This window comes from Streptomyces sp. NPDC050703 (assembly GCF_040654435.1).
Classification (GTDB): domain Bacteria; phylum Actinomycetota; class Actinomycetes; order Streptomycetales; family Streptomycetaceae; genus Streptomyces.
On record NZ_JBFAHX010000037.1, the window covers coordinates 1 to 57,671 of the forward strand.

The following is a 57,671-nucleotide window of genomic DNA, read 5'->3' on the forward strand; positions in this document are numbered from 1 at the left end:
CAATGGCAGCTTCGCGGTGGAGCCCCGCCAGTCAAGGGTGGAGCGAAAGCGGAATCGGCGCAGCCGACGCGACCGACAGGGAGCGCCCTTTACTGACGGGGCGGAACCGCCACACTTCCGGAGAACCGGGCGGCCCCGGCAACCAGGCAACGCCCCCGGCCCACCGAAGCCGGCGGCCCCCACCCGGGGGAGCCCACACTGCCGGAGAACCGGGCGGCCCCGGCAACCAGACAACACCCCCGGCCACCGAAGCCGCCCGCAGACATGAGAGCGCCCCCAGCCGAATGGAATCGGCCGGGGGCGCCCTGGGTCACGTACGGCCGAAGGACCGTGGCAAGCGGATCACGCCGCCGTCACCACGTTCTTCTCCTCCGCGAAGTGGCACGCCGACTCGTGCGCCGCAGGCGTGTCCTGGCCCTTGAAGCGCTCGGGGATCGCGAGGAGCGGGACCTCCTTGGCGCACTTGTCCTCCGCCTTCCAGCAGCGGGTGCGGAAGCGGCAGCCCGACGGCGGGTTGGCCGGGGACGGGACGTCGCCGGTGAGGATGATCCGCTCGCGGCCCTCGCGGGCCTCCGGGTCCGGGACGGGGACCGCGGAGAGCAGCGCCTGCGTGTACGGGTGCGTCGGGTGGTCGTAGATCTGCTCGTCCGAGCCGATCTCCGCCATCTTGCCGAGGTACATCACGCCCACGCGGTCCGAGATGTGCCGGACGATCGACAGGTCGTGCGCGATGAAGAGGTAGGACAGGTTGAACTCGTCCTGGAGCTTCTCCATCAGGTTGATGACCTGGGCCTGGACGGAGACGTCCAGGGCCGAGACCGGCTCGTCGCAGATGATGATCTCGGGGTTGAGGGCCAGACCGCGCGCGATGCCGATGCGCTGGCGCTGACCGCCCGAGAACTGGTGCGGGTAGCGGTTGATGTACTCCGGGTTCAGGCCGACGACGTCCAGGAGCTCCTGGACCTTCTGCCGGCGCGAACCCTTCGGGGCCACCTCGGGGTGGATCTCGAAGGGCTCCCCGATGATGTCGCCCACCGTCATACGGGGGTTGAGCGACGTGTACGGGTCCTGGAACACCATCTGGATGTTGCGGCGGACCGCCTTCAGGGCACGGCCCGTCAGCTTGGTGATGTCCTGGCCCTTGTAGAAGACCTCGCCGGCCGTGGCCCGCTCCAGGGTCATCAGGAGCTTGGCGACCGTGGACTTGCCACAGCCGGACTCGCCCACGATGCCCAGCGTCTCGCCCTGGTAGAGGTCGAAGGAGATGCCGTCGACCGCCTTGACCGCGCCGATCTGCTTCTTGATCAGGATTCCCTGGGTGAGAGGGAAGTGCTTGACCAGGTTGCGGACCTGGAGGATCGGCTCGCCGCGCTCCACCGGGGCCTCGATGGCCGCGACGGCCTCGGTCTCGGTGGCGGCGTCGACCGTTTCCACCTCGGAGACGTTCGGCGTCGCGTCCTGCGGCTCGTCGGACTTCGAGAGCTTCTTCGGCTCAGCCATGGATCGTCTCCTTCCAGAAGTGGCACGCGCTGCCGCGGCCCGGCAGCTCCGTGCCGTCCCGCTCGGTGACCGGCACCAGGGCCGGGATCTCCGTGCGGCAGACGTCCTGCGCCTTGGGGCAGCGCGGGTTGAACGCACAACCGCTGGGGATCTTGAGCAGGTTGGGCGGCAGGCCCTTGATCGCGTAGAGCTCCTGGCCCTTCTGGTCCAGGCGCGGGATCGAGTCGAGGAGGCCACGGGTGTACGGGTGCGCGGGGCGCTTGTACAGCTCGTGGACCGGTGCCGTCTCGACGATGCGGCCCGCGTACATGACCGCGATCTTGTCCGCGACGTCGGCGACGACGCCGAGGTCGTGGGTGATGAGGATCAGACCCATGTTGTACTCGCGCTGCAGCTCCGCGAGCAGATCCATGACCTGGGCCTGGACCGTCACGTCGAGCGCCGTGGTGGGCTCGTCCGCGATGATCAGGTCGGGCTCCAGGGCGAGCGCCATCGCGATCATGATGCGCTGGCGCATACCGCCGGAGAACTGGTGCGGGTAGTCGTTCACCCGCTCCTTGGCGGCCGGGATCTTGACCTTGTCCATCAGCTCGACGGCCTTGGCCTTGGCTTCCTTGCGGCTCAGGCCCTCGTGCACCCGGAACATCTCGCCGAGCTGGTAGCCCACCGAGAGGACGGGGTTCAGCGAGGAGAGCGCGTCCTGGAAGATCATGGCGATCTTGCGGCCGCGGATCTTCCTGCGCTCCTCGCCGGACATCTTCAGCATGTCCTGGCCGCGGAAGACGATCTCGCCCTGCGGGATCTTGCCGGGGGGCATGTCGAGGATGCCCATGATGGCCTGGGCGGTCACGGACTTGCCGGAACCCGACTCGCCGAGGACGGCGAGCGTCTCGCCCGCGTCCACGCTGTAGTTGACGCCGTTGACCGCCTTGACCACACCGTCGCGGGTGTGGAATTCGACGTGCAGGTCCTTCACGTCCAGGAGGCGGCCGCTCTTCTCCTCGCCCGAGCGGGGGGCGGGGATCGAGTCTTCCTTGATGTCGATGCTGGTCACGTTTACGCCTCCCTCAGCGCAGCTTCGGGTCGAGGGCTTCGCGTACGGCGTCACCCATCATGATGAACGCCAACACCGTGATGCTCAGCATTCCTGCCGGGAAGAACAGCGTGTGCGGGTTGTTGCGGATGTCGGCCAGGGCGTCGGAGATGTCCCCGCCCCACGAGAGCGCGTCGCCGCCGAAGCCGAGGCCCAGGAAGGACAGCGTCGACTCCGCGACGATGTACGTGCCCAGGGCGATGGTGGCGATGACGATGACCGGAGCGATCGCGTTCGGCAGGATGTGCCGGAACAGGATGCGCTTGGTGCCCGCGCCGAGTGCCTTGGCCGCCATGACGTAGTCCGCGTGCCGGGTGGTGATCACCGCGCCGCGCATCACGCGGGCGATCTGCGTCCAGCCCAGGAAGGCGAGGGCGCCGGTGATGACCCAGACGTTCCGCTCGGTGAAGGCGTTCAGGACGACCATCGCGCCGAGCAGGAACGGGATGCCGAAGAAGACGTCCGTGAGGCGCGAGAGCAGGCTGTCGATGAAGCCGCCGAAGTATCCGGCCAGCATGCCGACCAGGCCGCCGAAGACGGTGACCAGGATGGTCACGCCGAAGCCGACCACGATCGAGTTGCGGGCGCCGTAGACCACGCGGGCGTAGATGCTGCGGCCCTGGCGGTCGTAGCCGAACCAGTCCGGCTGGAAGAAGTGGCCGAAGTTCGGCTTCTCCAGGAAGTGGTTCGTCAGGTCGCCGCTCCGCGGGTCGGCACTGGTGAACATGCCGGGGAAGGCGGCGACCAGCAGGACCACGAAGATCAGCAGCGCGGAGACGATGAAGAGCGGCCGGCGGCGCAGGTCGCGCCAGGCGTCGCCCCACAGGCTGCGCGGCTTGCCCGCCTCCACGGCGTCCACGGCCTTGGCGTCGGCGTCGGCGATCGCCACGGCGTGGGCCTCGTCCGTGGCCGGGGTCTTGGTGAGGTCAGGCATAACGGATCCTCGGGTCAAGAACGGCGTAGAGCAGGTCGACGACGAGGCTCGCGAGGAGGTACACGAGCACCAGGACCGTCACGATGCCGACGATGACGGCGCCCTCACGGTTGCCCAGCGCGTCGAACAGCAGGTTGCCGACACCGGTCACGTTGAAGATGCCCTCGGTGATCACCGCGCCGCCCATCAGGGTGCCGATGTCGGTGCCCAGATACGTGACCACGGGGATCAGGGAGTTGCGCAGCAGGTGCCGGGTGATGATCCGGTGCCGCGGCAGCCCCTTGGCGACGGCGGTGCGCATGTAGTCGGCCTGCCGGTTCTCCGCGATGGAGGTCCGGCTCAGGCGCGCCACGTACGCGAGGCCGACGAGGCCGAGGACGAGCGCCGGCAGCAGGAGCTGCTGGAAGTTCTCCGAGTCCTGCACCGTCGGTGTCACCCAGCCGAGTTCGTTGCCGAAGATCAGCTGGAGGAACAGGCCGAACACGAAGATCGGGACGGAGATCACGAGGAGCGTGAAGAGCGTCACGGTGTTGTCGACGAGACGGCTGCGCTTCACGCCGGCGAGGACGCCGAGCGCGATGCCGATCACGAGCTCGAACGTCCACGCCATGACGGCGAGGCGCATCGAGACCGGGAAGGCCTGCTTGATCTCGTCGAGAATGGGCCTGTTGCCCGCGATGGTCTTGCCGAAGTCACCCTGCAGCAGCCCGCCCATGTAGTGCAGATACTGCTGCCAGAGCGGCAGGTCGAGACCTCGGTCGTGCCTGATCTGCGCGACCTGCGCCGGGTCCGGCGGCTTGTCGCCCCACAGCGCCCTTACGGGGTCGCCGGGGAGCACGTTGACCATCAAGAAGATCAACAGGGTGGTCCCGATGAACACCGGGATCATCTGGAGCAGTCGCCTCGCGACGTAGCGCCCCATGTGGTGCCTCCGTCCATTGCGGAGCCGTCCGTGAAGCGACGCCCGGGGTCGCCGGGCGTCGCTTCACGTCGGACGGAACTCCGACGACTACTACTTCTCGAAGACCTGGACCTCGGAGAGGATCGGGTCACCGGCCTGGTCGAACTCGACGTTCTTGACGTTGTTCGAGTGCGCGGAGAGCGTCTTGTTGTACCAGAGCGGGATGCCGGGGAAGCTGTTCTGCAGCTCCTTCTCGGCCTCCTGGTACAGCTTCGCGGACTCGTCGATCGTCTTCGCCTTGTCGGCCTTTGCGGTCAGATCGTCGAACTTCTTGTCCGAGAATCCGCCCTTGTTGCCGTCGACGCCCGTGCCGTAGAGGTCGGCCAGGAAGTTGCCGTTGAACGGGTAGTCGAGCACCCAGCCGGAGCGGTAGATCGACTTGACCTTCTTCTGGTCACGGATCTCCGTGTCGGCCGCGAAGTCGGTCACCGGGTCGCCGACGCACTGGACGCCGGTCGACTTGGTGATGCTGTTGCAGACCGCGACGACCCAGTCCTTGTGCGGCTGGTCGGCGTTGTACTGGATGGAGATCTTGTTGCCGGGAACGCCGCCGCCGGCCTTGATGGAGGCCTTGGCCTTCTTCGGGTCGAACTTGCAGTACTCGCCGCAGGCGTCCTTCGTCCAGCCCTTGACGCCCTTGGCGACCCAGCCGGTGGCGGACTCACGCGTGCCGTGGAACACGGTCTTGGCGATGGTGTCACGGTCGATCGCCATCGACAGGCCCTGGAGGACCTTGACGTCGATGTCCTTCCACTGCTTGGTGTAGAAGGCGGGGTTGATCGTGTTGATCGCCGAGAAGTCCTGCTCGATGGCGCGGTCGCCGAAGTCCTGCTTGAAGTTGGCGATCTCGCTGTTCGGCACCAGCGGCATGGTGTCGACGTTGTCCGACTTCAGGTCGGCGTAGGCGGCCGTGTCCTTGGAGTAGGCCTTGAAGTTGATGCCGCCGTTCTTGGGCTTGTCCTCGCCCTTGTAGCCGGACCAGGCGGTGACCTGGATCGACTTCTTGTGGTCCCAGCTCTTGAACTTGTAGGGACCGTTGCCGACCGGCGCCTCGCCGTACTTCTTCGGGTCCTTCAGCGCGGCCGAGGGCAGCGGGAAGAAGGGCTTGTAGACCAGCTTGTACGCGTAGTACGGGATGCCGTTCTTCAGCGTGATGGTGAAGGTGTTCTCGTCGACGACCTTCAGGCCCGACATGGCCTTCTTCTTGGCCTTGCCCTTGGCCGGGTGCACGTCGTCGTAGCCGACGATGTCGCGGTACCAGGAGCTGTTCTGCTGGCCGTTGGCCGGGTCGGCCGCCCAGTTCCAGGCGTCGACGTACGACTTGGCGGTGACGGCCTCGCCGTTGTGGAACTTCCAGCCCTGCTTCAGCTTGACGGTCCACACCTTCGAGTCCTTGTCGGGAGTGACCGACTCGGCGTTCTCGTAGGTGATGTTGCCCTGCTTGTCGTAGTGGACAAGCCCGGTGAAGAGAGCGTCGATGACGACGCTGCCGTACGCCTCCATGGTGTTGGACGGCTGCAGGGCGTTCTGCGGCTCACCGTTGGCGTAGCTGACGATCCCCTTGGGGTCGACCTTCCCGCTGTTGCCGTTGTCGCTGCCGCCGCCACCACAGGCGGTGGCACCCAGGGCCACAACACCGGCTATCGCGACCCACTTGGCGCTCTTGGCACCACGCATGGGGTTCCTCCTCATGAGTCCACTTGTTCACTACGAGAGGGGGTACGAGTGATCGCGCCGACACCCCTGACGGCGAAGATCGAGTACCCCAGTGTGCTCGTGAGTCGGCGCTCCCCACAGCGCGTGACCCATTGACCCGAGCTATACGCGGTCAACTATTAGCCATGAGGTACCGGTCGACCACACCCTTTTGGTCTCGGTTCAATCACACCTGGCACGTACAACTTCCAAAATCCGGACAAACCGATCCGATATAGATGGTTGCGAAACGGACGTGTTACACATCTAACGGTCAGTGACGTCCGGATACCGGACGTTTCCGTCCCGAAAAGGAGTTGCCGCGGGCGACTTCACGCGGCAGTGGCCACACCGTACCGCCAGGGGAAACGCGAGAGGCCGGCTTCCGCCGAGCTCCTTCGGGGAGCGGCGGAAACCGGCCTCATGCGCCTCACAGGCGCCCCGGGAGGTTTACCGGGGCCCTGGGGAGCGCCCCGCAGAGGGGGCGCGGACGTCAGTTGTGCTTGGCGCGCGAGGCGGTGCGGCCGCGCTCCTTCTGGTCCAGGACGACCTTGCGGATGCGCACGGTCTCCGGGGTCACCTCGATGCACTCGTCGTCGCGGCAGAACTCCAGGGACTGCTCCAGGGAGAGCTTGCGCGGCGGCACGACGTTCTCCGTGGAGTCCGCGGAGGCGGCGCGCATGTTGGTGAGCTTCTTCTCCTTGGTGATGTTCACGTCCATGTCGTCGGCGCGCGAGTTCTCACCGATGATCATGCCCTCGTACACCTCGGTGCCGGGCTCGGTGAAGATGACGCCGCGCTCCTGGAGGTTGATCATCGCGAACGGCGTGACCTTGCCCGCGCGGTCGGCGACCAGGGAGCCGTTGTTGCGCGTCTTCAGCTCGCCGAACCACGGCTCGTGGCCCTCGAAGATGGAGTGCGCGATGCCGGTGCCGCGGGTCTGGGTCAGGAACTCCGTACGGAACCCGATGAGGCCGCGGGACGGAACGATCCACTCCATGCGGATCCAGCCCGAACCGTGGTTCGTCATGGTCTCCATACGGCCCTTGCGGGCCGCCATGAGCTGCGTGATGGCGCCGAGGTGCTCCTCGGGCGAGTCGATCGTCATGCGCTCGATCGGCTCGTGGACCTTGCCGTCGACCTCCTTGGTGACCACCTCGGGCTTGCCGACGGTCAGCTCGAAGCCTTCCCGGCGCATGGTCTCGACGAGGATGGCGAGCGCCAGCTCACCGCGGCCCTGGACCTCCCAGGCGTCGGGGCGCTCGGTGTCCAGGACGCGGAGCGAGACGTTGCCGATGAGCTCCTTGTCCAGGCGGTCCTTCACCTGGCGGGCGGTGACCTTGTGGCCCTTGCCGCCCTTGCCGACCAGCGGCGAGGTGTTCGTGCCGATGGTCATGGAGATCGCCGGCTCGTCGACCGTGATCAGCGGCAGCGCGATCGGGTTCTCGGGGTCGGCCAGGGTCTCGCCGATCATGATGTCCGCGATACCGGCGATGGCGCAGATGTCACCGGGGCCCGCCTTCTCGGCCGGCTTGCGGGTGAGCGCCTCTGTCATCATCAGCTCGGTGATGCGGACGTTCTGCTGGGTGCCGTCACGCTTGATCCACGTGACCGTCTGGCCCTTGCGCAGCTCGCCCTGCTCGACGCGGCAGAGCGCGATACGGCCGAGGAAGTTGTCGGCGTCCAGGTTGGTGACGTGGGCCTGGAGGGGGGCCTCCTCGTCGTACTCCGGAGCGGGGACGTGCTCCAGGATCGCGGTGAAGAACGGCTCCAGGCTGTCGCTGTCGGCCGGGACGGTGCCGTCCTCCGGCTTGGTCAGCGAGGCGATGCCGTCACGGCCGCAGGCGTAGACGATCGGGAACTCGATCTGGTCCTCGTCGGCGTCCAGGTCGAGGAAGAGGTCGTACGTCTCGTTGACGACCTCGTCGATCCGGGAGTCCGGGCGGTCGGTCTTGTTGATGCACAGGATGACCGGCATCCGGGCCTGGAGGGCCTTGCGGAGCACGAAGCGGGTCTGCGGAAGCGGACCCTCGGAGGCGTCGACGAGGAGGACGACCGCGTCCACCATCGACAGACCGCGCTCGACCTCGCCACCGAAGTCGGCGTGGCCGGGGGTGTCGATGATGTTGATGGTGATCGGCTCGCCACCATCCTTGGGGTGGTACTTGACGGCCGTGTTCTTGGCCAGGATCGTGATGCCCTTCTCACGCTCCAGGTCGTTCGAGTCCATCATGCGGTCGTCGAGCGACTCCGCGGCGTGGGCGGCGAAGGCGCCGGCCTGCTTGAGCATGGCATCGACGATGGTCGTCTTGCCGTGGTCGACGTGGGCGACGATGGCGACGTTACGAATGTCATGGCGCGTGGGCATACGAGCTGCGCTTCTCCCGGGTAGTGGACGGCGGCGCGTACGGTCCGGTACGCGTGCCCTGCCGGGCAGACAACACGCCACGGCCTCACCCCATTCTACGGGGCTCGGACGGAGGCAGCCTCCGCGGGGGGTTTCCGGGCGGCTCCTCACGGGCGCCCGGCACGCGGCTCTCAGGGGTGAAACACCAGGTCAATGGGTGGTTATGACCTTGCCCGCCGGGGTGGCCGACGGGCAAGGGAGTTGAGCGGAATCTGAGCACCAGTTCGGTGAAGAGATGGTGTACGTCACCTGGACGGGCCGTGGGCCCCCTCGCGCCTCACCTGGTCATGACTTCGGCGCGGGGACGGCGGGCCGCCGCGCGCCCGGCTTCAGGAACCCGATGTCCTCGTAGTGCGGTGACTGGAAACCGAAGGCCCCGGCGTTGGCCAGGTTCGGCCGGGCCGCCACGAGCTGGGGGCGCTGGTAGAGGGGGATGGAGCCGGCCTCCGCCCAGATGCGGGCGTCCGCCTTCCTGACCAGGGAGAGGGACACGTCCTCGTCGAGCTCGCCCATCGCCTGGTCGAAGAGCTGGTCGATGTGGTCGGTGCCCACGCGCGTGTAGTTCTGCTCGACGTTCAGGGAGCCGTCCGCGGCGGGGACCGGCTTGGCGTAGATCGGGCGGGCGTCGGTGGCGGGGAAGGCGGAGGCGGGCCAGGAGTAGAGGGCGAGGTCGTACTGGCCGGACGCGATGTGGTCCTTGAAGAAGCTGTCGTCGGAGACCTTCGACGTCTCGGTGCGCACGCCGATCTTCTCCAGCATCCGCGAGATCCGGTCGGCCACCGCGCGCAGCTGCTCCGAGCCGTGGCCCGAGGGCAGGACGAAGCGCAGGGTCAGGGGCTTGCCGTCCTTGGCGAGCGGGCCGCCGGCGGCGGGGGCCGCGGTGCCCTTGGGCGCGTAGGCGCCGGGGACGCCGCCCCTGGCCTGGTCACGTGCCGCGGCCCCGGTCTCCTTCTCGGCCCTGGCCTCGGCCTTCGTCCGGTGCTCGGTGTGCTCGCCCGGCTCCTTCTTCTTCTCCTTGTCGGTCTCGTCCGGCATCTCCAGGACGTCGGCCTGGCGGGTCAGCGCGGCCTTCTGGTAGGCCGCGGCGGGTCCGGGGGCGAGCACGAGGACGCGGCTGTCGCCGGGCTTCCCGTCGTCCTCGCCGACGATGTACGTGCCGTCGTCCGCCTCGGAGCCGGAACCCGTGCCCGAATCCGACTCCGACTCCGACCCCGACTCCGACTCCGCCTTCTCGGCGCCGGCCTCGCCGCCCTTCTCCTTCTCCTCGGCCTTCTCGGCCTTCGCTGCCTTCTCGGCTTTCTCGGTCTTCTCTGCCTTCTCGGAGTGCTCCTTGAGCTTGTCCTTCAGGGCGCCGCCCGGCGTCCAGCCAGCGTCGGCGAGGAGGGCGCGGGCCTCCGCGGTGTCCTGCCTGCCGAGGGCCCCGCTGTTGTCCGCGTACGCCTCCTGCCCGGCGAGGGCCAGGTGGCTGCCGACCGGCTCGGCGGGCAGGCCGAGCGGCTTCAGGACGGCCTCGGCGAGCTCCGCGCGGTCCAGGGCGCGGGCCACCGCGCGGCGCACCCTGTCGTCGGCGAGCGGGCCCTCGGAGCCGTTGAGGGCGAGCTGGGTGTAGGCCGGTTCGAGGGACTTGCGGACCTCGTAGCCGCGCAGGCCCGCCTGTTCCTCCGCGTACTTCTTGACGGCCTTGCCGGTCTTCTCGCGCGCCTGGACCTCCGCCTCCGCGGCGTCCTCGTCGGAGCCGTGGGCGATCGCCCAGGAGCGCAGCGCCCTGGCGGGGGTGAGGTCGGAGCCCGGGCCGTGGGCGGGCGGGCCCTGGGCGCCCTTGTCGCGGCCGGCGAGGGCGATCCGCTCGGCCTCCGGCGCGTCGACCTCGGCCAGGTCGACGGTGCCCTCGACGAGCGCCTCGGCCCGCTCGTCGCGCGGCACCTCGCGCAGCACCAGCTTGCTGAGCTTGGCGGGCCGCCCCCACCAGCGCGGACTGCGCTCCAGGGTCATCGTGCCCGCCTTGCGGTCGATCCGCGTGACGGCGAAGGGGCCCGCGGTCGCCTTCAGCTTGCGGCGGGCCCCGTCGTTGAAGGAGTCGGGGCTGCCCATGACCTGCTTCGGGTACAGCGGCGAGAAGAGGGAGCGCCAGTCCGCGTACGGCTTGGCGAAAGTGACGCGCACCTCCAGGTTGTCCGCGCCGCGCTCGATCTTCTCGATGCGGTCGTAGCCGGCGTTCCGCGCCGTCCAGTACGCGGGGTCCTTGCCGGACAGCGCCCGCCACTGCGCCGCGAAGTCGTCGGCGCCGATCTCCCGGCCGTCGCTCCAGACCGCCTGCTGGTTCAGCTTGTACAGGACGACCTGCTGGGGCTCGCGCTCGATGACCTTCGCGGATTCCAGGAAGTCGGCGTTGCGCTGCGGCCTGCCCCGCGCGTCGAGGCGGAACAGGGACGGCAGGACGGCTCCCGTGACGCGCGAGGTGCCGGCGTCGGCGTCGGACTGGAAGCCGTTGAACGTCTCGGGCAGCTCCTCCACCGCCCAGTTCATGGTGCCCCCGTCGGCGACCCTGTCCCTGGTGGCGGGCGCGATGTCCTGGCGCGCGGCCGGCCGGCTCCCGTGGTCGCCCGAGGTGCATCCGGCGAGGGCGGGCAGGGCCAGCACTCCCGTCGCGAGGAACACGACAGATCCGACTCTGACGCGGTCGTGGGACATGGCTGGTACCTCCGGGGTCCAGGCTCGTCCGGCCACTACCGGGACCGGGCCGGGTTTGATCACGTTTGGCGGTATATGGAGCTGATCACATCTATCGCCACACTGAAGGGGACGGGAGCGGCCGCGCGCCGGAGGCGCGGCGTGCGGGGGCGTGGATGCCACCCGTGTGGCCCAACGGGTGCCGGGGGATTGCGGGCGGTCGCGAACGGTCGTCTTCGACGCGATCGGAGCGTGATCCGGCGCATTCGCCGCCCTCGATCCGGCAATCGGTGCAGATCTCTTCACAAGCCGGGATGTGACGCGCGACACTCGCAGCCGCATGAGCGTTGCCACCGCACACTCGAAGTGAGGGCAAGTCATGGCTCTGCACGATGAACTGACGGCCATTCAGCGCTGCGTCGACGATCTGGTCCGCACCGTCGCCAGGCTGGAGCAGCAGTCCGGCGACCGACTGACGGCCCTCGACGTACGCCGCGTACGCGCCGACACCGACCGGCTGCGCGAGAGCGTCGCCCTGCTGCGCTCGTCGGCCACGCCGCCCGTGCCGCCGCGCGGACCCGACCTCGTGACCATCTCCGACACGCCGTACGACACCGCGCTGTGGACGAACGCCGGGGACCTCGACGACGAGGGCCTCGGCGCGCGCGACCGGCACGCTCCCTGAGCCGCCGTCCCACCGCCCCGCTGGAGCTCTCTCCCTCAACCCGAGGTACGCCAGGACGAAGGAGCCTCGTTGGCCACCGGCACCGAACCCCGACCGAAGAGCGGAACGGCCCCCGGCGGCGGAGTGCGCGACGGCACGCGCGCCGCGATCGCCGCCGCCCACCTGCGGACCGACCGATGGTGGCTGGCCCCGGCGGCGACCGCCGCGGGACTGCTCGCCTTCGTCGTCTACTCGACCTGGCGGGCGTTCGCGAACGCGGACTACTACCAGGCGCCCTACGTGTCGCCGTTCTACTCGCCGTGCCTGGCCGACAACTGCGCACCCATGCGGTCGGGCCCGAACTGGGAGATCTTCGGCAGCTGGTGGGGCCTCTCCCCCGCCCTGCTGATCCTGATCTTCCCCCTCGGCTTCCGGCTGACCTGCTACTACTACCGCAAGGCCTACTACCGCGGCTTCTGGGCGTCCCCACCGGCCTGCGCGGTCGCCGAGCCGCACAAGAAGTACTCCGGTGAGACGCGCTTCCCGCTGATCCTGCAGAACATCCACCGGTACTTCTTCTACGCGGCGGTGCCGGTCGCGGGCATCCTCACGTACGACACCGTGCTCACCTTCCGCGACGAGCGCTACGAGTGGGGCCACATGGGCCTCGGCACCCTCGTCTTCCTCGTCAACATCGGTCTGATCTGGGCGTACACCCTCTCCTGCCACTCCTGCCGGCACATCGTCGGCGGCAAGCTGAAGCACTTCTCCAAGCATCCGGTGCGGTACCGCATGTGGCAGTGGGTCGGGCGGCTGAACGCCCGGCACATGCTGCTGGCCTGGGCGTCGCTGGTGAGCGTCGCGCTCGCCGACTTCTACGTGTACCTGATCGCGTCCGGTGCCTTCGACGATCCGAGGTTGTTCTGATGCCCGAGGTGGAGCGACAGCAGTGGGACGTCGTCGTGGTGGGCGCGGGGGGCGCGGGGCTGCGGGCCGCGATCGAGGCGCGTGAGCAGGGCGCCCGTACGGCCGTGATCTGCAAGTCGCTGTTCGGCAAGGCCCACACCGTGATGGCCGAGGGCGGCATCGCGGCCTCCATGGGCAACGTCAACTCCGGTGACAACTGGCAGGTGCACTTCCGCGACACCCTGCGCGGCGGCAAGTTCCTCAACCAGTGGCGGATGGCCGAGCTGCACGCGCGCGAGGCACCCGACCGGGTCTGGGAGCTGGAGACGTGGGGCGCCCTGTTCGACCGTACGCCGGACGGACGGATCTCCCAGCGCAACTTCGGCGGGCACGAGTACCCGCGCCTCGCCCACGTCGGCGACCGGACGGGTCTTGAGCTGATCCGCACGCTCCAGCAGAAGATCGTCTCGCTCCAGCAGGAGGACTTCCGCGAGCACGGCGACTACGAGGCGCGCCTGAAGGTCTTCCAGGAGTGCACGGTCACGCGCGTCCTGAAGGACGGCGACCGGGTGAGCGGGACCTTCTGCTACGACCGCGAGTCGGGCCGCTTCTTCGTCCTCGAAGCACCCGCCGTGGTCCTCGCGACCGGTGGCATCGGCAAGTCCTTCAAGGTCACGTCGAACTCCTGGGAGTACACCGGCGACGGCCACGCGCTCGCGCTGCTCGCCGGAGCGCCCCTGCTGAACATGGAGTTCGTGCAGTTCCACCCCACGGGCATGGTCTGGCCGCCGTCGGTCAAGGGCATCCTCGTCACGGAGTCCGTGCGCGGCGACGGCGGGGTCCTGCGCAACTCCGAGGGCAAGCGGTTCATGTTCGACTACGTCCCCGACGTCTTCAAGGAGAAGTACGCGCAGTCGGAGGAGGAGGGCGACCGCTGGTACGACGACCCGGACCACAACCGCAGGCCCCCCGAACTGCTCCCCCGCGACGAGGTCGCGCGCGCCATCAACGCCGAGGTCAAGGCGGGCCGCGGCTCACCGCACGGCGGTGTCTTCCTCGACGTGTCGACGCGGATGTCCGCCGAGGTCATCAAGCGGCGGCTGCCGTCGATGTACCACCAGTTCAAGGAGCTGGCGGACGTCGACATCACCGCCGAGGCGATGGAGGTCGGGCCCACCTGCCACTACGTGATGGGCGGCATCGCGGTGGACTCCGACACCGCCGCCGCGCGCGAGGTGACCGGCCTCTACGCCGCGGGCGAGGTCGCGGGCGGCATGCACGGCTCCAACCGGCTCGGCGGCAACTCCCTCTCCGACCTGCTGGTCTTCGGGCGGCGCGCGGGGCTGCACGCGGCCAGGTACGCGGCGGGGCCCGGCGCCGACGACCGCCCGCGGGTGGACGAGGTGCAGGTGGACACCGCGGCGGCCGAGGCGCTGCGGCCGTTCAGCGCCGAGGGGCCGGAGGACGGGTCGACGCCGGAGAACCCGTACACGCTCCACCAGGAGCTCCAGCAGACCATGAACGACCTGGTCGGCATCATCCGCCGCGAGGCGGAGATGGCGCGGGCCCTGGAGAAGCTGGCCGAACTGCGGGTACGGGCGCGGCGGGCCGGCGTCGAGGGGCACCGCCAGTTCAACCCGGGCTGGCACCTCGCGCTCGACCTGCGCAACATGCTCCTGGTCAGCGAGTGCGTGGCGCGCGCCGCCCTGGAGCGCACGGAGAGCCGTGGCGGCCACACCCGCGAGGACCATCCGGCGATGGACCGCGACTGGCGGCGCGCCAATCTGCTCTGCCGCCTCGCCGACCCCAGCGGCGGCCTCGCGGCCACCGATCCGGTGCGCGGCCAGATCGACCTCGTCCGTGTGACGACCGAGCCCATCCGCCCGGACCTGCTCGCCCTCTTCGAGAAGGAGGAGCTGGTCAAGTACCTGGCTGAAGAGGAGCTGTACGAGTGAGTCCGTACGACGCGCGGTTCAGGGTCTGGCGCGGGGACACCGCGGGCGGCGGTCTGGAGGACTTCCGGATCGAGGTCAACGAGGGCGAGGTCGTCCTCGACATCATCCACCGCCTCCAGGCCACCCAGGCGCCCGACCTGGCGGTCCGCTGGAACTGCAAGGCGGGCAAGTGCGGTTCGTGCTCCGCGGAGATCAACGGGCGGCCCCGGCTGATGTGCATGACCCGTATGTCGGTCTTCGCTCCCGACGAGGTCGTCACGGTCACCCCGCTGCGGGCCTTTCCCGTGGTCCGGGACCTGGTGACGGACGTGGGCTTCAACTACACCAAGGCGCGCGAGGTCCCCGCCTTCGTGCCGCCCGAGGGCCTGGGTGCGGGCGAGTACCGCATGCAGCAGGCGGACGTGGACCGTTCGCAGGAGTTCCGCAAGTGCATCGAGTGCTTCCTGTGCCAGGACACGTGCCATGTGGTGCGCGACCACGAGGAGAACAAGGGCGCGTTCGCGGGGCCGCGGTTCCTGATGCGGGTGGCGGAGCTGGACATGCATCCGCTGGACGCGGCGGCCGACTCCGGGATCGACCGCAAGCGGTCGGCCCAGGACGAACATGGGCTCGGCTACTGCAACATCACCAAGTGCTGTACGGAGGTCTGCCCCGAGGGCATCAAGATCACGGACAACGCGCTGATTCCGCTGAAGGAGCGGGCGGTCGACCGGAAGTACGATCCGCTGGTCTGGCTGGGGAGCCGGATTCGGCGGCGGGGCAAGTAGGTCCCACCGGGGCGCGGGCCGACGGCTTCGCGCCCCTGGGTGGCTCTGGGGGATCTCCCCCAGGCGGCAAATCCGTGCTTTCCCCCATGGTGGCGAGGCGGGCGTGGCGATCACCATGGGGACATGACTTCTTCTCCGGGATGTGCGGGTTCTGCGGGTTCGGTGCGTTTGGTGGGTTCGGCGGGTTCCGCGCGGTCGGGTCCGGCGCCTTCGGCCGGTCCGGCGCCTTCGGCCGGTCCTCGCTCGGGAGCCGGGCGCGGCGTGGTGACGCGGCGCGCGGCGATGGGGTTCGCCGCGGCGGGAATGGCCGTGGGGATGCTGCCGGGGGCGGCCCACGCGGCGGTGCGGCGCCGGGGTGACGGACAGCCGGCCGCCGCGGCACGCGTCCGGCTGCCGGGACCCACGGGCCCGCACGCGATCGGGACCGTGACCGCGCGGCTCGTCGACCGGTCGCGGCACGATCCCTGGGTGCCCTCGCGGCGTTACCGGGAGCTGATGATCAGCGTCTGGTACCCGGCCGTGCCCGGCGGCGGCCACCGGGCTCGGTACATGGCCCCGGGCGCCGCCGCCCGCTGGGACGCCACCGCGCCGCACGGCATCCCGCGGGGCGCGGTCGACTTCGCCGCGCTGGAGACGCACGCCGTGCGGGGAGCCCCCGCCGACCTCCGGGACGGCCCCCTGCCCGTGGTCGTGTACGCCGCGGGGGCGGGCGATCCGCGCACGTGGGGCACGGTGCTCGTCGAGGAGATGGCGAGCCGCGGCCATCTCGTGGTGACGGTCGACCACACCTATGAGAGCCCGGGGGTCGAGTTCCCCGACGGCACGGTCAGGGGGAACGAACCACTGCTCGCGGCGCTGGCCGAGGCCGCGAGGGACGGCACGGTGTCCGACCTGCTCAAGAAGACCCTCGACATCCGGGTCGCCGACTCCCGGTTCGTCCTCGACAGCCTCGGCTCGCTGCCGCACGGCCTGTCCCGGCTGGTGGATCAGCGGCGCGTGGGCATGCTCGGCCAGTCGGCGGGCGGGACGGCCGCCGCGCAGACGATGTACGAGGACCGCAGGGTGCGGGCGGGCGTCGACCTGGACGGCACCCTTGAGTACAACCCCGAGCCGAACGGCACGCGTCCGACGCCGGTCGCGCGGCACGGCCTCGACCGTCCGTTCCTCCTGATGGGCAGGGACGGCAGCGACCGGGGGACGGAGCCGTCCTGGCGGTCGTTCTGGTCCAGAAGCACCGGCTGGAAGCGGAACCTCACGTTGCGGGGCTCGCTGCACCAGACGTACACCGACCTGACCGCGCTGCTGCCGCAGGCCGGGGTGGACGGGGCGACGCTGGAGAAGCACATGGGCAGGGTCGACCCTGCGCGCGCGGTCGCGGCCCAGCGGGCCTACGTCGGCTCCTTCTTCGACCGCTGGCTGAAGGACACGGACGACGGCCTCCTGGACGCCCCGTCGGGCCGCTGGCCGGAAGTGGGGTTCGCGGGGTGACATCTCCGCCCGGCGGCTCCGGAGCGGTGCCGCTGTGCCACACTGCCGCGCATGCGGATACCCCGGCTTCCCCGACCCCTGCTGGCCGTACTGCTCACAGGGACGCTCGGCGTGGGTGCCGCCGGGTGCTCGCTGCCCGGGGGTGAGGGCGCGGACGACGGTACGGGTCTTGAGCGTGCGCTGGACGCGGTGCCGGCGTCGGCGGCCGACCGGGCCGTGACCTACCGGGACGTGCCGACGGTGCGGCGCCTCGTGGCCGAGGACCCCGCGCTCTACCGCTCCCTGGACGGCTTCGGCATCCTGGAGGTCGCCCAGAGCGGCTACACGGGCCGGGGCGTCGAGGCGGACTGGGGTTTCGACGAGAAGGACGTGACGGCGTCCGTGCAGGTGGGCGACAGCTCGCTGCTGACCGGGGACTTCGACACGGCCGCGATGGGGCGGGCACTGAAGAAGCAGGGCTACGCCGAGGCCGGTACGGAAGGCGGCACCCGCTACACCAAGCGCGGGGGAGACATCACGTACGAGGTCTCCGGCTCCCGCCGCGTCGCCAACCGCGCGCACGCCACGCTGAAGCTGTCGGAGCCCGACGACTCGCTGCGGGACGACGCGGCGTACGCGGCGGTGGCCGACTGCCTGGGCGATGTCTACGAGGCGACGTACTACGCCAGGCGGAAGGACGGAGACGCGGAGCTGTTCGCGATCGGCGGCCGCCCGCCGAAGAAGGGCCGCGCGCCCTCGGAGAAGCTCTGCGTACGGGCGGCCTCGCCCGAGGCGGCGGACGCGATCGTCCGGCAGCTGCGGCCGAAGACGAGGCAGGGCGAGCGCTACGCGTCGTCCGAGGTCCGGGTGACCGAGGACAACATGGTCACGATGGCCTGGCGCAACCGCCCGAAGTCGGGCCTGCGCCCGGGGGACAACGACAAAACGGGCGAGCTGCCGAACCTCCTGACCTGGGGCTGACGCCAGACTGACCCCGAACCGCCTTAGGCCGCTGCCCCCGGGTCGGCCCCAGGTCGGCCCGGGCCGGCCCCAGGCGGCTAGAACAGGCTCAGCAGGGCCTCGGCCGCGTCCATCGGCTCGGTCTCGCCGTCCGGCAGGGCCAGTTCGAACCAGACCGTCTTGCCGCGCGGCGTCCGCCGCGAGCCCCAGGCCGCGCTGAGCAGGCCCACCAGCTGGAGTCCGCGCCCGCCCTCGTCCGTGTCGCGGGCCCTGCGGCGGCGCGGCTGGACGAAGCCGCCGTCCCACACCTCGCAGACCAGGGTGCGGTCGAGGAGGAGGCGGAGCCGGATCTCGCCCTCGCCGTAGCGCAGGGCGTTGGTGACGAGTTCGCTGACGAGGAGTTCCGCCGTGTCGCAGAGCTGTTCGAGGTCCCAGGCCCGCAGCTGGTCGCAGGCGAGCTCGCGCGCGCGGCCGACCGACTTGGGGTCGCGCGGCAGCGTCCAGTCGCCGACGTGGTCGGCGGGCAGGCCCTGGACGCGCGCCATCAGGAGCGCGATGTCGTCCTCGCCGTGGTGGGTGTCGAGGGTGTTCAGGATGTGGTCGCAGACGTCCTCAAGGGCGGGCGGGGCGTCGCCGAGGGAGCGCACGAGGGCGTTGAGGCCCTCGTCGAGGGGGTGGTCGCGGGACTCGACGAGACCGTCGGTGTAGAGGGCGAGCAGCGCGCCCTCGGGGAGTTCCACCTCGACGTCCTCGAAGGGTTCGCCGCCGACGCCGAGCGGCATGCCCGGGGGCACGTCGAGCATGAGCGCGTGCTGGCCGGGCTCCCCCGGTTCGCCGGGTTCGACGAGGACCGGCGGCAGGTGCCCGGCGTTGGCGAAGGTGCAGCGCCGGGTGACGGCGTCGTAGACGGCGTAGACGCAGGTGGCGAGGTAGACCTCGCCGAGGTCCGCGTCCGCGCCCTTGCGTGCCGAGCGGGTGGACCGCTGGGGCCCGGCGGGGCTGCCGAGGCCGCGGGCGATCTCGTCCAGGGCCGAGAGGACCTCGGCGGGCTCGGTGTCCAGGAGCGCGAGGGTCCGCACGGCGGTGCGCAGCTCTCCCATGGCGACGGCGGCCCGCAGGCCGCGCCCCATGACGTCGCCGATGACGAGGGCGGTGCGGTGGCCCGGCAGCTCGATGACGTCGAACCAGTCGCCGCCGACCTCGGTCGCGGCGTTGCCCGGCAGGTAGCGGCAGGCGATGTCGAGGCCCGCCGCCTCGGGGTCGCCGGGCGGCAGCAGGGAGCGCTGGAGGATCAGGGCGCGCTCGTGCTCGCGGCGGTAGAGGCGGGCGTTGTCGATGCAGACGGCGGCGCGGGCGGCCAGTTCGACGGCGAGCGCGCGGTCGCGGTCGCCAAAGGGCTCGCTGCCCTTCGTACGGGAGAACTGGGCGAGGCCGACCACGGTGTCGTGGGCGACCATCGGCACGGCGAGCGTCGACTGGATGAGCCCGCCGGTGAGGCGGCTCGCCGAGTGGTCGTCATCGGCGGTGACGAGCCGGGGGCGGGCCGCGCGCAGCGCGTCGGCGCAGGGCGAGGTGAAGGCGAAGCGGTGCACGACGCCGACGTCGAGGGGCTCGGTGCCGTCGGGGAACGGGGCGTCGGCGACGGCGCTCGCGAACGCCACGCGGCGCAGCTCCGCGCTGCCGTCGACGAGGCCCGGCGGTGCCTCGTCGCCGTCGAGCAACCCTTGGTACAGGTCGACGGAGGCGAGGTCGCAGAAGCCGGGCACCGTGACGTCGAGCAGTTCCCGCGCGGTGGTCTCCAGGTCGAGGGAGTTGCCGATGCGGGCGCCCGCCTCGTTCAGGAGGGCGAGGTTGCGGCGGGCGTGGGCGGCCTCGCGGGCGGCGGCCTGGCGCAGGGTGACGTCGGTGCCGAGGCCCGCAACGCCGACGGGGCGGCCGGAGCCGCTGTGCACGCGGTAGAGGTTGATCGACCAGTGCCTGCGGTCGTTGCCGCGGGGCGCGGGGCCGACGATCTGCATGTCCGTGACGGATTCGCCGGTCTTGAGGACCCGCTTCAGGGCGGCGGCCATGCGGTCGGCCTCGTGGCGCGGCAGGTAGTCGTGGACGGTGCGTCCGCGGTGGTCCTCGGTGCTGCCGCCGAAGACGTCGGCGAAGCGGCGGTTGGCCCGCTGCACCCGCAGATCGGTGCCGAACAGGAGGAAGCCGAAGGGAGATTGGCCGAAAATGGCCTGCGAGGCGGCGAGGTCCGTCTCGATCTGCCGGAGCGCCCTGACGTCGACGACGACGCAGACCGCGGCCTTCTCGCCGCTCTCCGTCTCGGTGGGCATGACGTAGACCTCGGCGATGCCCTCAAGGCCCGCTCCGCCGGGGCGCCGCTCGTCGGGCATGCGGAAGGGGACGACGCCCGTCCACTCCCGGCCGTCGAGGATCTCCGCCATCTTGCGGTGGCCGTTCGCGCGCAGCTCGGGCGCCACGAACGCCTCGATGGGGTCCTTGCCGACGGCATCCCGCGCGGCCACGCCGAACAGCCGCTCGGCGCGCCCGCTCCACTGGTCGACGAGTCCGTCGGGGCCGATCGAGAACGAGGCGACCTTGATGTAGTCGTAGATGGAGCCGGGCGGGCTGCTCTGCCAGGTCTCGTCCACCGGCGCGTCGGCGGCCCCGTCGCCCGCGGCTGCCACGGGCGGTCGGCCGGCCGTCGTATCGCCCGACGATCCCTCGGCCCTCGCGTCGCCCGACGGCCCATCGGGCTCCGTCGCCTTCGCTGGTATCTCGCTCACGCGAACCGTCCCCTCCAGCTCACCGCGTCCGGCACCGGTCACCGCATACGGCTGTCCGCAGTATCCAGCACTACGGCACGGCCCCACACGGCGTTCACGATCACAGCACGGACTCGACGCTTTTTGGCCCGTGCCGCTCTTGTGCCCGACGCCCGTCGCACACTGCCAGTCTTCTAACCCGGCAGGGCCAGCTCGAACCACACCGTCTTTCCCGCCCTGCCCGTCCGGCCCGGCCGCGTCCCCCAGCTCTGTGCCGCGCGGGCCACGAGCTGGAGGCCCCGCCCGTCCTCGTCCTCGGGCGCGGCGGTGCGCGCGAGGGGCGGGTCGGGGAGCGGGTCGGACACCTCCACGAGCAGGGTGCCCATGGGGCCCGCGGGGCGTACGAGGCGCACGCCGATCGGGCCCGACGCGTGGCACAGGGCGTTGGTCACCAGCTCGCTGACGAGCAGTACGGTGATGTCGCCGAGGGGCGTGAGGTTCCAGTCGCCGAGCTGTTCGCGGACGACGGCGCGGGCCGTGCGGACCGCGCCGGGGTCCGCGGGGAAGTCCCACTCGGCGCAGTCGCCTTTGGTGTCGATCACGCCGATCACTTCCCGACCAGAAGCAGGACCTGTCCGTTTCTTGGAGTCACAAGGCCCATACCCGCATAACGTGACGATTTACCACAAATGGGGCACTTGGGGGTATGGGTGGTCCGCCTACGCGTGGTCCCGCATGGCCCGCAGCGCCTTCACCGCGGGGACGTCCGCCGCCAGCCAGTCCACCGACCAGACCTCGTCAGGGGTGAGCCAGCGCAGCGCGTCGTGGTCCTGGAGGGGCTCCGGCCGGCCGGAGACGAGACGGGCCGTCCACACCCGCAGGACGTACCCCTTGGCGAGCGGCCACTCCCCCGGCACCCGCTCCACCGCCGCCGCCTCGATGCCCAGCTCCTCGCGGAGCTCGCGCACGAGCGCCTCCTCGCAGCCCTCGCCGGGCTCCACCTTGCCGCCGGGCAGCTCCCAGCCGCCCGCGAGCTCCGGGGGCGCACTGCGCCGCGCGGCGAGCAGGCGTCCGCCGTCGTCGTACAGGGCGGCGCCCACCACGATGCGTTCGTTCATGCGCGGGAGCTTAGATGCCACCGCCCGGACGCCGCTCCGGGCCGGCCGGTGCCGGCGGGCGTCGACGGGTGCCGACGGGCCCGTCTAGTGCCCGCTGCCGTTCGCGCTGAGCTTCTCGATCCAGTAGAGCTGCTGGTGGCCGCGCTCGTCGAGGGTGTCCGCGATCTTCTGGGCCTCGGCCTTCGTCGCGAACATGCCCACGCGATAGCGGTTGCCGTTGTCGTCCTGCCGAATCACGAGCCAGGGCAGCAGAACCGTGCCGTCGTTCATCGCGCCCCTCCGCTCGGCGCCTCCGGCGCGCGGAGCGCCTCGATCTCTAAGGAAACCGCAGTCCGCATATGCCCGAGCCTACGCCCGACCTTTACTCAGCGGATACGGAATTGCACGAGGAGATACGCGGAGGGTGCGCAATCGGCCATGAGCCGGGCGATGCCGGGCGGGCGCCGGCCGCGGCAGTCTTCTTGCAGGGGGCCGGGCTACTTCACCGGCAGGTGGTACGCCACGCGGTACCGGTCGGCGGGGATCACGACGTCCGCCGTCTCGACCGGGCGGCCCGAGGCGTAGTACGTCCGCTGGACGACGACCACCACGTGGCCGGGGACGCCGCCGAGCGCCGTCAGCTCCTCGGCGAGGCCGGGGCGGGCGCCGACCTCCTCCGTGACGTTGTCCACGACGACGTCGATGGCCGCCATGCGCTCGACGACCCCGCAGCCGCCGAGGGGGCCCTCCTCGGGGAGCATCACCGGGGTGCGGCCCGTGACGGCCAGGGGCTCCCAGGAGGTGGAGAGCATCATGGCCTCGCCCGCGTCCCGGTAGACGTACTTCGTGCACATCACGCGCTCGCCCGCCGTGATGCCGAGCCGCTCCGCGACGGCCGCGCCCGCCTCCACCTGCTCGCTGCGGGACTCCCAGGTGCCGCGCGCGCCGTCGGCGGCCTGCTCCTGGCGGAAGGGGGTCGATCCGCCGCCCGCCGCGCGGTAGCCGGTGCGGACGATCTTGCGGGGGACGGGGCGCTCCCTGACATACGTCCCCGAGCCCGAGCGGCCCTCGACCAGGCCCTCGGCCATCAGGACCTTGCGCGCCTCCAGGGCGACGGTGTCCGAGACCCCGTACTCCTCGCGAATCCGGGCCTGCGACGGGAGCCGGGTGTGCGGCGGCAGCGAACCGTCGACGATCTTCTTGCGGAGATCACCCGCGACGCGCAGATACGCCGGCTGCTCACCGAAAGTCACTGGCCACTCCCATCAGGTTGACAGACAGCTACAGCCTGGCAACCGAGGGTTGTGAACTGCAACCCAAGGCCAAGGAATCACTCGAAGTGATGATTTCTGGCCCGGCGGGCGTTTACGCAGGCCCGTTACCCGGATATGGGGCACGACACGACTCGTCCTCGCGGCGGGCCCGGTCAGGGAACCGGGAGCCGTACCGCGAGGACGAGGGTGAGGTCACCGACGAGGTGGGATCACGGGGGACCGATCAGCCGTCCGCCGTCAGAACTGCAGGCCCCAGGAGTCGATCTTCCCGGTGTCCTGTGCCGCGTTGTCGCTGACCCGCAGCGTCCACGTGCCGTCGGCCGTCTCCGACGAGGCGTTCACGGTGTACGTGGTGTTGATGTTGTCGGCACTGCCGCCGGTCCCGTAGGCCTTGAGGGTGTAGGCGGTGCCGTCGGGGGCGATCAACTGGACGCGGAGGTCGCCGATGTAGGTGTGCTGGATGGTCACCGGCACGCTCAGCGCGGCGGGCGCGTTGCCCCCGACGCCGGTCACGGCCACCGGGGAGTCGGCCGTGGCGTTGTCCTGGATCGCGTAGTCGGTGTCGTTGGTGAACTTCTTGCCCGGCGGGTTCGTGGTGCCGCCCGTCACGTTCAGGAGGCGGTTGGGCGAGCCCGTGCCCGGGTTGGTGACGACGCCCGGCGACGACGCGTCGACCAGGGCCGCGGATACCTGTGCCGGGGTCGACGACGGGTTGGCGCCCAGGTAGATCGCCGCCGCGCCCGCGACGTGCGGGGACGCCATCGACGTACCGGAGATGGTGTTGGTCGCCGAGTCGCTGGAGTTCCACGTGGAGGTGATCGAGGAACCCGGGGCGAAGATGTCGAGGACGCTGCCGTAGTTGGAGTAGCTGGCCCGCGCGTCGGTGCTGGTCGTGGCGCCGACGGTGATGGCCTCCGCCACGCGGGCGGGGGACTTCGTCGACGCGTTGGTCGACTCGTTGCCCGCCGCGACGGCGTAGGTGATGCCGGCGGCTATGGAGTTGCGCACGGCGGTGTCCAGGGCGGCGTCGGCGCCGCCGCCGAGCGACATGTTGGCGACGGCGGGCTTGACCGCGTTCTTGGTCACCCAGTCGATGCCCGCGACGACCTGCGCGGTGGTGCCCGAGCCCTGGTTGTTCAGGACGCGGACGCCGACGATCTTCGCCTTCTTGGCGACGCCGTGCAGGGTTCCGGCGACGGTGCCCGCGACATGGGTGCCGTGGCCGTGGCCGTCCTGCGCGGTGTTGTCGTTGTCGATGGCGTCGTAGCCGTAGGAGGCGCGTCCGCCGAAGTCGCTGTGGCTGATGCGGACACCGGTGTCGATGACGTACGCCGTGACGCCCTCGCCCGCGGAGTCGGGGTAGGTGTACTTCTGGTCGAGCGGCAGCGTCTTCTGGTCGATGCGGTCGAGGCCCCAGGACGGCGGGTTGTTCTGGGTCGCCGTGGCCTTGAACGTCCGGTTCTGGACGACCGCGTCGACCGCCGGGTCCGCGGCGAACTTCTTCGCCTCGGCCTCGCTGAGCTCCACGGCGTAACCGTTGAGGGCCTTGTCGTAGGTCCGCTCGATCTTGGCGCCGTACTCCTTGGCGAGGGCCTTGCCCTCGGCGGAGCGGGCCTTGGGGGCGTTCTTGTCGAGGCTCACGATGTAGCTGTTCTTGATCACGCCGGGGGTTCCGGCGTTCTCGATCACGCCTTCCGCCCGGTCCGGCCCGGCGTTCGCCGGGACGGCGGAGACGACGCCGAGGGCGAGGGCCGCGACCGCTGTCGCGCTGATCCCTGCCAGTCTTCGGCGGGAGGGACGCATCACTGCCATCTGAGGGGTCCTCCTCAATAGATGGTGCGTTGGTGGGGGATGCGGTGCCTGTGGTGCCCACACAGCGGGGAGCCGGGTGTCGATCATGACCATGTCAAGGACACATGCCTCTGCCGAGGGCATGCCCCTGCCGTGGGTTCTCCCGACTCCACCGGGACGAAAGATTGGCCGATCCATAGGAATCCCACAAGACATGTGACCGGACGTAACACACCCGCCACGCACTCTTCATGCCTCACCGGCACCAGCCGCCCCAGGCACCCCACGGCCGCCCTCCCGCTCCGCCGGCGGACGCCGCACTAGCCTGCGCGCATGACTGCGACGACCGCCCTGCCCGACGCCTTCTGCCCCGCCGACGGGACCCGTGTCCCCGGGGGCACGCTCGCCTGGTCCTGCCCGGTCTGCCGGGGCCCCCTCGACCTCGACTTCTCCCCCACGCCCGCGCGCCTGGCCTCGCTCACGGGGCGCGTCAACTCGCTGTGGCGGTACGCCGAGTGCCTTCCCCTGTCCGCGCCCGCGATCTCCCTCGGCGAGGGGCGCACGCCCCTCGTGGAGCTGGCGGGTCCGGTCTCGGCCAAGCTGGACTTCCTGATGCCCACGCTCTCCTTCAAGGACCGGGGAGCGGTCATGCTCACCGCTCTCGCCCAGCGGCTCGGCCCCGAACGGGTCATCGCCGACAGCAGCGGCAACGCGGGCACGTCGGTCGCCGCGTACAGCGCGCGGGCCGGGCTCCCCTGCACGGTGTACGTGCCCGCGGGCACCTCGCCGAAGAAGCTGGAGCAGATCGGCGGGCACGGGGCGCGGCTCGAAATCGTCGGAGGCGGGCGGGAGTCGGCGGCGCGGGCCGCCCGTGCCGCCGCCGACGAACCCGGCACGTTCTACGCCTCCCACGTGCACAACCCCTACTTCCTCCAGGGCACCAAGACCTACGTCCACGAGCTGTGGGAGGACCTGGGCGGGCGCCTGCCCGACGTCCTCGTCGTGCCCGTCGGCAACGGCACGCTGCTGCTCGGCGCCGCGCTCGCCGTGCGCGAGCTGTACGCGGCCGGGCTGATCGCGAAGGCGCCCGCGCTGTACGCGGTGCAGTCCGCGGCGGTCGCGCCGCTCGCCGAGGCCTGGCGGGCCGGCGCCGACGACCTGGTCGGCGAGACCCCGGCGGCCGACACCCTGGCGGAGGGCATCGCCATCCCCCGGCCGCCCCGCGCGCGGCAGATCCTGCGGGCCGTGCGCGCGTCCGGTGGCGCCTTCCTCACCGTGACGGAGGAGCAGATCGCGGCGGCCCAGCTCGACCTGGCGGCGCGGGGGCTCTACGTCGAGTCGACCGGCGTGGCCTGCTGGGCCGCCGTGCGGGACGGGGCGCTCGGTGAGCGGACGGCGGTGGTGCCGCTGTGCGGCGCGGGGGCGAAGACGGGGCTCGCGCACGCCTCCGGCGGCTGACGGCGAACGCGGGCGTCGCCGGCCACCGGGCGGATTCACGCCGTCCCGGCCCCCTCCCGCAGCACGCTCAGCAGGCGCCGCCCGGCGGCGGCCGCGTCGTGGACGGTCACGGCCGGGGTGCGGCGGAAGCCGCCGGCCCGCAGGGCCAGGGCCTCCGCCGTGGCGCGGGCGCCGACGGCGCGGGCGTCGTACGCCTCCGGGTCGGCCAGGAAGGCCAGGGCCGCGGCGGCAAGGACGCCGGGGACGCGCTTGTGCCGCGACGGCATGCCGGAGAGCAGGTGCTCGGCCTCGACCGTCCCCGCGTACTCCGGTTCCGCGTCGGGCCGTGGCCGGGGGCAGAGCAGCTCGGGCAGGCTCCGGCCGCCGAACTGGTCGTACCCGCCGTCCACGAGGGCGCGCGCCACCTCGGCGAGGTCGGCACGCCCGGCGGTACCGGCCGCCGGGCCCGAATCCGCGCCCACCCGTGACAGCACGGCCGCGCAGACGCCGAGCCGGACGCCGGCCGGCGGATGCGCCCCCGGCGCGGCGGCGGTCGCGTCCTCGGGGGTCAGCGTGGTGAGCACCTCCGCGAGCACCGCCGGGTAGGCCGCCCCGCACACCAGCGTCGCGCACACGTCGGCGAAGACCTCGCCCGCCCAGCCGTGCCACCGCGGCAGCTCCCCCGCGGGCAGGGCGGCGGACGCGAGGCGGTGACCGATCGCCGGGGTCAGGGCGAAGTCGTCCTCGATGTGGTGGCCCGCCTCGTGGGCGACGGTCAGCAGGGCGGGCAGGTGCGAGCCGTAGTACCAGGGCAGGTCGATCACCGGGAACGGCAGGCTGCGGGCCAGCTCGACCCCCTCGCGGGTGTGGACGCCGCCCCGCGGCAGCAGGTCGCGGTACTGGTCGCCGCGCCGGTGGGCCCGCGGCCCCGCGGCCCTGCCGAACGAGACGAGCGGCGGCTCCTTGGACGGAGTGCCGGCCACGCCGAGCGCGGCGGTCAGCGGGGCCTCGTAGCAGGACCAGGCCAGTTCGTCGGCGGTGGCGAGGACGTCGCGGTACTCCGGCATCCTGCGCAGCGTGAACTTCGAGCGGAAGTAGTCCCAGACGTGGTGCAGGTCCAGGACCAGGACCGGAAGCCCCGCCCGCTCGCCCGCGTCGAGCCGGGCGCGCGCCTCCGCCAGGCCCCCGGTGAGCATCGCCTCCACCGCGGCGAGCTGGCTGCGGTGCTTCTCCAACTCGGGCGGGTCGCCGCGGGTGGCGAGCACACGCCAGTCGGCCAGTTCCGAGCGCAGCCCGTCCAGGAGGCGCCCGAGCACGGCCTCCTGGCGGCGCGCGGTCACGTCTCCCCGATCGGGCGCTGGAGAAGCGAGGACCCGGCCGCGTACAGGGCCGTCGCGCGGCGGGCGTCGTCGTCGTCCTCGAAGGCGACGCCGCGTTCCGCCGCGCCCCTGGTGGCCGTGGCGCGCAGCTTCCGCACGGCGTACGCGACCGGGGCCTGGTCCGAGAGCGACTGGTAGAAGCCGATGACGTGTTCGAGGCCGCCCTCGGGGAACAGGCCGGTGCACACCACCGCCGGGCAGTCGCCGAGCCGGAACAGATGGGCCGCGAAGAGGTTGCGCAGCGTCAGCTGGACGTGGATGTCCACCTCCGAGCCGGGGCACGGCGGATCGAGCACGATCAGCGGCCTGCGGCCCGGTTCGAACCCGGCGAGCCAGCGCGAGAGCTGCGCCGGGAACAGGTCGGAGCCGCGGGCCTTGCTCGCGAGCCGCCGCGCGTGCCCGGCGGGCGAGAGCTCCAGGTAGGGCATGCCGTCGCGCTGGCGCAGGGGCGCGGCCACGTGCAGGATGTCGACCTCCTCCGGGGGCGACGCGAGGCGCTTGGCCAGGTCCGTCTCGGGCTCCACCACCAGGAGTCTGACGGGGAAGCGGCCGAGCAGGGGCCTGCGGCCCCGCAGCCAGTACGACAGGGGCACCGAGCCCTCGTCCTGCTTCGCGCTGAGCACCAGGACCCTGCGGGTCCCCGGCAGGCTGGGGGCGAGACGCTGGAGCTCCCACCGCGTCCCGTCCTCCACGAGCGGCCACTCGGCGGTGAGCGCGCCGGGCTGGAGCCTGTCCAGCGCCGCGCGGGTCTCCGGGCCCACGAGTCCGTCGACGTCGAGGTCGATGCCGTAGCGCCGCTTGAGGGCCAGCTGGAGCCAGCACACGTCCACGCGGCGGGCCGCGGTGGGCAGCGTGCGGTAGAGCACCGGCTGCGCGCGCTCGTCCGTGTCGTCGACGGCCGCCTGGAGGGTCATCTCCCAGGGCAGGGCGTGGGCGACGGGGTCCTCCGACTCCAGGCGGATGAACCGGGGCCGGCGGGGTGCGGCTCTGCTCAGCGCGATGCGGTGCTGCCACATGTCGTCGTGCCACAGGGCCAGCTTGGCCGGGTGGGGCGACGCCTGGTCGTCCACCGGGTCGATGTCGGGCCTGGCCCGCAGCGTGAGGCTCCGCTCACCGGGCCGGTCGTGGAACAGCCGCAGGTCGCCGGGCGGGACGTCCGCGTCGAGGAGGACGGGCCGCCGCATGTCCTCAAGGAGTTCGCGCACCCGGTCGCCCACGCCCGGCACCCGCACCCGCCGCGCGCAGTCCGTGAGCCGTACGGGGACGCTGCGCGCGCCGCCCTCGCAGTGCTCGACGAGTTCCATGGCCCGCCAGAGCGCCGACTCGGCCGCCCTGCGGTCGGGGTCGATGCCTGCGCGCAGCACCAGGGCGGCGAGCGCGAGCGGACCGTGGGGGACGCGCGGCGTGCCGCTCGGCACCGGGGGCGGCTGCTCCCACGGCACCGAGTCGAGGAGCCGCAGGGCCAGGTCCGGCTGGTTCAGCCGTGCGGCGACCCGTGCGCACCGCCAGGTCACGAGCCGTCCCGCGTCGCGGCGTTCGACGAGGGTGTCGACCGTGCGGCCGAGGAGCGTCGGGTCGGCCTCGCCGCGCACCTGGGCGACGAGGAGGCCGGCCAGGGCGTCGTCGGGGTCGCCGCGGCGGGTCTCCATCTCGTAGAAGGGGCTCAGCAGGGGCCAGGGCACCTTGCCCTTCAGGGCGGGGTTGTCGACCAGGTCGCGGAGGGTGGCGAGCCTGGCCTGGGCGGGCCGCACCTCCTTCAGGGCCGTGGCGAGGCGCTTCAGGGGTATCTCGGCGGAGCGTCCCGCGGGGAGCGTCGCGACGCTGCACAGCGCGTGCAGCGGGCGGACCAGGGCGGGCAGCGCCTCGTAGGGCAGCGGCACGGTGCCGGCCGTGGTGGCGCGCCCCGAGCGCTCGGCCCACTCCAGGGCGAGGAGCATCAGGCGCAGGGCGAACTCCGGGTCCTGCCCCGGTGCCTCCTTGGGTTCGAGGAGGGGGTGGGCGGCGGTGAGGTCCATGCTGTCGCGGAGCAGGAAGCGCGCGTAGAGGTAGTGGCACTCGGGTTCGCCCGCGAGGTAGCCGAGTTCGGACCAGAGCCCGGTGGCGCTGGTGAAGCAGTCGTCGGCGCCCGCGAGCTCCTGCAGCTCGCCGAGGGCGACCCCGCGGAGCTGGGCGTTCTGGGCGAGCTGCCGGTAGCGCTCGGCGTCGTGGACCTGCTCGGCCGCGGCGTCGGCCCGCCGGATCGCCGCGAACGCGGACTCCTCGCTGCCGAGCAGGAGGTGCGCCTTGGCCTGGAGCCTGGCCTTGTCGGCGCGCTCGACGGGCGTGTGGACGGGCACCGTGTCGAGCACGGTGAGGGCGGCCAGGGGCCTGCGGCAGCGCAGCATGAGGCCGGCCTGCTGGGCGACGGCGCGGAACTGGGGCACGTCGGCCGCGGCCCGCAGCCGCGCGCTCTGCGCGTGCAGTTCGATGGCCCGTCCGACGTCGCCCATGAGGCGGCGCTGCGCGGCCTCGGCGGACGCGGCGTTGGCGGCGATCTCCTTGCGGCCCGTGGTGCTCGCGAAGTTGAGCACGTGGTGGTAGGCGGTGGCGGCGTCCGGGGAGTTGAGCAGGCGCAGTGAGGCGGCGCGGACGCTGAGCGCCCAGAGCCGTTCGAGGTCGGGGACGCCGACGCGGTACAGCACCGTCCTGTCGATCAGCCGCACCGCCTCGTCGGGGTTGCCGCGCAGCCCGAGGAGCGTGGCCCGCACGACGTCCTCCCGTATGGAGTGGCGGCGGTCGGGGCCCGCGCCGCCCCGCTGGTGGAGGGCGTCGGCCGCGGCGAGGTGCAGTTCGACCTCGGACCACATGTGGTCGTGCACGTGGGACGGGGTGCCGTCGGCCATGGCGTCCCGGAACTTGGCGTAGGCGATGTTCAGGTGCGCCTCGGCCATCAGCGGGAACGTGATGAGGGGGCCGTGGCTGCCCTGGCGGGGCACGCCCCTGTCCACGTACTCGTCGCCGAGGAGCTCTTCGGCGAGTTCCCGCAGGCGGTCGGTCTCGCCGTTCGCCCAGGCGCGTTCCATCGCCTCGTGCCATGCCTCGGGCGCCGCCGGGTCCCGCATCTGGAAGCGGTGGTAGAGGGCTTCGCGCACGTACCGGGACCAGTTGGCGGGGTCCTCGCGCGCCCGGCGGCGGAAGCGCTCGGCGAAGTCCTCGTGGAGCCGGGTGAAGACGGGCTTGTCGGAGATGAGGTCGCGCATGGGGCCGAGGACCATGCCGTGGAAGACCAGCGACTCCTCGTCCTCGGCGACCTCGCTGACCCACGAGGAGCCCTTGGCGTAGTCGAGGACCTTCTGCCAGGCCTCGTCGAGGCGCGCCTTGTCCAGGGGCTGGGCGACGAGGGGGAACACGTCGTCGCCGTCGTCGCCGTGCAGGTGGTGGGCGTCGGTGAGCGGGTCGTCCTCCGCCGTCTGGGCGAGCATCCGCTCGCGCAGGTGGGGCTGGAGGATGTCGTGCAGGTGCTCGCGGCGCAGCCGGCGCGGGATGACGCCGTACCGCAGGAGCCAGCGGACGAGGGGGTCCTCGATGCGGCGGATGACGCGGTTGACGAGGTAGCGGATGAGCGGGCCGCGCAGGCTGTCCATCTCCGCGGCGGTGGCCTCGGGGTTCTGGTCGATGTCGTCGGCGAAGAGCGCCAGGTGGAAGGGCATGCCCTCGCTGCGGCGGACGATGACGCTGCGCAGGTCCTCGTCGCCGATGCCGCGGATGCGGTGCAGGTAGCGGTCGGCCTCGTCGGCGGTGAAGCCGGGCACCCGCACGTCCTCGTACGCGCCGAGCGTGGCGAGTGCCTGCTGGTGGCGGACGTTCAGGTCGGGGCGCCCGGAGAGGATCAGGCGGATCGCCGGGCAGGCGGACACGGTCTCGCCGAGGAGGCGCAGCAGGCTGTCCGTGCGCGAGGCGCTGCGCAGGACGACCTCCTCCAGGGTGTCGACGACGATGAGCACGGGGCGTCCGGTGCCGAGGCTCTTGTTGAAGCGGCTGGTGAAGGCGGCGACCACCTCGCGCTCGATGCGCCGCTCGTCCTGGGTGCGGATGCCGCGGGCGGCCTCGACGGCGGAGCGCGAGGTGGGGCGGCGCAGCAGGGAGCGGTACGCGGCGTACTCGTCGAGGCCCGCGAACACCCGCGACGGCAGGCGCTGTTCGAGCTGTTCGGCGATTTCGAGGAGCAGCAGCCAGGGCCAGCGGGCGGCGTTGAGCGGGTCGACGACGTCGAAGTCGACGCGGGCGCAGTTGATGTCGTGCTCCGGGGTGACCGCCTTGCGGGACACCAGCCAGCGGAGCTGCATGGTCTTTCCCGAGCCGCCGGTGCCGTACATCTGCCAGACGCGGGGCCCCTCGCCGGAGAGGAGCCGCTGGGCGCGGTCCCACAGGCCGTCGGGTTCCAGGAACTGGGCCGAGCGCGCGTAGTCGGCGGTCCAGTAGGTGCGGGCCCGCAGGTATCCGGAGCGGTCTTCGGCCAGTTTGAGGAGGGCGCGCTTGGCGACGGCGGCGCGGTCGGGGTCGGCGAGGGCGTCGGTGAGGTCCTGGCAGCGGGTGAAGTCCCGCCGGGCGTCGCTGGCGTGGAACAGGTCGTCGAAGAGTTCGGCGGTCGCTTCGGGGTCGGCGAGCATCAGGTGCCGCAGCCGCTCGGCGGGTTCGCCGCGGGCGTGCCAGTGCTCGCTCAGCCGGTGTTCGAGGCGGGCGAGGACCTCGGGGATCTCGGTGCTGCCGCCGTCGCCGAGCCAGGAGAGGAAGTAGGAGGGGCGGAACGCGTCGGGGACCCGGCAGAGCGCGCGGCCCGCGATCCGCTCCACCGCCCCGCCTTCGAGGAGGGCGGCGAGGTTCGGCGGGTCCTGTCCGGCGAACTCCTTCAGGACCGTGTCGTACGTGGTGGCGTCGAAGAACCGCGCGACGGCCGCGGCCTTCAGCGCGTCCGTCCAGTCGTCGGGCAGCAGGGCCCGGCGGATGTCGTCCAGGCCCTCGCCCCTGCCGAGCCGCTCGGCGAGTTCGGCGAAGGGCGCCTCGTCGAAGGGGGCCTTCCCACGGGCTCCGTCCCGTGCCTCGTGGTCCGACATCAGCCGGCCTCCCTCATGCCCGCCATGCTGAGGAGTACGTCCAGCATCTGCTGGTACACGGTGACGGGCACGGCCTGGTGGCCGCCCTGGAAGGCACGGGCGTAGGAGTCGAGGACCTGCTCGAACATCTCGAACTTCCACCGCTCCGGCACGGTGCTGCTGTGCACCTTGCGCTCCCAGAACTCCCTGGCGAGCCGCTTGTAGTCGTACAGCTGGAAGTCGGTGAGGACCACGGGTTCGCCCGGCATGACCTCCTGGAGGTGGCGGAATCCCGGCCAGCTCTGCGGTGCCACGGCCAGCAGGCGCAGCGGGAACTCGTCGCGCGTCTCCTGCACCGGGGTCAGGAGGTGGGGCAGCAGCGCGGTCCTGAAGTCGGACTCGATGGTCTTGTCGACGTTGTCGATCGCGAGCAGGTGGGGGCGCCTGCGTGCCTGGATGCGGGCCCGCAGCGTGCTCAGGAAGGCCTGGAAGATCTCCTGCTTGCGGGTCTCCGCGTGGCGGTCGACGTCGACGAGGAACGGGCCGCCGTCGTCGGTGTCGGACGTGGGCAGCCGCTGCGCCCAGATCTCGCCGCCCACCCGGCCGCGGTTGACCACCCGATTGAACATGGCGAACTCCTGCGGCGGCATGGGGTCGGGCTGCCGCCGGTCCGTGCAGGCGTCCCGCAGGGCCCGCAGCACGGCGAGCCAGTCGAGGGTCACCGGGGCGTTGCCCCTGCCCTCGTACTCGGAGAGGTTGGCGTACGTGACGTCGTCGCCGCGGAGCATGCAGGTGAGCAGGCACCATTTGGCCAGCCACGTCTTGCCCGTCGCGCGCTGCGCGGAGGTGATGGCGAGCAGCTGCTCGGGCCTGCCCGTCTCGCGCTGGTCCCACCAGCCGGTCCTGCGCTCCTTGGCGCGGCCGAGGAACATCGCGAGGTCGCCGAAGAGCCCGCTGCCGTTCAGCCGGGTCAGCTCGGGTTCCGCGTGCCCGAAGTCCATCCGGATGACCTCGGTCGGGTCGCTCATGCCGCACTGGAGCACGGGCAGCGCCCAGGCGGGGCCGTCGGGCTCCCTCATCTGGAGGCGCTGGCGGACCTTGGTGAGGGCGGCGTCGATCGACCTGGCCCGCGCCAGGTCCTCGTAGAGCACGTGGGAGAACTCGGCCGCCGCGGGCGATGCGATGTCGGCCTGCATGGCGACCACCGCGGCGGAGCGCCGTTCCAGGCAGACCTCGATCAGGCCCGCGAACCGGGCGGCGGGCGCGTGGGCCTGCCGGCAGGCGTTGAGCACGACGAGCCGCGGGGTCCACCGGTCGTAGAGGTGGTGCATCTCGTCGGGGCCGAGCGTCCACGCCGGTGTCGGCGGCTTCTCCTGCCCTTCGCCGGTGGCGCCCCCCGGCTGCCGGGCGTTGAAGTGCAGGCCGCCCGGGTCGCCGGCCACGGCACGCATGCCGTGCCCGATGAAGTGCAGGACGTGCGGGCGTACGAGGGCCAGCTCGGCGGCGAGTTCGGTCAGGCTCGGCCCGTCGAGGACCTCGGTGTGGACACGGCCGGGCAGGCAGGTGAGGGCCGCGCCGATCTTGGCGAGTTCCTGGTCGGCGAGGAGGTCGGGGTCGCGCGGGTTGCACACCACGATCAGGGTGCGCAGGGGGCCCATGCGGTCGCCCTCCTCGGTCTTCCCCGGCGATCCGGCGTGCCGCCCCCGGCGCAGCAGCACCCGGCTGTTCAGCCACAGGGGCCGCTGCCTGTCCCGCATCAGCTCCCAGGGGAGCACCGCGAGTTCCGTGGAGTCGATGTCGATCCTGACCCGCAGCGGGCAGTTCTCGTCCGCCGCGTCCTGGAGTTCCTGCCAGAGGCCCGGGGGCGCGCCGCCCAGCAGCCCTTCGAACAGGCGCAGTCCGATGTCGAGCCGGGTCTGGCGGGAGGCGTCCGACTCCAGTGCCCCCATGAACGCCTCGCCCTTGAGTCCGCTGCGGTCGTGCATGATCTCGACCAGTTCGTCGCCGAGCAGCCACTCGATCTCGCCGGTGTCCCTGTGCAGCCGCACGTAGTTCTTGTGGATGCTGAGAACGATGTCACTCATGGTTCCCCCGATGCTTCACACCCTGCTGTACCGCCTAGGGCCGCTCGTCCGGGCCCACCCGCTCCACCACCGACCAGGTCTCGTCCCCGGCCTCGTCGAGGAGTACGGGCGGCACGGGGCCCGTGGCGAGGCCACGGCCCGGCTGCGGTGTGCCGTACTCCTCCGTGACCCGGCGCAGCCAGGTCCTGCGGATGCGCACGCCCCGGTAGCAGGGCGTGACGTCCTTCCCCGTCCAGTTCAGGCCGACCCTGCTGGACGCGCCGAAGGTGACGCCCGCCGCGAGGTCGGCCAGTTGCAGCGGTCCGGGTCCCGCGGAGCCCTGGACGCGCAGTTCCGCGGTGGCTCCCGCCTCTTCGGCGGTCAGTACGGTGCCCGAGCGCGCGCTGATCACGTCGGTCACGGTGAACAGGTCCGCGTCCCATGTGCCGAGCCAGAAGCGCCGCACCAGTTCCCGCGCGAGCCCGGACACGTCGTCCAGGCCCTCCTGTTCGAGGCCGGTGTAGACGACCAGGGCGCTCCGTCCGGCGTGGAACTCGACGCGGGCGCCCGCCTCCGCGGCCGGCACCGACGTGAACCCCTGGGCCGCCGCCCCCGCCGCCTTGAACCGGACGGCGACGGTGCCCGCCGCGTCGTACGCGAGGTCGGCGTGGGCGCCGGCGGGGCCCGGCTCGGCCTTGATGCCGCGGTCGGCCAGGGTTCCCGCGCTGACCGAGCCGTCGTCGTGCAGCGCCCGCACGTCCGTGACGCGGACCCGCTGGGTCAGCGGCCAGGTGAGCCACCAGCCGCCGTACACATCGCCCATCGCCTTGCGATAAGCCCCGTACGCACCCTTGGCCATGGCCGCTCCCCCCTGAGAACGCGGCTGCTTCTCGGAGATTAGCAGCGGGTCAGGCCCCCGCACCCCGGAAGTGGGACGGTCTTGCGCAAGACACCGGAATATGCTGTCGGGAGGTGTTCAGACCCGGGCCCCGCCCCCGACGAGGACCGCGTGCCCCACCTCGGCGAGCATGGGCAGGTCGGAGGCGTCGTCCCCGTAGCCGTAGCAGTCGGCGGGGTCGATGTGGGCGTACCGCGCGAGGAGTTCGCGGACCAGGCGGCGCTTCTCCTCGCCGATGACCGGGGCGCCGATGAGCGCGCCGGTGTAGACCCGGCCGCACCGTTCGGGGCGCGCGCACAGCACGTGTTCGGCGCCGACCGCGTCGGCGATGGGCTGGAGCAGCGGGCGGAACGATCCGGAGACCAGGGCGATGCTCGCCCCCGCTGCCCGGTGGCCGCGCAGTTCGGCGGCGACCTCGCGGACGTAGAAGCCCTCGGCGGCGCTGCGTTCGGTGAACCAGCGGCGGGCCCACTCCTCGACCGCCGCCACCGGTTCGCCGCGCCAGGCGCGGTAGTACTCCCGGTTGGCGTCGGCGCGCGGCAGGCCCGCGGCCGTCCTCGCCATCAGGTCGTCGCGGACGCGGGCCGCCCTGCGGGCCCCTTCGGCGCCGTAGCGGCCCGCGCTGTAGAAGTCGAGGAAGTCGAGCAGGCTCTTGCGGGTGATCAGGGTTTCGTCGACGTCGGTGAAGACCAGACGGGCGCGCTCAGACCTCGGCACGGGTTGCCTCCAGGGCCAGTTCCCGCTCGACGGCGGGCTGTTCGGACAGTTCGGAGAAGACGGTCTTGGCGTAGTCGGCGGCTGCCTGCTCCCTGCGGAGCATCCGGTGGCCCGCGATGGTCCGCACGTCGCGGCGGCAGCGCTCGACCGCGGCGGGGATCTCGTGGGCCGGTCCGCCGGAGGTGCGGTGCAGCCGCTCGACCGCGCGGGCGAGCAGGCCGACGGCCGAGGCCGCGATGCGCCGGTTGCGTGCGACGTCGTGCCCCGTCCAGGCGGCGGCGTCGGCGCGCTGCGCGGCGTCGCGGAGCAGGAGTTGGGCGGCCTCGATCTCGTCGGACGACAGGGCGAGGGCCCGGTGCAGCCGCAGCACGCCCGCGTCGGGCAGGTCGAGGGCGTGGCGTGCGGCCCACTGGGACCAGGCGTCGAGCGCGTGGCGTGCGGCGCCGAGCGCCGGGGCGCAGAAGAGGAGGCCGCCGCCGAGCTGGGCGGGCACGGTGTGGCACCTGGCCCGTCCGGGGCCCGGGGTGCCCTCGGTGAGGTCGGAGAGGAGGAAGGAGCGGTGGCGCGGCACGGGGACGGAGTCGACGACGACGGTGTGGCTTCCGGTGCCGCGCATTCCGTCGGCGTCCCAGGTGTCGAGGACCGTGGCCCGGCCGCGGGGCACGGCGAACACCCGGCAGCGCGGCCCGTGTTCGGTGGGTTCGGTGGAGGTGAGGAGGAGCCAGTCGGCGAAGGCGACCCCGCTGGCGTACGGCCAGGCCCCGCTGAGCAGCCAGCCGTCGCGGGTGGGCGTGGCCTCGCCGGAGGCGCCCATGACGGCGGTGATGAGGGTGTCGGGCGAGGCCGCCCAGAGGTCGCGTTGTCCATCGGGCGGCAGATACGCGGCGAATCTGCCGTGCGCGGCCCAGAGGGCACCGCACCAGGCGGCCGACGCGCAGCCCGCGCCGACCGTGGCCGCCGCGTCGAGGAGCGCGCCGAAGGTGCCCTCGGTGCCGCCCCAGGCGCGGGGCACGAAGTGGCGGGCGAATCCGGCGCGGGCGAGTGACGCGGCCGTCTCGTCGTCCAGGCGCCTGGACCGCTCGGCCGCGCCGGCGTGGACGGCGGCCGAGCGGGCCGCGCTCGCGACCGCCGCGGGCGCCAGGGGGCCCGTTCCCGTGGACCGCCGGTGCTCCGTCGTCGAACTCTGTGACTGAATCATCTGTGGCATACACCCCTTCGGACGATTAGAATTCGTTCTTGAACGTATCTTTATTGCCGTCGGTCCCTCACCCAGAGATCCGCGTACAGCTCGCCCTCGATCCCCGCCAGTGAAGGAGGTGTGCACCTTGCCGAAGCAAGCACGGGCCTTGCGCACGTACGACGCCGTCCTGGACGCCGCCGCCCACGAGTTCGCGCGCTATGGGTACGCGAACACCAATCTGCAGAAGATCGCCGACCAGATCGGCCTGACGAAGGGCGCCCTCTACGGCCACTTCTCCAACAAGGAGGAGCTGGCCGCCGTCCTGTCCGTCCATCTCAGAGACGCGGTCGCACCACCCCTGACCGCGGCGAACATCCCTGCCGACCCCGCGCTCGGCCGGCTGCGGAGTCTCATGCTGACCCTGGGAGAGCTGTTCCAGGGCGACGTACGGGCCCGTGCCGCGCTCAGACTGACGCTGGAGACCGCTCAGGCCTCGGGGGGCACGGCGGCGCTACTGGACGAGACGCACTCGGTGGTGCTGCGTCTGGTGGGCGAGGTGCAGCAGGAAGGGCACTGGGAGGCCGCCGCCTCCGCCAAGGCCGTGGCCGACCTGCTGGTCGCCGCCTTCTTCGGAGTGTTCTGGATGGGCTCCGACCAGCAGCGGCCGGAGTCGGGCGGCCGGGTCGCCGCCATGTGGAACGTCCTGGACCACGCCCTACGGAGCAAGACCTGACATCGAGGCCGGCTCGGAGAGGCCGGCGTGGCCCTCGGCCGGCCCGTCCGGGCCGACGCGCCCCCAGGCCATGTCGGTCCGTGCGAGCAGGGTGTCGCCCTGGAGGGCCGCGACGCGCATGCGGAACGGCTCCGCCGCGGTGGCCCCCGGCACGCTCCGCTCCACGACCAGCCGGATCGGGGCGTTCAGCTCGGCGAAGGCCGCGCACTCCACCTGGACGCCGACCAGCGCGTACGCCTGGTCACCCAGCGGCTCGTCCACCCGCTCGTGGACGCAGAGGTGGCCGAGCTGCCGGAAGCCCTCCATGAGGACCATGAGCGGCACGTGGTCGGTGGGGTGGTCGAACAGCACCGCGTGGTCGCGGTCGAGGCGCAACTGCCAGTCACCGTCCGGCCAGCAGCGCTCAAGCACGCAGTCCTTCCACCGCAGCCGGCCGACCCGGCGCGGCGGCACGAGGGGCGCCGGGGCCAGTTCCCCCACGAGGGGGGCCGGCGGGGTGTCGCCGCCCCAGGCCATCCGCCGCAGCAGTCCGTACCTGCGGTCGTCCATCACGTAGACGCCGATCGACCCGGTGCCGCAGAGCCGCCCGTCCACCAGGAGCCGGACGTCGAGCCTGGCCCCCCTCGGGCGCCCCTCCTCCCAGGTCCACTCCGCGTCGAGGATCACGGGGACGGGTGTGCCGTCGACCCGCAGCGCGGCCGGGTCGGTGATGTCGAAGGACAGGTCCCGGCCGACGAACCGGGTGCCGAGCGGCACGTCGCAGTACTCGTGGCCGATGTAGAGCAGGGCTTGGCGGATGGTCTCCGCGAACAGCATCGGATCGCTGAGGCGCTGCGCGTCCGGGTGGTAGAGCGCGTGGTCGCGCGGCCACTGGGCCGCGACGGAGAAACGGCTGTCGCTCACACGACAGCCGTCGGTGACGAACACCTCCGCGATCGAGCTGCGGTGCACCAACGCGCGGGCCACCGGCCTGAGGAACGTGAGGCCAGGTGCCGGAAGAGCCATTGATGCGGCATCCGGGTTTCTGGAAGGATCGATGAGCACGACCGACTTCTGAGACAACGCTTCCCCCAAATCAGGACGAACTCTTGCCGGAGAACAGACGTGTGAAGCCTTGCTGCGCGGGAATTAATATACCTGCGAGAAGGTATATTTCAAGAGCCGAAGCCACATGCCGTCACCTTCAACTACCTCCGTGTAGCCGCCAGTTGGCGCGCCGGAAGACATAAGCCCACCTCACGGCCGCCTCGACCACCGGGCCTGAGCAGACCCGGATCCGACAGATCCACTGCGCACGATTTGGACGCCATGAGCAACCGACGCAAGACACCGCTGCCGCCCCTCCCGACCTCCACGCCGGTGAACGACACCTCGCACCTCAAGCAGGAGCGGGCGATCCAGACCCGCAGAACGATCCTGCACGCGGCGGCCTCGGTCTTCGCCGACACCGGCTTCCCCGCCGTCACCATCAAGGACGTGGCGGACAAGGCGGAGATGACCAAGGGAGCCGTGTACTTCCACTTCGCCAACAAGGAGGCGATCGCCGCCGCCGTGGCGGACGAGTTCTACCGCCGTCTGAACGAGATCATCGCGCCAGTCCTGGAGGACGACCAGTCCTCCCCCGCGACGGTGGTCAACGTCCTGCTCGCGGTGGCCCGCGGCTTCCGCGACGACGACTACATCAAGGCGGGCTCACGGCTGCAGATCGAGCGCCCGTACATCAAGAGCGAGATGCCGATCCCCTACGTGGGCTTCACAGACCTGCTCACCGAGCTGCTGGAGAGCTGCCGCAAGGCGGGGAACCTGCCCGACCACGTCGACCCCGGCGCACTCGCCCGCGTCCTGCGCGCCGCGCTCTTCGGGGCGCAGCACATCTCCTGGGTGCAGGCGGACCGCCAGGACGTCGTCGACCGGGTGCAGGAGATCATCGACGCCATCCTGCCGCTGCGCTGAGAGCGCCGGGTCAGTCGAGGAACGCCGCCTCGATCCAGCGGCGCACTCCTCGCGGCCGCATGCGGTGCAGCGCGCCGACCGTGTCGGCCACCTGCTGCGATCCGCCGACGGCGAGGAACTTCTCGCGCACCATCTCCGAGTGGCGCGCGCGAGTGTCGGGGCCCGCGGCGCCGACCGGGATCAGGCGCCCGCGGGTCACCGTCCGCCCGTCGGTCAGGCGTACGGTGACACGGGCGCCGGTGGCCTTCGTCGAGCGGGAGAAGTCCTGGCCCGCCGCGCCGAGGCTGCCGACGAGGTCCACCAGCTCGTCGCCGCCGAAGCCGCGCAGCCACGGCACGGCGTCCGGACCCGCCTCGCGCACGGCCTCGCCGAACGGGGCGTCGGAGAGGAAGAGCTCCCGGGTCATGCCGGTGTCGTGCTCCAGGCGGACCCGGCGGGCCAGCTCCCAGCGGTCCGGGTCGTCGAGGCGCGGCGAGGAGAAGTCGTCCACGGAGAACTCGCCGGTCATCAGGGTGGTGGCGACCGGGTAGGGGACGTCGAGGACGAGGGCGCCGAGCGGTGATCCCGGCCCGTTGACGTACTGGGCGGCCCGCTCGCCGGCGAACAGCGTGTACAGCGACGCCTCGACGACGATCTCCGCCACGTCCTGCGGGCGGAGCGGACCCGTCGCGCGGTGTATCTCCGCGGCGCAGTCCACCGCGGCGTCGATGCCGGGGCCGCCGGGGTGCATCTTGAAGGAGAGGGTGTCGGTGTGCCAGCGGCTGCCGAGGCCCTTGGCGACGGCCTGCGGGAGCGGGACGGTGGCGAAGCGGGCCAGGAAGCCGTCCTGGTGCTCGATGATGTCGGGGGCGCCGCGCAGCCCTGCCGCCGCCGCGTCACAGGCGTCCATGGCGGTGCGTACGGGCGTGAAGGTGTTGAAGAGACGGGCGTCGCTGGCCAGGAAGGCGCGCATCAGCGGCCAGTTGGGCATGGCGAAGGCCAGGCCGAAGGCGTTCTCCCACAGGTGGGCCGGGGCCCGGTCGGCGTGCAGCCGGCCCGCGACGGCCCCCGCGAGGTGGGTGTGGACGGCGCTCTGGCCGCGCAGCGGTCCCAGGGTCGCCGACGCGGTGATGCGCGCCGCGCACTCGTTGGCGGCGACGACGGCGGTCAGCAGGGAGAGCCCGTCGAGCTTGCGGGCGTAGGCGAAGGCGAGGGGCACCGCGACGGTCGAGTTGGAGAGGTGTCCGGCGTACGCGGTGTCGTCGAGGTTGAGCCAGGAGCCGAGGGCGGCGAAGACGCCGGCGGCCGTCCTGGGGTCGCGCTGCATGGGGTGGCCGAAGGCGGCCACGAGCTTGCGGCCGAGGGGGTGGGCGAGGCCCGCCCTGATGGAGGCGATCTGCGAGAGGACCTGGCTCGCGGCGAGCTTCAGGACCCGGCAGGGAACGTCCCTGGGGCGCAGTCTCGCCGCCCACGTGGACAGTTCGCGCAGCGGTGTGTCCGCGGTGGCGCGCGGGCCCGTGGAGCGTGGCGGCTCCCACTGCTCGCACAGCGTCCGGGCCACGCGTTCGGCCAGTACAGCCGACATGTGACGCCCTGCCTTTCCGTGCTGGTACGGACCGGAGCGGCGGTACGCCGTCGGCGCACCGCCGCTCCGGGTGATCAGGCCGCGGGGACCTTGTCGAGGAAGCCGTAGACGCCCTTGATGCGGCCGTCGTCGGCGGTGACCGCGACGTCGAAGCCGATGGCGATCGGCTCGCTGCCGGGCTCGGTCACCAGGCCCCACTGGAAGCGGGCGATGTTGTGGTGGGTGTCCACGGTGCCGATCAGTTCGAAGCTGAGGCCCTTGAACTGGTCGCGGGCGCCCGCGATGACGGCGCCGATGCCCTCGTGGCCCTCGACCGCGGCGAGCGGGTCGATGTACGGGGCGTCCGCCGTGAACAGCTCGGCGATGGCCGCCGAGCGCTTGTCGGCGTCCGCCTCGTTCCAGATGGCGAGGTAGCGGGTGACGGTGTTGTTCAGGTCGCTCATGGAGGTCTCCTTGGTCGAGAGCGTCGTACGGGAGCAAGAGATGGTCAGATGGGGTCCGTCGGGGCCCAGGTGGCCAGGGCGCCGGGCAGGACCTCGAAGGTGGCCGAGGAGCCGATGGTGTGCTGGTACTCGCCGTCGTGCTCCAGCGGCAGGCGCTTGCCGTCGGTGCGTTCGACCGTGATGGTGCGCCCGCGCGCGTACACGGTCGCCGGATGGTTCATGTGGTCGGCGCGCAGGGTCAGTCCGGGCACCTCGGTGGCGGCGACACCGCCGCCGATGACGCAGACGTCGAGCAGCCCGTCGTCGAGCAGCGACTCGGGCAGGACGAGGAAGCGGCCGCCCCGGTAGGGGCCGCCCCCGACGTTGGCGAGGACGGTCGGGCCCTCGTGCACGACCCGTCCGTCGACGACGACCCGGCCCGGGTAGGGGGCGTAGTCCGCGGCGGTGTCGGCGAACGCCTTGGCGTACCGCTCGCGGCCCTTGAGCGGGCTGTCCGCCGCGGTGATGAGCGCGTCGGCGATCACCCCGCTGCAGGAGCCGAGGAAGACGCAGTTGCGGGTCTCGGCGAGCAGCGCCAGGTCCAGCTCGCGCAGCCGCGCGCTGCCGCCGGCGCGGGAGTCGGCGAGCACCGCCTTGAGGGCCTCGCTCCAGGGCCGCTCGCCCCAGAGCATCTTGTACGCGGAGTTCCCCGTGCCACCGGGCACGATCATGAGCGCGGCGCGTCCGGCGGCCGTGTGGAGGCCCTGGACGACCTCGCGCACGGTGCCGTCGCCGCCGATGGCGACGACGAGGTCGGGCGCCCCCTCGGCCCGTTCGAGGGCGCGGCGCACGGAGGCGGTCGCGTCACCCTGGGCGGTGGTGAGGTGGAGCTCGGTGTGCGGGAGGTGGGCGGAGCACAGCTCCCGCACCTCGCGCACGAGGGCCGGGCTGTGGCTGCCGGATGCGGGATTGGCTATGACCAGGGCCCTGGTGGGGCCCGCGGCGTCGCTGCTGTCGGCCATGTCGGGCGTACTCCTTGCTCTGGTAGCACCTGGCTCTGGTAGCACCTGCGAACGACTCTCGCACCCGGCGCTGACACGGTTCTGACGCGTCTCTGACGGCCCCTACCAGGTGACGAACAGGGCGTTCAGGCCGTAGTTGATGGTGTTCTCGCGGAACGAGACGGCGCCGGGGACTTCGGCGACGCGAAGCCCGGGGAAGCGGCCGAAGAGGGCGCGCAGGGCGACCTCCAGCTCCATGCGGGCGAGCGAGGCGCCGGGGCACAGGTGCGGGCCGTGGCCGAAGGCGATGTGCCGGCTCGCGTCCCTGCTCAGGTCGAGGCGGTCGCCGTCGGGGAAGACCGTCTCGTCGTGGTTGGCGCTGGGGTAGGCCAGGATCACCCCGTCGCCGGGTGCGACGCGGGCGCCGCCGATCTCCGCCTCGGCCACGGCGACCCGGACCTGGTTGTCCTGGGTGATGGACCAGTAGCGCAGCAGCTCCTCGACGGCCGGGGCGAACCGTGCGGGCTCGCGCAGCAGCAGGGCCGTCTGCTCGGGTTCGCGCAGCAGGCTCAGGACGCTGAGGCTGAGCTGGTGGGCGGTCGTCTCGTGGCCCGCGACGAGGAAGAGGCGGGCCATCGCCACCAGGTCGTCGTGGGAGAGCAGGCCGGTGGCCACGTACTGCGTCGCGAGCCGGCTGAGCAGGTCGTGTCCCGGCTCGCGGCGCTTGCGCTCGATCAGCCCGTCCAGGTACCGCGTCATCTCCACGAAGGCCGCGTAGATCTGCTCCGGCGTGGCGTCCTGGGAGAGGACGGCCTGGCTCAGCTCGGTGAAGTCGCACTCGTCGGCCTCGGGCACGCCCAGCATGCGGGCGATGACCAGGGAGGGCAGCCTGACCGAGAAGTGCTCCACCAGGTCGACGGGGCGCGGGCCGCGCGCCAGTTCGTCGACGAGCCGGTCCACCAGGAGCTCCACCGAGGGGCGCAGGGCGCGCGTGCGGCGGGCCGTGAACTCGGTCATCGCCATGCGGCGCAGCCGCCCGTGCTCCGCGCCGTCCATGCGCGTGAACGACATGACCCGCGGCGCGGGCGGCAGTTGTATGCGCACCGGGAAGCCGGGGAGCGTGTCGTCGGAGCTGAAGCGCGGGTCGGTGAGGACGGCGCGGACATCCGCGTGGCGCGTCACCAGCCATGCCTCGCCTGTCCTGATCCTTACCTTCACCGGCGCTCCCCCGCGGAGGTCGGCATAGGCGTCCGGCGGCGAGTACGGGCAGGTGCGCGGCATGGGCCACGCGGCGAGCCGCTCGTCGACCGCTGGTGCGACAGGAGTGATCGTCATGAAGTTTCCCCCTGAGTCGTGGCTGATTCCTTTCCGTCATGCTGTCCGAAAGGTCTGACTCGACTCTGACGTCCGACTGATTTGTCAACACCCTTTTTTGGCCGAATGTTTGCATCCGTTTCCGGCCCCGGAAACACGTGAACGGCGGGTGCCGCGGAGCGTGTTTCGCTCCGCGGCACCCGCCGCTTCGAGAGTGCCCCCGCGGGGGCGGTGCTCAGACCTTCGACGCCTTGCGGGGCAGCAGCTGCACGAGCAGCGCCACCAGGACGCAGACGCCGGCCTGGACGTACAGGCTCAGCATGAACCCGTCGCCGTAGCCCTGCGCGGACGGGTGCTCCCCCGCCTCGCCGAAGAAGACGACGCCGATCACCGCGATGCCCAGGACGTTGCCCATCTCCTGTCCCGTGGAGAAGACCCCGGAGGCCGCGGCGGCGTGCTCGGGCGCCACGCTCTCCAGGACCAGCGAGGTGAGCGGGGCGACGACCAGGCCCATGCCGAAGCCGCAGACCACCATCACGGGGACGCACCAGCCGACCGAGCCCGTGGTGCCGAGCTGCGACGCGGTCTGCGCGAAGGCGACGTCGCCCGCGGCCACCACCATGGCGCCCAGCGTCAGCGCCTGCCGCCCCAGCCGCGCGGCGAACTTCGGCGCCATCGCGGAGGCCACGAAGAAGCCGAGCCCCAGCGGCACGAAGAGCAGTCCCGACTCCAGGGCGGAGGCGCCGCGCCCCTGCTGGAGGTAGAGCGCGAGGACCAGGAAGAAGGACGCCATCACCGAGAAGTAGACGAGGATCGCGACCGACCCGACGCTGAAGGCGCGGTCACGGAAGAGGGACGGGCTCACGAGCGGCGACTTCCCGCGCGCCGCCAGCCGCCGCTGGCTCGCCCAGAAGGCGCCGAGCAGCGGCACCGCCGCCGCCATGCAGAACCACGTCCAGACCGGCCAGTCCTCCTCGCGGCCGATGACGAGCGGCAGCACCACGGCCGTGAGCCCGGCGGTGACCAGGACGACACCGGTCCAGTCGAGCCCGGTGCGCCCCTCCGCCCTCGACTCCGGCACCAGCTTCGGGGTCAGCACGAGGACGAGCACCCCGATCGGCACGTTGATCAGGAAGATCGAGCGCCAGTCCGAGCCGAACAGGTCGGCCTGGATCAGCAGGCCGCCGATGAGCTGCCCGAAGACCGCCGCCGCGCCGAGCGCGATGCCGTAGGCGTTGAACGCCACGGTCCGGTGCTTGCCGGAGTACGCCGTCGTCAGGATGCCGAGCACCTGCGGGATCACCAGCGCGGCGGCCGCGCCCTGGACACCGCGGGCGATGATCAGCTCGGTCATGTTCTGGGCGAGGCCGCAGGCCAGCGAGGCGACCGTGAAGAGGGCCACGCCGGCCGAGTAGACCTTGCGCCTGCCGTAGAGGTCGCCGAGCCGGCCGCCCGTGATGAGCAGGGCGGCCAGGCCGATGGTGAAGGTGACGGCGATCAGCTGGATCTCCGCCGCCGTGGCGTGCATGTTCGTCTGCAGCGACGGGATCGCCACGTTGACGATGAAGAAGTCGAGGTTGGTGATGAAGAGGCCGGCCAGGACGACCAGGAGCGCCCCGTACGAGGGCTTGGCCGCCGCGGGCCCTTCCGGTGGCGGCGCAGCCTCTGGCGCGACGGCACGCTCGATGTCCGCGCTCGTGATTTCCGCTTCGGTGGTCATGACCGACCCTTCCTGAGTCGTACCCCGTGGAACCGGCCGCTCCCCCATCGGGCGGCCGGGTGGCTCAGCGAGCGGCGACGGCGACGAGCCGCTGAAGCCGCTGCGCGAAGTGCGTGGTGACCGCCTCCGCGTGGCTGTCGATGTAGAAGTGGCCGCCCGGGTACTCGCTGTGGCCCAGGTAGTCCGGGCTGCGCTCCGCCCAGTGCGACATGGCGTCCGGGTGCTCCTGGAGCGGGTCGGACTTGCCGCCGTAGGAGACCAGCGGGCAGGCGGTGCCCGCGCCGTCGTCGACGTACTGGGCGGCGACCCGCAGGTCGGCGCGGAGCGCGGGGACGACGAGGGCGAGCATCTCGGGGTTGTCGTAGACCTCCGCCGGGAACGAGCCCAGCTTCTTGATCCACTCGATCAGCTCGGGGTCGGGCATCCGGCTCTGCTCCTCCGTCGGCTGGAAGAAGCCCTCCGGGGACCAGCCCGACATGCCGACGAGGACCGGCGAGGGGCCCGGCTCCGCCTCCATGCGGATGGCGAGGCGGAACGCGAGCTGCGCGCCGAGGCAGTGCCCGAAGAACGCGAAGGGCCGCTCGTCCAGGTCGTCGAGGACCGCCTCGTGCAGCGCGTCGAGCAGCGGGTCCCAGTCCTCGTACGTCTCCTCGTCGCGGCGGTTGTGGCGGCCCGGCAGGGTCACCGCCTGCGGGGCGATGTCCGCGGGCAGCAGCCGCTCCCAGTCGCGGTAGATGATGGCGCCGCTGCCGGCGTGCGGCAGCATGAAGAGCCGTACGGAGGCGTCAGGGGACGGCTCGACCGGCTGGAACCACTGCCCGGCGCTCGACATGTCCTGGCCCAGGGCGGCGACGGTGGCGGTCGCGGTGGCGTTGCTCACGACTGTGCACTCCTTGCGTTCGTCTGCTCGGCGATGGCGCGTACCGCGGGCAGCAGCACCTCCGCGATCTCCTTCAACTGCGGCTCCGGGTCGAGCGATCCGACCCGGATGACCAGGTGCTTCGCGCCCGCGCGCACATAGGCGCCGAGCCATTCGGCGCAACTCTCCGCGCTGCCCCAGCCGTAGGCCTGGATGGCCGACATCTGCTCCAGGGAGCGCCCGTAGTAGTGCTCGATGTAGTGCTCCAGCTCGGCCTTGGCCGCCGCCTCGTCGCGGTTGACGGTGACCGTCGCGTACAGCGCGGGGGTCACCGCGTCGGGGGCGCGGCCCGCCTCCTGGGCCAGCTCGGCGATGCGGGCGCGGGCCCTGCCGTACGCCTCCGCATCGGGCAGGAACGGCAGCCAGCCGTCGTACTTCGTGGCGACCCTGGCGAGCACCTTGGGGGTGTCGCTGCCGGCCAGCCAGAGCGGCGGGCCGCCGGGGGTGGCCGGCTTCGGCAGCCGCTCAAGGCGTTCGGCCTGCCAGAACTTCCCCTCGAAGTCCGAGGGCCTGCCCTCCTCGCCGGAGCGCCAGGCGGTGCGCCACAGCGCGGCGATCTCGTCGAGCCGCCCGACCCGGCCCGCGAAGGACGCCCCCACCGAGGCGAACTCCTCCTCCGTCTCCGGCATCGGGAAGCCGGAGCCGAGGCCGAGGACGAGCCGGTCGGCGGCCACGTGGTCCAGGCTGGCGATCATGTTGGCGCCGATCAGCGGGTGGCGCAGGGCGGGGGTGAGCGCCGCCGTGCCGACCGAGATCCGGGTCGTGGCGGCGGCCGCCGCGGAGAGCACCACGAGCGGGTCGAGGCGCGGCCGTGCGGTGAGCGAGTCGCCCGCCCACAGCGAGTCGAAGCCGAGGGCCTCGGCCTGCCGCGCGAAGTCGAGCAGCGGGGCGGCCGCGTAGGTGCCGTTGATGGCCTGCTCCCGGGTGGGCAGCAGGACGCCGATGCGTAAGGGCCCGGCCGTTGACTGCATGGGGTACTCCGTTTCGTCGGGCGGGGTGGGTGTCCGGTGGGTGCGGTACGGAGGTGGAGCGGTACGGGTGTGCGGTACGGAGGGTGGCTCAGGTGTGCTGCGGCTGCTGGGCCGCCCGTGCCGACGCGGGGCGCTGGGCGGGCAGCGGGAGCCGGGCGGGGGTCCCCGCGGACGCGGCGGTGAGCTGCTCGCGCACCGCGCGGCGCAGGATCTTCCCCGAGGGGTTGCGCGGCAGGTCGTCGGCGAAGTGGAAGGCGCCCGGGATCTTGTAGTCGGCGAGCCTGCCGCGCAGCGCGAGCAGCAGTTCGCGGGGCTTGACCATGGCGCCGGGCCGCAGGACGACGACGGCGTGCACCGCCTCGCCCCAGCGCGCGTCGGGCAGGCCGACCACGGCGGCGTCGGAGACGGCGGGGTGCGCCGCGAGGGCCTTCTCGACCTCCGCGGGGTAGATGTTCTGGCCCGCGACGATGATCGTGTCGTTCATGCGGTCCCGCAGGTACACGTAGCCGTCCTCGTCGAGGTAGCCGGCGTCGCCCATGTGCAGCCACTCCCCCACCATCGTGCGCTCGGTGGCCTCGGGGAGGTTCCAGTAGCCGAGCATCTTCGAGGGGGCGCGGACGCATATCTGGCCCGTCTCGCCCGGCGGCAGCGTCTCGCCGTCGGGGCCGATGACCTTCACCTCGTTGCCGGGGCAGGGCCTGCCGACCGAGCGCAGCAGGCCGGTGCCGGGGCGGTGGGCCTCGGGCGGCAGGCACACCGCGACGCTGCCGGTCTCGGTGCTCGCGTAGATCTGCGCGAACTCGCAGCCGAACACCTCCAGGCAGCGGGTCAGGAGCGTCTCCGACATCGGCGCGGCGCCGTAGGTGATCTTGCGCATGGAGGCGAACGCCTCGGGGCCCGCGCCGCGTTCGGCCATCATCATCTGGAGCATGGCGGGCGCCGCGAAGGTGATGGTCACCCGGTGCTCGCGGATCAGGCGCACGGCCTCCTGCGGGATGAACTGCGGCATCACCACACTGGTCGCGCCCGCGTTGAAGGTGTGCATGAACCAGCCGATGCCGGCGATGCCGAAGCCCGGCAGGGAGATCAGGCTGACGTCGTCCGGCAGCCAGTCGATCCAGTCCACGCCGTGCTGCCGCATCGCGGCGGGCAGTGTGAAGAAGCTCCGGTGGGGCAGGACCGCGCCCTTGGGCAGGCCGGTGGTGCCGCTGGTGTAGATCTGCACCACCGCGTCGTCGGGACCGGTGCCCGGCTCCAGGTCGGTGGTGGGGTGGTTGGCGTACCAGGCGGGCAGGCCCGTGCCGCGCGCCGGTTCGCCCTCGCTGTCGGTGCCGTCGACGCGGACGACGGTGCGCAGCCCCGGCAGGTGCGGCTTCACGCGGTCCGCGGTGTCCCAGAACTCGTCGTCCACGAAGAGGAGCACGGCGCCCGAGTCGCGCAGGATGTGGTCCACCTCGGCGCGGGTGAGCCGCCAGTTGACGGGGACGAGGACGGCGCCGGCCTTCGCGCAGGCGAGGATCGTGAGGTAGTAGTTCTCCGACTCGCGGCCCAGGTAGGCGACGCGGTCGCCGGTGCCGATCCCCGCGTCGCGCAGGGCGTGGGCCGCCCGGTTGCTGTCCCTGTGCAGCTTCGCGTACGTGGTGGTGCGGCCCTCGCAGACGATCGCCGCGTGCTCCGCGCGGCCCCCGGCGTGGGCCCGGGAGCTGCGCGTCAGCGTCCAGTCTCTGGTGGTGTGGTCTTCCACTGTGGTCTCCCCGCTGCCTTGGACATCTCGGTGGGTGTCGTGAGGTGAGTGGATGTCGTGGGGGTGGTGTTGAGGTCGGTCCGCCGCCCGGCGGCGGTCGGGGGGCTGCCCCCCTAGCCGCCGCCGGGCGGGTGTTCAGGGGTGCTGCCGCTCCGCCGGGGCCAGGCGGCCGTCGAGGAACTCGGTGAGCCTGCGGACCGTGGGGTGGTCGAAGGTCAGCGAGGCCGGGAGCGGCAGCCGGAACAGCGCCTCCAGGCCGCCCTTGACGGTCTGGGCCATCAGCGAGTCGAGGCCGAGCGAGACGAACTCGGCGTTCTGGTCGAGGTCGTCGCCGTCGTCCATGTGCAGGGCCGCCGCGACCTGTTCGCGCACCTTCGTGGCGATCAGCGCGGTCCGCTCCGGCTTCGGCAGGGCCGCGAGCGCGCCCAGGTCGACGCCGGTGCCGTCCGCGTCCGCCTGGTCCTGCCGGGCGAGCCGGTCGTAGAAGGCGTCGTCGACGCCGCCGCCCGACACGTAGCGCGCCCAGTCGAACTCGCCGACCACGCGGCGGCTGCCGGGCCGCTGCCAGAGCCCGGCCAGGGTGTCCAGGGCCCTGGTCGGCGAGAAGAAGCGGACGCCGCTGCGGTCGATCTCCGCCGCGAGCTGGTCGTCGAGGCGGGCCGACATGCCGACCCGCGCCCACGCGCCCCAGTTGACCGAGAGGCCGGGCAGTCCCCTGAGGCCGCGCCATTCGGCGAGGCTGTCGAGGCCGGCGCTGGCGGCGGCGTAGTGGCCCTGGGTGGCGCCGCCGAGCACGGAGGCGATCGAGGAGTACGTGACGAAGAACTCCAGCTCGGGGAAGGACCGTTCGGCCGCCTCGTGGAGCAGCCAGCCGCCGTACGCCTTCGGCGCGAGCTGGGCGTCGACGGACTCCCACGTCAGCTCGGCGATGAGGCGCTTGTCGAAGGAGCCGGCCGCGTGCACGACGCCGCCCACCGGGTGCGGTCCCGCCGCCAGTTCGTCGGCGAGGCGCCGCACGTCCCGCGCGTCGCTCACGTCCGCCCGCACGATGGCGACCTCGGCCCGCTCGGCCAGTTCGGCGAGGACAGCCGCGGCCTCCTCGGTGGCCTTGCCGCCGCGGCTGACCAGGGTCAGGTGCCGGGCGCCCAGGGAGACCAGCTTGCGGGCGGTGACCAGGCCGAGGCCGCCGAGACCGCCGGTGACGAGGTAGGTGCGGTCCGGGCGGACGCGGGCCGGGGCGGGCTCGGTCTCCGGGCCGCCCGGCACGTCCACCCACACCTCGGTGCCGGTGTCGGCCGCGGCGGTGCGCAGCGCCTCGCCGATCTCGTCGAGGCGGAACGCGGTGGCGCCGGCGCGCTCCCTGCCGCCCGCGGCGCCGGGGGCGAGCGCCACGGCGGACGCGGGCACGGTCAGGGTGGCGCGCAGGGCGCCGTCATGGCGTACGTAGACCTCGTCGCCCGCGGTGAAGGCCGCCTCGGCGCCCGCCGCGAGGACGGTCCCCGCGGCCAGCGAGCCGAGGACCGGGCCGCTGGCGCCGGACTCCTCGCCCTCCAGGGCGGTACGCGCGTCCGCCGCGGTCAGGGCGACCGAGGCGACCCGCACCTGGACCTCGCCGGCCGCGGGTGCGCGGTCCTCGACGGGCGCGAGGGAGAGGTCGGAGAGGTCGCCGGAGCCGGGGGTGTGCAGGGCGAAGCCGCCGGGCCAGGTGCGGGTGGCGTCGCCGGGCAGCAGCCTGCGGACGTAGCGCCCGCCCGTGCGGTGCGCGACCTGGTACTCCCCGGCCGCCTCGGCGCGGCACTCGTCGAACAGGGCCGTCAGACCGCTGCCCGGCTCCACGTCGACCAGCGTCGTGCGGTACTGCGGGGACTCGGTGAGCAGGACGCGGCCGAAGCCCCAGAGGGTGGCGGCGGCGAGGTGGGAGCCGTCGCCGGGCCGGTCGCCCGGCAGCCGCTGGGCGCCCTCGGTGACCAGCCAGAGCCTCGGCGGGCGCTGCTGCGCGGCGGCGTCGAGGACGGTGACGAGACCGAGCAGCTCCCGGTAGTTGCGTTCGCACTCGGCGCGCATCAGCTCGGCGGACATGGCGCCCGGCTCGGGCCGCCAGACCCAGCAGACGTCGGTGACGGAGGTGTCGTCCAGGGCGTCCTTGAGCGCGGCGAGGTCGGCGACGGGCGTGACCCGGAGCCGTTCGTCACCGGTGTCGTTCGCGCCGAGGAGCAGCGCGTGCCGGGGCGTGGTGCCGTCCAGGGCGGGCAGCGCGCGGCGCACCCACTCCGGGCGGTGCAGGAACTGCCGCCGGCCGGCCGGGCCCTCGGGGCGGGCGAGGGTGACCCCGCCGAGTTCGAGCACGGGGTGGCCGCCCTCGGTGAGGAGGATGTCGGCGACGCGCCGGTCCTGTTCCGTGCGGACGCGGGCGACGACGCGCAGCCGCTTGCCGCGGGGCTTCTTGAAGTGCCGTACGGAGGCGATCTCCCTGGCGTGGAAGACCGGGCCCTCCGGGTCGAGGGCGACGGCGGCCTGGAGCGCGGCCTCGACCAGCTCGGCGGGGACCTGCTGGACGGCGGTGGTGCCCCCGCACTCCAGGTCGCCCGAGACGACGCCGTCCTGGTGGCGGGCGGCGCCGAGCAGGACCCTGGCGCGCGGGCCGTGCGGGCGGCCGACGGAGGCGAGGTCGGTGTAGAGGTCCTCGGCGTCGCTCTCCAGCGTGGCGGCTTCGGGGGCGAGGCCGGTGAGGCCCGGCTCGTCCTGGTCGGGGGCGGCGGTGAGCACGGCGGTGGCGTGTACGCGCTCCCCCGCCTCGGTGCCCTCGTCGCCCTGGTCGCCCTCGGCGGCGGTGACGACCGTGACCTCGGCGTCGCCGTCCGCCCGCGCGGTGAGCCGGGTGGTCAGCGTGAGGGGGGTCTCGGCGGTCAGGGTGAGCGGTTCGCCGAGCCGCAGTCCGCGGACGGTGGCGCGGGTGTGCCCGTGCACGGCGTCCTGGAGGGCGAGCAGCAGGTCCACATAGGCGCCCGCGGGCAGTGTCGTACGGTCGCCGGCGGCGAAGTCGGCGAGCGCGCCGAGCTCCTCGACGGTGAACTCGGCACTGAACTCCCGTATTCGGCCGCCCTCCTGGAGCTGTGTCTCGGTGCCGAGCAGCGGATGGTGGGCCGCGCCGCCCTGCGCGCCGCCCCTGCGCGGGGTGACGGAGGGCAGCCAGTAGCGCTTGCGCTGGAAGGCGTAGGTCGGCAGGGCCACCTTGGCGGGGACGGCACGGCCCTCGTGGTAGCCGGTCCAGGCGACCGGGAGCCCGGCGGCGTAGTACTCGGCCAGCGCCCGCAGCGTGGTGTCGCCGCCGCGGTCGCGCCGCCGCAGGCTGGCGAGCCACAAGTGGTCCTCGACGGGCAGCGAGCGCTGGGCGAGCGCGGTCAGCGCGGTCGACGGGCCGATCTCGACCAGGGCGTGGCGTCCGCGCCTGGCGACCGCGCGGATGCCGGAGAGGAACTGCACGGGCTCGCCGATGTGGCGCACCCAGTAGTCGGGGGTGCCGATCTCGCGGAAGCGGGCGAGCTTGCCGGTGACGTTGGAGATCAGGCTGATGGCCGGCTCGCGGAAGGTGATGGCGTCCAGGGCGGCGCGGAAGTCGTCGTACACCTCGGCCATCAGCGGCGAGTGGAAGGCGTGGCTGACGGCGAGCCGGTCGACGCGCAGGCCCTTGGCGGCCAGCTCGGCGGTGACCTGGGCGAGCGCTTCGGAGGCTCCGGAGATGACGCACTGGTCGGGGGCGTTGGCCGCGGCGAGGGCGAGGTCCGGGTGCGCTTCGAGGAGCGGCAGGACGTCCTCGGCGGGGGCGGCGACCGCGGCCATGCCGCCCTCGGCGCGCACGGCCTGCATCAGCCGGGCCCGCGCCGCCATCAGCGTCACGGCGTCGGCGAGGCTGAACAGGCCCGCGACGGCGGCGGCCGACGCCTCGCCGATGCTGTGCCCGATCAGCACGTTGGGGCGCACGCCCCAGGACATCCAGAGCTGGGCGAGGGAGTACTCCAGGGTGAACAGGGCGGGCTGGGTGTACTCGGTGCGGTCGATCGCCCCGGGGTCGTCGGCCGTACCGATGACGAGGTCCCGTACGGAGCGGTCGAGGTGGGCCGAGAAGAGGCGGTCGCACGCGTCGACGTGGCGGCGGAAGACCGGGAAGCGCTCGTACAGGGCGGCGCCCATGCCCGCGTACTGCGCGCCCTGGCCGCTGAACATGAAGGCGACCTTGCGGATGCCGGAGGGGCCCTCGTGGTCGCGCTCGGCGGCCCTGTCCAGGAGCCTGGTGAGCGCGGCGCGGTCGGTGACCGGGCCCGCGACGCGGTACGGGTGGTGGGTGCGGGCCACGTTGCCGGTGTAGCAGAGCCCGTCGACCGGCAGCGCGGGGTCGCCGGCGAGGAGCTGCCGGTAGTCGTCCACCTGCTCGCGCAGCGCGGCCGCGGTCTTGGCGGAGAGCGTGAACATCGGGGTCGCGGGGGCTTCCGGCTCCGCGGCGTCCCGGTCCGCCGCGGGGGCGGGCGGCTGTTCGAGGACGACCGCGCCGATGGTGCCCGCGAAGCCGAAGCTGTTGACGACCGCGCGCCTGACCGGCGCCTTCCACGGCTCGCACGCGGTGGGCACCCGCACCGGGTACAGGTCCCACGGGATGCGCCCGGAGGGGGTGTCGAGGTTGAGGTGCGGGTAGATCGTGGCGGAGCGGATCTGCAGGACCGCCTTGATGACGCCGACGATGCCGGAGGCCGGCTCCATGTGGCCCAGGTTGGTCTTCACCGAGCCGACGAGCAGCGGGTCGCTCTTGGTGTGCGAGTCGGCGAAGGTGTCGCCGATGGCGCCGAACTCGATGGGGTCGCCCAGCGGGGTGCCGGTGCCGTGCGCCTCCACGTACTGGATGTCGCCGGGCGTCAGCGCGGCGGCGTCGAGCGCGCTGCGGATGACCTTCTCCTGGGCGGGTCCGTTGGGCACGGTCAGGCCCGCGCTGTCGCCGTCCTGGCCGACGGCGGTGCCCCTGACCAGGGCGAGGACGGTGTCGCCGTCGCGGGTGGCGTCGGAGAGGCGCTTGAGGACGACGATGCCGCAGCCCTCGGCGCGCGCGTAGCCGTCGGCGGACTCGTCGAAGGTCTTGCACCGGCCGTCGGGCGACAGCATCTGCGCGTTGGAGAACATCACGGGGATGCGCGGGTGGTGCAGGGCGTTGACGCCGCCGCAGAGCGCGATGTCGGTCTCGCCGGCGCGCAGCCCCTGCACGGCGACGTGCAGGGCGGCGAGCGAGGACGAGCAGGCCGTGTCGATGCTCATGCTCGGGCCGCGCCAGCCGAGGAAGTAGGAGAGCCGCCCCGAGAGCGGGAACATGGTGATGCCGGAGGCGAGGAGGCCGTCCAGCTCCTCGTAGGGCAGGGAGTCCAGTTCGAGGGCGTAGTCGATGGAGCTGGCCCCGATGTAGACGCCGCCGTTGCCGCGGCGCAGCGGCGCCGGGTCGATGTTGGCGTGCTCAAGGGCCTGCCAGGCGGTCTCCAGGAGCATCCGCTGCTGGGGGTCCATGTACTGCGCTTCCTTCGGGGAGATGTTGAAGAAAGACGCGTCGAACCGGTCTATGCGGTCGAGGAATCCACCGGACGTGGTGTGAATCTTCCCCTTGTCGTCCGGGCTCTGCGGCGTGAAGGCGTCGACGTCCCACCGGTCGCCCGGAATGGGCCCGATGCCGGAACGCCCCTCGCGCAGGAAGGTGTCGAATTCGTCCAGCGAATTGCTGCCGCCGGGGAATCGCAGGCCAACGCCGACGATCGCTATCGGCTCGGGCGCCCGGCCGGACACCTGGTTCTTCTCTGATTCCTCGTGCGGCATTCCGCGTCTCCTTCTGTCCGGGTCCCTGGGGATCAGGCGGTGCCGGGTATCGCGCCGGCCGTGCGGTGGGACGGGTCGGACACCGCGTCGACGAGGTGGTCGATGAGGCGGCCGACCGTGGGCTCGTTGAAGAGCACGTTCGCGTTGATCGAGACGGCGAGGACGTCTTCCAGGATCTGCCGCATCTCGGTGAGCTTCAGCGAGGTGAGGCCGAGGTCGAAGTAGCTGACGTCGAGCGGCAGGTCCTCGGTCTCGTCCATGAGCAGGCTCTCCCTGAACTTGGCGACGAGGAGCTGCTCCATTTCCTCGGCCAGTTCGGCCCGCGGAAGTTCGCGGAATTGCTGAAGTGTCATGTGTAGGGGAGACATGCGGCCATGGAAGCAATGACCCCTGACGCCCCACTGACGTCGCGCGCGTACCCCTCGCGCCCGTCACTCACTCTTCGGCGCGGCGACCGGACACACGGTTGGCTCAATAGATTCGCCATTCCCGCGATCAGCACCGCGTCAGCGCCGAGTCAGATACTGCTGCCACGATCGAGATGCTTCGCCAAAGAGCTCACCAGATCGGAATCCACTCGGAGATACCCCACCCGAAAGGCTGGATATGCTGCGCGGCGCCATACAGGAGGAAAGTGCTCCGGCACATTCCGACCTCAAGAGCTATGACCTCTACATCGCGGGCAAGGATGTCGCCGGTGACGGGTGGGTCTACACCGTCAGCGGACGCTCGCTCCTCGAAGACGTCTTCACCAGCGTGAGCCTCAAGCGCACGCTGGAGCAGGACCCCGAATCCGACGCGGCCAACCACCCGTACGTGGTGGGACGGTGCGCGATCGCCGACGACTCCGCCATCGACCTCGCGACCCAGGCCGCCGCGGCGGCGGCCCAGGAGTGGGCGGCCGTCCCGCAGGAGCGGCGGATGCGCCTCGGCACCCGCTTCCGCGAGGAACTGCTCAAGCACCAGGACGAGTTCCTCGACATGCTGGTCGCCGAGTCCCACCCCGTGAAGCTGGCCCGCTGGGAGCTGAGCTGCCTCCTGCAGATCTACGCCCCCGGCAGCCTGCGCTGGTACACCAAGCAGATGCGGGTCGAGAAGGAGTACGGCGGCCGCAAGCTGATCCTGCAGCGCCAGCCCGACGGCGTGGTCGCCTTCAACCCGCCGCAGAACGCCCCGCTGCCCAGCGCCGCGCTCTCCGTGCTCGCCCTGATGGCCGGCAACGCCGTGGTGGTCCGGGCCCCGCGCAGCATCGCGCTCTCCACGATGTGGCTGCTGCGTGACATCGTTGCCCCGATCCTGGAGGAGCTCGACGCCCCGCCCGGCGTCCTGAACGCGGTGTGCTCCAACCCGAAGCAGACCATGGACCGCTGGGTCGCCGACCCGCTGATCAACGACATCTTCTACATCGGCGGCAGCCAGGAGGGCCTGCGCTTCGAGCAGGCCTGCGTCGCCAACGGCAAGAAGCCCATCCTCGAACTCGCCGGCAACGACGGCATCGTGGTGTGGAAGGACGCCGACGTGAAGTGGGCCGCGGAGGCCATCACGGAGTCCTTCTTCGGCTCCGGCCAGATCTGCATGGTCCCCAACTACGTCCTGGTCCACCCCGACGTCGCCGACGCGCTCATCGCCGAGGTCAAGGAGCAGGTCAAGACCGTCAAGCCGGGCTACCCCGAGGAGGAGGACGTGCTCCTCTCCCCGGTGCGCCGCAGCGAGCGCTTCTTCCGCCTCCTGCGCCAGGCCCTGGACAACGGCGCCGAGCTGGTCACCGGCGGCAACCGCACCGAGCTGGACGGCACCCCCTCGGAGACGGGCGTCTTCCTCCAGCCCACCGTCGTCC

General features: G+C 72.0%; 40 protein-coding genes (1 of these 40 running past the window's edge). 10 read left to right on the forward strand and 30 right to left on the reverse strand.

Annotated features, from left to right (window positions below):
• Window positions 1–342: 342 nt before the first annotated feature.
• The 7 genes from AB0I16_RS27670 to AB0I16_RS27700 all read right to left on the reverse strand — a co-directional run bounded on the left by AB0I16_RS27670 (window position 343) and on the right by AB0I16_RS27700 (window position 11,281).
• Window positions 343–1,500, reverse strand: coding sequence for a dipeptide ABC transporter ATP-binding protein (locus tag AB0I16_RS27670; protein WP_363252317.1), 1,158 nt, complete (start codon window positions 1,498–1,500; stop codon window positions 343–345).
• Window positions 1,493–2,554, reverse strand: a complete 1,062-nt coding sequence (locus AB0I16_RS27675; protein WP_363252318.1) for an ABC transporter ATP-binding protein — start codon at window positions 2,552–2,554, stop codon at window positions 1,493–1,495. Before AB0I16_RS27675 ends, AB0I16_RS27670 begins: the two co-directional genes overlap by 8 nt.
• A gap of 13 nt (window positions 2,555–2,567) precedes the next feature.
• On the reverse strand, window positions 2,568–3,527 hold the full coding sequence (locus AB0I16_RS27680; RefSeq protein WP_363252319.1) for an ABC transporter permease: 960 nt from the start codon (window positions 3,525–3,527) through the stop codon (window positions 2,568–2,570).
• A complete protein-coding gene (locus tag AB0I16_RS27685) occupies window positions 3,520–4,449 on the reverse strand; it encodes an ABC transporter permease (protein WP_062780897.1) in 930 nt (309 codons plus the stop codon). Before AB0I16_RS27685 ends, AB0I16_RS27680 begins: the two co-directional genes overlap by 8 nt.
• Window positions 4,450–4,539: 90 nt before the next feature.
• Window positions 4,540–6,165, reverse strand: coding sequence for an ABC transporter substrate-binding protein (locus AB0I16_RS27690; protein ID WP_363252320.1), 1,626 nt, complete (start codon window positions 6,163–6,165; stop codon window positions 4,540–4,542).
• A 511-nt stretch (window positions 6,166–6,676) separates the two neighbouring features.
• Complete coding sequence (gene typA / locus AB0I16_RS27695; protein WP_363252321.1) at window positions 6,677–8,551, reverse strand: translational GTPase TypA; 1,875 nt, start codon at window positions 8,549–8,551, stop codon at window positions 6,677–6,679.
• 324 nt (window positions 8,552–8,875) lie between these two features.
• Window positions 8,876–11,281 carry an ABC transporter family substrate-binding protein gene (locus AB0I16_RS27700; RefSeq protein ID WP_363252322.1) on the reverse strand — a complete coding sequence of 802 codons (2,406 nt, stop codon included), beginning with the start codon at window positions 11,279–11,281 and terminating at the stop codon, window positions 8,876–8,878.
• 358 nt (window positions 11,282–11,639) lie between these two features.
• Between AB0I16_RS27700 and AB0I16_RS27705 the strand changes: the two genes are divergently transcribed.
• The 6 genes from AB0I16_RS27705 to AB0I16_RS27730 all read left to right on the forward strand — a co-directional run bounded on the left by AB0I16_RS27705 (window position 11,640) and on the right by AB0I16_RS27730 (window position 18,000).
• Complete coding sequence (locus AB0I16_RS27705) at window positions 11,640–11,945, forward strand: hypothetical protein (protein WP_363252323.1); 306 nt, start codon at window positions 11,640–11,642, stop codon at window positions 11,943–11,945.
• A 69-nt stretch (window positions 11,946–12,014) separates the two neighbouring features.
• Window positions 12,015–12,851, forward strand: coding sequence for a hypothetical protein (locus tag AB0I16_RS27710; RefSeq protein WP_363252325.1), 837 nt, complete (start codon window positions 12,015–12,017; stop codon window positions 12,849–12,851).
• Window positions 12,851–14,785, forward strand: a complete 1,935-nt coding sequence (locus AB0I16_RS27715) for a fumarate reductase/succinate dehydrogenase flavoprotein subunit (RefSeq protein WP_363252326.1) — start codon at window positions 12,851–12,853, stop codon at window positions 14,783–14,785. Before AB0I16_RS27710 ends, AB0I16_RS27715 begins: the two co-directional genes overlap by 1 nt.
• Window positions 14,782–15,552, forward strand: a complete 771-nt coding sequence (locus AB0I16_RS27720) for a succinate dehydrogenase/fumarate reductase iron-sulfur subunit (protein WP_363252327.1) — start codon at window positions 14,782–14,784, stop codon at window positions 15,550–15,552. Before AB0I16_RS27715 ends, AB0I16_RS27720 begins: the two co-directional genes overlap by 4 nt.
• A 261-nt stretch (window positions 15,553–15,813) precedes the next feature.
• A complete protein-coding gene (locus AB0I16_RS27725; protein WP_363252328.1) occupies window positions 15,814–17,040 on the forward strand; it encodes a hypothetical protein in 1,227 nt (408 codons plus the stop codon).
• A gap of 51 nt (window positions 17,041–17,091) precedes the next feature.
• Complete coding sequence (locus tag AB0I16_RS27730; protein ID WP_363252329.1) at window positions 17,092–18,000, forward strand: hypothetical protein; 909 nt, start codon at window positions 17,092–17,094, stop codon at window positions 17,998–18,000.
• A gap of 77 nt (window positions 18,001–18,077) precedes the next feature.
• On the opposite strand, the gene AB0I16_RS27735 is transcribed toward AB0I16_RS27730, so the two are convergent.
• The 6 genes from AB0I16_RS27735 to AB0I16_RS27760 form a co-directional block, all read right to left on the reverse strand.
• Entirely contained in the window at window positions 18,078–20,759 is a 2,682-nt protein-coding gene (locus AB0I16_RS27735; protein ID WP_363252330.1) for a SpoIIE family protein phosphatase, read from the reverse strand.
• A 173-nt stretch (window positions 20,760–20,932) separates the two neighbouring features.
• Window positions 20,933–21,349 (reverse strand): ATP-binding protein, encoded by a 417-nt coding sequence (locus tag AB0I16_RS27740; RefSeq protein WP_363252331.1) that lies wholly within the window; start codon window positions 21,347–21,349, stop codon window positions 20,933–20,935.
• Between the two features lie 108 nt (window positions 21,350–21,457).
• The gene (locus AB0I16_RS27745) at window positions 21,458–21,856 is read right to left on the reverse strand and encodes a (deoxy)nucleoside triphosphate pyrophosphohydrolase (RefSeq protein ID WP_363252332.1); all 399 of its coding nucleotides are present in this window, start codon (window positions 21,854–21,856) and stop codon (window positions 21,458–21,460) included.
• An 84-nt stretch (window positions 21,857–21,940) separates the two neighbouring features.
• On the reverse strand, window positions 21,941–22,126 hold the full coding sequence (locus tag AB0I16_RS27750; protein WP_363252333.1) for an SPOR domain-containing protein: 186 nt from the start codon (window positions 22,124–22,126) through the stop codon (window positions 21,941–21,943).
• A 206-nt stretch (window positions 22,127–22,332) separates the two neighbouring features.
• The gene (locus tag AB0I16_RS27755) at window positions 22,333–23,088 is read right to left on the reverse strand and encodes a GntR family transcriptional regulator (protein ID WP_363252334.1); all 756 of its coding nucleotides are present in this window, start codon (window positions 23,086–23,088) and stop codon (window positions 22,333–22,335) included.
• A gap of 258 nt (window positions 23,089–23,346) precedes the next feature.
• A complete protein-coding gene (locus tag AB0I16_RS27760) occupies window positions 23,347–24,921 on the reverse strand; it encodes a S8 family peptidase (RefSeq protein ID WP_363252335.1) in 1,575 nt (524 codons plus the stop codon).
• Window positions 24,922–25,233: 312 nt separating this feature from the next.
• Between AB0I16_RS27760 and AB0I16_RS27765 the strand changes: the two genes are divergently transcribed.
• The gene (locus AB0I16_RS27765) at window positions 25,234–26,358 is read left to right on the forward strand and encodes a threonine synthase (RefSeq protein ID WP_363252336.1); all 1,125 of its coding nucleotides are present in this window, start codon (window positions 25,234–25,236) and stop codon (window positions 26,356–26,358) included.
• Window positions 26,359–26,393: 35 nt separating this feature from the next.
• Here the strand turns inward: AB0I16_RS27765 and AB0I16_RS27770 are convergent, their stop codons facing one another.
• From AB0I16_RS27770 to AB0I16_RS27795, 6 genes are all read right to left on the reverse strand, one after another.
• A complete protein-coding gene (locus AB0I16_RS27770) occupies window positions 26,394–27,677 on the reverse strand; it encodes a hypothetical protein (protein ID WP_363252337.1) in 1,284 nt (427 codons plus the stop codon).
• Window positions 27,674–32,809: a hypothetical protein gene (locus tag AB0I16_RS27775; RefSeq protein WP_363252338.1), complete on the reverse strand. Its 5,136-nt coding sequence runs from the start codon at window positions 32,807–32,809 to the stop codon at window positions 27,674–27,676. Before AB0I16_RS27775 ends, AB0I16_RS27770 begins: the two co-directional genes overlap by 4 nt.
• Window positions 32,809–34,872 (reverse strand): CHAT domain-containing protein, encoded by a 2,064-nt coding sequence (locus AB0I16_RS27780; protein ID WP_363252339.1) that lies wholly within the window; start codon window positions 34,870–34,872, stop codon window positions 32,809–32,811. Before AB0I16_RS27780 ends, AB0I16_RS27775 begins: the two co-directional genes overlap by 1 nt.
• 34 nt (window positions 34,873–34,906) lie before the next feature.
• The gene (locus AB0I16_RS27785) at window positions 34,907–35,710 is read right to left on the reverse strand and encodes a hypothetical protein (protein ID WP_363252340.1); all 804 of its coding nucleotides are present in this window, start codon (window positions 35,708–35,710) and stop codon (window positions 34,907–34,909) included.
• A 117-nt stretch (window positions 35,711–35,827) separates the two neighbouring features.
• Window positions 35,828–36,466: an HAD-IB family hydrolase gene (locus tag AB0I16_RS27790; protein ID WP_363252341.1), complete on the reverse strand. Its 639-nt coding sequence runs from the start codon at window positions 36,464–36,466 to the stop codon at window positions 35,828–35,830.
• Complete coding sequence (locus tag AB0I16_RS27795) at window positions 36,453–37,664, reverse strand: oxidoreductase (RefSeq protein WP_363252342.1); 1,212 nt, start codon at window positions 37,662–37,664, stop codon at window positions 36,453–36,455. The genes AB0I16_RS27790 and AB0I16_RS27795 overlap by 14 nt, the downstream gene beginning before the upstream one ends.
• Before the next feature lie 127 nt (window positions 37,665–37,791).
• Here AB0I16_RS27795 and AB0I16_RS27800 point away from each other — a divergent pair, with 127 nt between their 5' ends.
• On the forward strand, window positions 37,792–38,379 hold the full coding sequence (locus AB0I16_RS27800) for a TetR/AcrR family transcriptional regulator (protein ID WP_363252343.1): 588 nt from the start codon (window positions 37,792–37,794) through the stop codon (window positions 38,377–38,379).
• Here AB0I16_RS27800 and AB0I16_RS27805 read toward each other — a convergent pair.
• Window positions 38,362–39,384 carry a ScbA/BarX family gamma-butyrolactone biosynthesis protein gene (locus AB0I16_RS27805; protein WP_363252344.1) on the reverse strand — a complete coding sequence of 341 codons (1,023 nt, stop codon included), beginning with the start codon at window positions 39,382–39,384 and terminating at the stop codon, window positions 38,362–38,364. The two genes, AB0I16_RS27800 and AB0I16_RS27805, sit on opposite strands and share 18 nt — an antisense overlap.
• A gap of 303 nt (window positions 39,385–39,687) precedes the next feature.
• On the opposite strand from AB0I16_RS27805, the gene AB0I16_RS27810 reads away from it, so the two are divergent.
• On the forward strand, window positions 39,688–40,332 hold the full coding sequence (locus tag AB0I16_RS27810; protein WP_363252345.1) for a ScbR family autoregulator-binding transcription factor: 645 nt from the start codon (window positions 39,688–39,690) through the stop codon (window positions 40,330–40,332).
• 10 nt (window positions 40,333–40,342) lie between these two features.
• Here the strand turns inward: AB0I16_RS27810 and AB0I16_RS27815 are convergent, their stop codons facing one another.
• The 10 genes from AB0I16_RS27815 to AB0I16_RS27860 form a co-directional block, all read right to left on the reverse strand.
• Window positions 40,343–41,896 (reverse strand): MmgE/PrpD family protein, encoded by a 1,554-nt coding sequence (locus tag AB0I16_RS27815; RefSeq protein ID WP_363252346.1) that lies wholly within the window; start codon window positions 41,894–41,896, stop codon window positions 40,343–40,345.
• Between the two features lie 74 nt (window positions 41,897–41,970).
• Window positions 41,971–42,339, reverse strand: a complete 369-nt coding sequence (locus AB0I16_RS27820) for a nuclear transport factor 2 family protein (RefSeq protein ID WP_363252347.1) — start codon at window positions 42,337–42,339, stop codon at window positions 41,971–41,973.
• Between the two features lie 44 nt (window positions 42,340–42,383).
• Entirely contained in the window at window positions 42,384–43,340 is a 957-nt protein-coding gene (locus AB0I16_RS27825; protein WP_363252349.1) for a diacylglycerol kinase family protein, read from the reverse strand.
• Between the two features lie 102 nt (window positions 43,341–43,442).
• The gene (locus AB0I16_RS27830; protein ID WP_363252350.1) at window positions 43,443–44,654 is read right to left on the reverse strand and encodes a cytochrome P450; all 1,212 of its coding nucleotides are present in this window, start codon (window positions 44,652–44,654) and stop codon (window positions 43,443–43,445) included.
• 214 nt (window positions 44,655–44,868) lie between these two features.
• The gene (locus AB0I16_RS27835) at window positions 44,869–46,353 is read right to left on the reverse strand and encodes an MFS transporter (RefSeq protein ID WP_363252351.1); all 1,485 of its coding nucleotides are present in this window, start codon (window positions 46,351–46,353) and stop codon (window positions 44,869–44,871) included.
• Between the two features lie 64 nt (window positions 46,354–46,417).
• Window positions 46,418–47,185 (reverse strand): alpha/beta fold hydrolase, encoded by a 768-nt coding sequence (locus AB0I16_RS27840; protein ID WP_363252373.1) that lies wholly within the window; start codon window positions 47,183–47,185, stop codon window positions 46,418–46,420.
• Window positions 47,186–47,229: 44 nt separating this feature from the next.
• Window positions 47,230–48,243, reverse strand: coding sequence for an LLM class flavin-dependent oxidoreductase (locus AB0I16_RS27845; protein ID WP_363252352.1), 1,014 nt, complete (start codon window positions 48,241–48,243; stop codon window positions 47,230–47,232).
• An 88-nt stretch (window positions 48,244–48,331) separates the two neighbouring features.
• On the reverse strand, window positions 48,332–49,987 hold the full coding sequence (locus AB0I16_RS27850; protein ID WP_363252353.1) for a fatty acid--CoA ligase: 1,656 nt from the start codon (window positions 49,985–49,987) through the stop codon (window positions 48,332–48,334).
• 135 nt (window positions 49,988–50,122) lie between these two features.
• Window positions 50,123–55,834, reverse strand: coding sequence for an SDR family oxidoreductase (locus AB0I16_RS27855; RefSeq protein WP_363252354.1), 5,712 nt, complete (start codon window positions 55,832–55,834; stop codon window positions 50,123–50,125).
• Window positions 55,835–55,866: 32 nt separating this feature from the next.
• On the reverse strand, window positions 55,867–56,187 hold the full coding sequence (locus AB0I16_RS27860; RefSeq protein ID WP_363252355.1) for an acyl carrier protein: 321 nt from the start codon (window positions 56,185–56,187) through the stop codon (window positions 55,867–55,869).
• Window positions 56,188–56,440: 253 nt separating this feature from the next.
• Here AB0I16_RS27860 and AB0I16_RS27865 point away from each other — a divergent pair, with 253 nt between their 5' ends.
• Window positions 56,441–57,671, forward strand: partial view of an aldehyde dehydrogenase family protein gene (locus AB0I16_RS27865; protein WP_363252356.1) — the 5' portion only. The gene runs 410 nt beyond the window's last position; 1,231 of the gene's 1,641 nt are visible here — the first part of the coding sequence; the start codon lies at window positions 56,441–56,443; the stop codon falls past the right edge of the window.

Bases quoted from the DNA above. Each gene is read 5' to 3' on its own strand.
- AB0I16_RS27670 (WP_363252317.1), bottom strand. From the start codon at position 1,500: ATGGCTGAGCCGAAGAAGCTCTCGAAGTCCGACGAGCCGCAGGACGCG.
- AB0I16_RS27680 (WP_363252319.1), bottom strand. From the start codon at position 3,527: ATGCCTGACCTCACCAAGACCCCGGCCACGGACGAGGCCCACGCCGTG.
- AB0I16_RS27685 (WP_062780897.1), bottom strand. From the start codon at position 4,449: ATGGGGCGCTACGTCGCGAGGCGACTGCTCCAGATGATCCCGGTGTTC.
- AB0I16_RS27690 (WP_363252320.1), bottom strand. From the start codon at position 6,165: ATGCGTGGTGCCAAGAGCGCCAAGTGGGTCGCGATAGCCGGTGTTGTG.
- typA (WP_363252321.1), bottom strand. From the start codon at position 8,551: ATGCCCACGCGCCATGACATTCGTAACGTCGCCATCGTCGCCCACGTC.
- AB0I16_RS27700 (WP_363252322.1), bottom strand. From the start codon at position 11,281: ATGTCCCACGACCGCGTCAGAGTCGGATCTGTCGTGTTCCTCGCGACG.
- AB0I16_RS27705 (WP_363252323.1), top strand. From the start codon at position 11,640: ATGGCTCTGCACGATGAACTGACGGCCATTCAGCGCTGCGTCGACGAT.
- AB0I16_RS27715 (WP_363252326.1), top strand. From the start codon at position 12,851: ATGCCCGAGGTGGAGCGACAGCAGTGGGACGTCGTCGTGGTGGGCGCG.
- AB0I16_RS27730 (WP_363252329.1), top strand. From the start codon at position 17,092: ATGCGGATACCCCGGCTTCCCCGACCCCTGCTGGCCGTACTGCTCACA.
- AB0I16_RS27745 (WP_363252332.1), bottom strand. From the start codon at position 21,856: ATGAACGAACGCATCGTGGTGGGCGCCGCCCTGTACGACGACGGCGGA.
- AB0I16_RS27750 (WP_363252333.1), bottom strand. From the start codon at position 22,126: ATGAACGACGGCACGGTTCTGCTGCCCTGGCTCGTGATTCGGCAGGAC.
- AB0I16_RS27760 (WP_363252335.1), bottom strand. From the start codon at position 24,921: ATGGCAGTGATGCGTCCCTCCCGCCGAAGACTGGCAGGGATCAGCGCG.
- AB0I16_RS27765 (WP_363252336.1), top strand. From the start codon at position 25,234: ATGACTGCGACGACCGCCCTGCCCGACGCCTTCTGCCCCGCCGACGGG.
- AB0I16_RS27775 (WP_363252338.1), bottom strand. From the start codon at position 32,809: ATGTCGGACCACGAGGCACGGGACGGAGCCCGTGGGAAGGCCCCCTTC.
- AB0I16_RS27780 (WP_363252339.1), bottom strand. From the start codon at position 34,872: ATGAGTGACATCGTTCTCAGCATCCACAAGAACTACGTGCGGCTGCAC.
- AB0I16_RS27785 (WP_363252340.1), bottom strand. From the start codon at position 35,710: ATGGCCAAGGGTGCGTACGGGGCTTATCGCAAGGCGATGGGCGATGTG.
- AB0I16_RS27795 (WP_363252342.1), bottom strand. From the start codon at position 37,664: ATGATTCAGTCACAGAGTTCGACGACGGAGCACCGGCGGTCCACGGGA.
- AB0I16_RS27805 (WP_363252344.1), bottom strand. From the start codon at position 39,384: ATGGCTCTTCCGGCACCTGGCCTCACGTTCCTCAGGCCGGTGGCCCGC.
- AB0I16_RS27810 (WP_363252345.1), top strand. From the start codon at position 39,688: ATGAGCAACCGACGCAAGACACCGCTGCCGCCCCTCCCGACCTCCACG.
- AB0I16_RS27815 (WP_363252346.1), bottom strand. From the start codon at position 41,896: ATGTCGGCTGTACTGGCCGAACGCGTGGCCCGGACGCTGTGCGAGCAG.
- AB0I16_RS27820 (WP_363252347.1), bottom strand. From the start codon at position 42,339: ATGAGCGACCTGAACAACACCGTCACCCGCTACCTCGCCATCTGGAAC.
- AB0I16_RS27825 (WP_363252349.1), bottom strand. From the start codon at position 43,340: ATGGCCGACAGCAGCGACGCCGCGGGCCCCACCAGGGCCCTGGTCATA.
- AB0I16_RS27830 (WP_363252350.1), bottom strand. From the start codon at position 44,654: ATGACGATCACTCCTGTCGCACCAGCGGTCGACGAGCGGCTCGCCGCG.
- AB0I16_RS27835 (WP_363252351.1), bottom strand. From the start codon at position 46,353: ATGACCACCGAAGCGGAAATCACGAGCGCGGACATCGAGCGTGCCGTC.
- AB0I16_RS27840 (WP_363252373.1), bottom strand. From the start codon at position 47,185: ATGTCGAGCGCCGGGCAGTGGTTCCAGCCGGTCGAGCCGTCCCCTGAC.
- AB0I16_RS27845 (WP_363252352.1), bottom strand. From the start codon at position 48,243: ATGCAGTCAACGGCCGGGCCCTTACGCATCGGCGTCCTGCTGCCCACC.
- AB0I16_RS27855 (WP_363252354.1), bottom strand. From the start codon at position 55,834: ATGCCGCACGAGGAATCAGAGAAGAACCAGGTGTCCGGCCGGGCGCCC.
- AB0I16_RS27860 (WP_363252355.1), bottom strand. From the start codon at position 56,187: ATGACACTTCAGCAATTCCGCGAACTTCCGCGGGCCGAACTGGCCGAG.